Source organism: Amycolatopsis sp. NPDC043887 (assembly GCF_056435665.1).
The window spans coordinates 1-56,475 of the sequence record NZ_JBWKEB010000029.1 but is presented as its reverse complement, the minus strand read 5'-3'; the positions used below and the strand labels follow the sequence as shown (position 1 = coordinate 56,475).

The 56,475-nt window shown below is 68.9% G+C and carries 55 protein-coding genes and 1 tRNA gene (1 of these 56 only partly in view); 32 read left to right on the top strand and 24 right to left on the bottom strand.

The genetic code is table 11. The annotated features are described in order from the left end of the window. The 3 genes from AC069H_RS41410 to AC069H_RS41400 all read left to right on the top strand — a co-directional run. Nucleotides 1–206, top strand: partial view of an asparaginase gene (locus AC069H_RS41410; RefSeq protein ID WP_478235961.1) — the 3' portion only. 748 nt of this gene lie to the left of the window's left edge; only the last 206 of its 954 coding nucleotides appear in the window; its start codon lies beyond the left edge, outside the window; it ends in the stop codon at nt 204–206. 10 nt (nt 207–216) lie between these two features. Continuing rightward, nucleotides 217–1,605, top strand: coding sequence for an aspartate ammonia-lyase (gene aspA, locus AC069H_RS41405; RefSeq protein ID WP_478235960.1), 1,389 nt, complete (start codon nt 217–219; stop codon nt 1,603–1,605). Between the two features lie 146 nt (nt 1,606–1,751). After that, nucleotides 1,752–3,377 (top strand): CocE/NonD family hydrolase, encoded by a 1,626-nt coding sequence (locus AC069H_RS41400; RefSeq protein WP_478235959.1) that lies wholly within the window; start codon nt 1,752–1,754, stop codon nt 3,375–3,377. 78 nt (nt 3,378–3,455) lie between these two features. Here the strand turns inward: AC069H_RS41400 and AC069H_RS41395 are convergent, their stop codons facing one another. Together AC069H_RS41395 and AC069H_RS41390 are read right to left on the bottom strand one after the other, a co-directional pair. Further along, complete coding sequence (locus tag AC069H_RS41395; RefSeq protein WP_478235958.1) at nt 3,456–4,217, bottom strand: metallophosphoesterase; 762 nt, start codon at nt 4,215–4,217, stop codon at nt 3,456–3,458. A gap of 4 nt (nt 4,218–4,221) precedes the next feature. Then, nucleotides 4,222–4,851 carry a GntR family transcriptional regulator gene (locus AC069H_RS41390; protein ID WP_478230223.1) on the bottom strand — a complete coding sequence of 210 codons (630 nt, stop codon included), beginning with the start codon at nt 4,849–4,851 and terminating at the stop codon, nt 4,222–4,224. A 46-nt stretch (nt 4,852–4,897) separates the two neighbouring features. Here AC069H_RS41390 and AC069H_RS41385 point away from each other — a divergent pair, with 46 nt between their 5' ends. After that, entirely contained in the window at nt 4,898–6,076 is a 1,179-nt protein-coding gene (locus AC069H_RS41385) for an aminotransferase class V-fold PLP-dependent enzyme (RefSeq protein ID WP_478235957.1), read from the top strand. On the opposite strand, the gene AC069H_RS41380 is transcribed toward AC069H_RS41385, so the two are convergent. Further along, nucleotides 6,073–6,564 carry a DUF1453 domain-containing protein gene (locus AC069H_RS41380; protein WP_478230221.1) on the bottom strand — a complete coding sequence of 164 codons (492 nt, stop codon included), beginning with the start codon at nt 6,562–6,564 and terminating at the stop codon, nt 6,073–6,075. The genes AC069H_RS41385 and AC069H_RS41380 overlap by 4 nt on opposite strands. 63 nt (nt 6,565–6,627) lie before the next feature. Here AC069H_RS41380 and AC069H_RS41375 point away from each other — a divergent pair, with 63 nt between their 5' ends. The 3 genes from AC069H_RS41375 to AC069H_RS41365 are packed head-to-tail and all read left to right on the top strand — an operon-like array spanning nt 6,628 to nt 9,202. Further along, on the top strand, nt 6,628–7,248 hold the full coding sequence (locus AC069H_RS41375) for a TetR/AcrR family transcriptional regulator (protein ID WP_478235956.1): 621 nt from the start codon (nt 6,628–6,630) through the stop codon (nt 7,246–7,248). Further along, a complete protein-coding gene (locus tag AC069H_RS41370; protein WP_478235955.1) occupies nt 7,245–8,741 on the top strand; it encodes an AMP-binding protein in 1,497 nt (498 codons plus the stop codon). Before AC069H_RS41375 ends, AC069H_RS41370 begins: the two co-directional genes overlap by 4 nt. 41 nt (nt 8,742–8,782) lie before the next feature. After that, nucleotides 8,783–9,202, top strand: coding sequence for a cupin domain-containing protein (locus AC069H_RS41365; RefSeq protein ID WP_478230218.1), 420 nt, complete (start codon nt 8,783–8,785; stop codon nt 9,200–9,202). Here the strand turns inward: AC069H_RS41365 and AC069H_RS41360 are convergent. Continuing rightward, on the bottom strand, nt 9,199–9,717 hold the full coding sequence (locus AC069H_RS41360; RefSeq protein WP_478235954.1) for a MarR family winged helix-turn-helix transcriptional regulator: 519 nt from the start codon (nt 9,715–9,717) through the stop codon (nt 9,199–9,201). The two genes, AC069H_RS41365 and AC069H_RS41360, sit on opposite strands and share 4 nt — an antisense overlap. A 13-nt stretch (nt 9,718–9,730) precedes the next feature. On the opposite strand from AC069H_RS41360, the gene AC069H_RS41355 reads away from it, so the two are divergent. Beyond that, on the top strand, nt 9,731–10,234 hold the full coding sequence (locus AC069H_RS41355; RefSeq protein WP_478235953.1) for a carboxymuconolactone decarboxylase family protein: 504 nt from the start codon (nt 9,731–9,733) through the stop codon (nt 10,232–10,234). 518 nt (nt 10,235–10,752) lie between these two features. Here the strand turns inward: AC069H_RS41355 and AC069H_RS41350 are convergent. Beyond that, a complete protein-coding gene (locus AC069H_RS41350) occupies nt 10,753–11,472 on the bottom strand; it encodes a GNAT family N-acetyltransferase (protein ID WP_478235952.1) in 720 nt (239 codons plus the stop codon). 50 nt (nt 11,473–11,522) lie between these two features. Between AC069H_RS41350 and AC069H_RS41345 the strand changes: the two genes are divergently transcribed. Further along, entirely contained in the window at nt 11,523–11,651 is a 129-nt protein-coding gene (locus AC069H_RS41345) for a hypothetical protein (protein ID WP_478235951.1), read from the top strand. 46 nt (nt 11,652–11,697) lie between these two features. Here AC069H_RS41345 and AC069H_RS41340 read toward each other — a convergent pair. The 3 genes from AC069H_RS41340 to AC069H_RS41330 form a co-directional block, all read right to left on the bottom strand. Beyond that, nucleotides 11,698–11,769, bottom strand: a tRNA-Val gene (locus AC069H_RS41340). Nucleotides 11,770–11,808: 39 nt separating this feature from the next. After that, nucleotides 11,809–12,270 (bottom strand): peroxiredoxin, encoded by a 462-nt coding sequence (locus AC069H_RS41335; protein ID WP_016336116.1) that lies wholly within the window; start codon nt 12,268–12,270, stop codon nt 11,809–11,811. 76 nt (nt 12,271–12,346) lie between these two features. Next, nucleotides 12,347–12,778 (bottom strand): DUF3052 domain-containing protein, encoded by a 432-nt coding sequence (locus tag AC069H_RS41330; protein WP_034311133.1) that lies wholly within the window; start codon nt 12,776–12,778, stop codon nt 12,347–12,349. Between the two features lie 404 nt (nt 12,779–13,182). On the opposite strand from AC069H_RS41330, the gene aceE reads away from it, so the two are divergent. After that, entirely contained in the window at nt 13,183–15,978 is a 2,796-nt protein-coding gene (gene aceE, locus AC069H_RS41325) for a pyruvate dehydrogenase (acetyl-transferring), homodimeric type (RefSeq protein WP_478235950.1), read from the top strand. A 123-nt stretch (nt 15,979–16,101) separates the two neighbouring features. Then, complete coding sequence (locus AC069H_RS41320; protein WP_478235949.1) at nt 16,102–17,313, top strand: alpha-hydroxy acid oxidase; 1,212 nt, start codon at nt 16,102–16,104, stop codon at nt 17,311–17,313. A 73-nt stretch (nt 17,314–17,386) separates the two neighbouring features. Here AC069H_RS41320 and AC069H_RS41315 read toward each other — a convergent pair whose 3' ends face one another. Together AC069H_RS41315 and AC069H_RS41310 are read right to left on the bottom strand one after the other, a co-directional pair. Next, the gene (locus AC069H_RS41315; protein ID WP_478230211.1) at nt 17,387–18,028 is read right to left on the bottom strand and encodes a nicotinamide mononucleotide transporter family protein; all 642 of its coding nucleotides are present in this window, start codon (nt 18,026–18,028) and stop codon (nt 17,387–17,389) included. Between the two features lie 216 nt (nt 18,029–18,244). Beyond that, complete coding sequence (locus AC069H_RS41310; RefSeq protein ID WP_478230210.1) at nt 18,245–18,982, bottom strand: mechanosensitive ion channel family protein; 738 nt, start codon at nt 18,980–18,982, stop codon at nt 18,245–18,247. Between the two features lie 413 nt (nt 18,983–19,395). Between AC069H_RS41310 and AC069H_RS41305 the strand changes: the two genes are divergently transcribed. From AC069H_RS41305 to AC069H_RS41285, 5 genes are all read left to right on the top strand, one after another. After that, nucleotides 19,396–20,610, top strand: a complete 1,215-nt coding sequence (locus tag AC069H_RS41305) for a PucR family transcriptional regulator (RefSeq protein ID WP_005164946.1) — start codon at nt 19,396–19,398, stop codon at nt 20,608–20,610. 517 nt (nt 20,611–21,127) lie between these two features. Beyond that, on the top strand, nt 21,128–22,054 hold the full coding sequence (locus AC069H_RS41300) for an ACP S-malonyltransferase (protein ID WP_478235948.1): 927 nt from the start codon (nt 21,128–21,130) through the stop codon (nt 22,052–22,054). Next, nucleotides 22,051–23,034 carry a beta-ketoacyl-ACP synthase III gene (locus AC069H_RS41295; RefSeq protein ID WP_125673101.1) on the top strand — a complete coding sequence of 328 codons (984 nt, stop codon included), beginning with the start codon at nt 22,051–22,053 and terminating at the stop codon, nt 23,032–23,034. Before AC069H_RS41300 ends, AC069H_RS41295 begins: the two co-directional genes overlap by 4 nt. Nucleotides 23,035–23,102: 68 nt before the next feature. Beyond that, nucleotides 23,103–23,348, top strand: coding sequence for an acyl carrier protein (locus AC069H_RS41290; RefSeq protein WP_004559006.1), 246 nt, complete (start codon nt 23,103–23,105; stop codon nt 23,346–23,348). Between the two features lie 40 nt (nt 23,349–23,388). Continuing rightward, nucleotides 23,389–24,639, top strand: coding sequence for a beta-ketoacyl-[acyl-carrier-protein] synthase family protein (locus tag AC069H_RS41285; RefSeq protein ID WP_340687428.1), 1,251 nt, complete (start codon nt 23,389–23,391; stop codon nt 24,637–24,639). Between the two features lie 109 nt (nt 24,640–24,748). Here the strand turns inward: AC069H_RS41285 and AC069H_RS41280 are convergent, their stop codons facing one another. The 4 genes from AC069H_RS41280 to AC069H_RS41265 form a co-directional block, all read right to left on the bottom strand. Then, nucleotides 24,749–27,109: a cation-translocating P-type ATPase gene (locus AC069H_RS41280; RefSeq protein WP_478235947.1), complete on the bottom strand. Its 2,361-nt coding sequence runs from the start codon at nt 27,107–27,109 to the stop codon at nt 24,749–24,751. 65 nt (nt 27,110–27,174) lie between these two features. Further along, complete coding sequence (locus AC069H_RS41275) at nt 27,175–27,768, bottom strand: hypothetical protein (RefSeq protein ID WP_340687459.1); 594 nt, start codon at nt 27,766–27,768, stop codon at nt 27,175–27,177. A 42-nt stretch (nt 27,769–27,810) separates the two neighbouring features. Next, a complete protein-coding gene (locus AC069H_RS41270; protein WP_091599164.1) occupies nt 27,811–28,314 on the bottom strand; it encodes a DUF3145 domain-containing protein in 504 nt (167 codons plus the stop codon). Nucleotides 28,315–29,140: 826 nt separating this feature from the next. Next, nucleotides 29,141–30,613, bottom strand: a complete 1,473-nt coding sequence (locus AC069H_RS41265; RefSeq protein WP_478235946.1) for a S8 family serine peptidase — start codon at nt 30,611–30,613, stop codon at nt 29,141–29,143. 246 nt (nt 30,614–30,859) lie between these two features. Between AC069H_RS41265 and AC069H_RS41260 the strand changes: the two genes are divergently transcribed. Next, the gene (locus AC069H_RS41260) at nt 30,860–32,296 is read left to right on the top strand and encodes a hypothetical protein (protein WP_478235945.1); all 1,437 of its coding nucleotides are present in this window, start codon (nt 30,860–30,862) and stop codon (nt 32,294–32,296) included. On the opposite strand, the gene AC069H_RS41255 is transcribed toward AC069H_RS41260, so the two are convergent. Next, nucleotides 32,293–33,666: a dihydrolipoyl dehydrogenase family protein gene (locus AC069H_RS41255; protein WP_478235944.1), complete on the bottom strand. Its 1,374-nt coding sequence runs from the start codon at nt 33,664–33,666 to the stop codon at nt 32,293–32,295. The genes AC069H_RS41260 and AC069H_RS41255 overlap by 4 nt on opposite strands. A 155-nt stretch (nt 33,667–33,821) precedes the next feature. Between AC069H_RS41255 and AC069H_RS41250 the strand changes: the two genes are divergently transcribed. After that, the gene (locus tag AC069H_RS41250; RefSeq protein ID WP_478235943.1) at nt 33,822–34,550 is read left to right on the top strand and encodes an Lsr2 dimerization domain-containing protein; all 729 of its coding nucleotides are present in this window, start codon (nt 33,822–33,824) and stop codon (nt 34,548–34,550) included. A 101-nt stretch (nt 34,551–34,651) separates the two neighbouring features. Here the strand turns inward: AC069H_RS41250 and AC069H_RS41245 are convergent, their stop codons facing one another. The 5 genes from AC069H_RS41245 to AC069H_RS41225 all read right to left on the bottom strand — a co-directional run bounded on the left by AC069H_RS41245 (nt 34,652) and on the right by AC069H_RS41225 (nt 39,007). Next, entirely contained in the window at nt 34,652–35,386 is a 735-nt protein-coding gene (locus tag AC069H_RS41245; protein WP_478235942.1) for a lipoate--protein ligase family protein, read from the bottom strand. Continuing rightward, nucleotides 35,383–36,768 carry an NAD(P)(+) transhydrogenase (Re/Si-specific) subunit beta gene (locus AC069H_RS41240; protein WP_340687420.1) on the bottom strand — a complete coding sequence of 462 codons (1,386 nt, stop codon included), beginning with the start codon at nt 36,766–36,768 and terminating at the stop codon, nt 35,383–35,385. Before AC069H_RS41240 ends, AC069H_RS41245 begins: the two co-directional genes overlap by 4 nt. After that, nucleotides 36,765–37,064, bottom strand: a complete 300-nt coding sequence (locus tag AC069H_RS41235) for an NAD(P) transhydrogenase subunit alpha part 2 (protein ID WP_007032801.1) — start codon at nt 37,062–37,064, stop codon at nt 36,765–36,767. The genes AC069H_RS41240 and AC069H_RS41235 overlap by 4 nt, the downstream gene beginning before the upstream one ends. Next, nucleotides 37,064–38,170 carry a Re/Si-specific NAD(P)(+) transhydrogenase subunit alpha gene (locus AC069H_RS41230; protein WP_478230200.1) on the bottom strand — a complete coding sequence of 369 codons (1,107 nt, stop codon included), beginning with the start codon at nt 38,168–38,170 and terminating at the stop codon, nt 37,064–37,066. The genes AC069H_RS41235 and AC069H_RS41230 overlap by 1 nt, the downstream gene beginning before the upstream one ends. Before the next feature lie 180 nt (nt 38,171–38,350). Then, the gene (locus tag AC069H_RS41225) at nt 38,351–39,007 is read right to left on the bottom strand and encodes a TetR family transcriptional regulator (RefSeq protein ID WP_478235941.1); all 657 of its coding nucleotides are present in this window, start codon (nt 39,005–39,007) and stop codon (nt 38,351–38,353) included. A gap of 89 nt (nt 39,008–39,096) precedes the next feature. On the opposite strand from AC069H_RS41225, the gene AC069H_RS41220 reads away from it, so the two are divergent. From AC069H_RS41220 to AC069H_RS41200, 5 genes are all read left to right on the top strand, one after another. Then, entirely contained in the window at nt 39,097–40,188 is a 1,092-nt protein-coding gene (locus tag AC069H_RS41220) for a ferredoxin reductase (protein WP_478235940.1), read from the top strand. A gap of 13 nt (nt 40,189–40,201) precedes the next feature. Then, nucleotides 40,202–41,317 carry a fatty acid desaturase family protein gene (locus tag AC069H_RS41215; protein ID WP_478235939.1) on the top strand — a complete coding sequence of 372 codons (1,116 nt, stop codon included), beginning with the start codon at nt 40,202–40,204 and terminating at the stop codon, nt 41,315–41,317. Between the two features lie 10 nt (nt 41,318–41,327). Further along, nucleotides 41,328–41,528 (top strand): hypothetical protein, encoded by a 201-nt coding sequence (locus AC069H_RS41210; RefSeq protein ID WP_340687415.1) that lies wholly within the window; start codon nt 41,328–41,330, stop codon nt 41,526–41,528. Nucleotides 41,529–41,713: 185 nt separating this feature from the next. Then, nucleotides 41,714–42,976, top strand: a complete 1,263-nt coding sequence (locus AC069H_RS41205) for a sensor histidine kinase (protein WP_478235938.1) — start codon at nt 41,714–41,716, stop codon at nt 42,974–42,976. Nucleotides 42,977–42,984: 8 nt separating this feature from the next. Beyond that, the gene (locus AC069H_RS41200) at nt 42,985–43,629 is read left to right on the top strand and encodes a response regulator transcription factor (protein WP_125673115.1); all 645 of its coding nucleotides are present in this window, start codon (nt 42,985–42,987) and stop codon (nt 43,627–43,629) included. A gap of 319 nt (nt 43,630–43,948) precedes the next feature. On the opposite strand, the gene AC069H_RS41195 is transcribed toward AC069H_RS41200, so the two are convergent. Next, nucleotides 43,949–44,479: an N-acetyltransferase family protein gene (locus AC069H_RS41195; protein ID WP_478235937.1), complete on the bottom strand. Its 531-nt coding sequence runs from the start codon at nt 44,477–44,479 to the stop codon at nt 43,949–43,951. Nucleotides 44,480–44,510: 31 nt separating this feature from the next. Between AC069H_RS41195 and AC069H_RS41190 the strand changes: the two genes are divergently transcribed. The 3 genes from AC069H_RS41190 to AC069H_RS41180 are packed head-to-tail and all read left to right on the top strand — an operon-like array spanning nt 44,511 to nt 46,190. Next, on the top strand, nt 44,511–45,074 hold the full coding sequence (locus AC069H_RS41190) for a helix-turn-helix domain-containing protein (RefSeq protein ID WP_478235936.1): 564 nt from the start codon (nt 44,511–44,513) through the stop codon (nt 45,072–45,074). A 10-nt stretch (nt 45,075–45,084) separates the two neighbouring features. Beyond that, nucleotides 45,085–45,774 (top strand): DUF3626 domain-containing protein, encoded by a 690-nt coding sequence (locus AC069H_RS41185; protein ID WP_478235935.1) that lies wholly within the window; start codon nt 45,085–45,087, stop codon nt 45,772–45,774. Between the two features lie 5 nt (nt 45,775–45,779). Then, on the top strand, nt 45,780–46,190 hold the full coding sequence (locus tag AC069H_RS41180; protein WP_478230193.1) for a secondary thiamine-phosphate synthase enzyme YjbQ: 411 nt from the start codon (nt 45,780–45,782) through the stop codon (nt 46,188–46,190). Here AC069H_RS41180 and AC069H_RS41175 read toward each other — a convergent pair. Continuing rightward, nucleotides 46,128–47,126 (bottom strand): YhgE/Pip domain-containing protein, encoded by a 999-nt coding sequence (locus tag AC069H_RS41175; RefSeq protein ID WP_478235934.1) that lies wholly within the window; start codon nt 47,124–47,126, stop codon nt 46,128–46,130. The two genes, AC069H_RS41180 and AC069H_RS41175, sit on opposite strands and share 63 nt — an antisense overlap. 127 nt (nt 47,127–47,253) lie before the next feature. Here AC069H_RS41175 and AC069H_RS41170 point away from each other — a divergent pair, with 127 nt between their 5' ends. The 4 genes from AC069H_RS41170 (at nt 47,254) to AC069H_RS41155 (ending at nt 51,991) form a co-directional block, all read left to right on the top strand. After that, entirely contained in the window at nt 47,254–47,940 is a 687-nt protein-coding gene (locus AC069H_RS41170; RefSeq protein WP_478235966.1) for an HAD hydrolase-like protein, read from the top strand. 9 nt (nt 47,941–47,949) lie between these two features. Beyond that, nucleotides 47,950–48,861, top strand: a complete 912-nt coding sequence (locus AC069H_RS41165) for a DUF8017 domain-containing protein (protein WP_478235933.1) — start codon at nt 47,950–47,952, stop codon at nt 48,859–48,861. Continuing rightward, on the top strand, nt 48,858–49,706 hold the full coding sequence (locus tag AC069H_RS41160) for a DUF8017 domain-containing protein (protein ID WP_478235932.1): 849 nt from the start codon (nt 48,858–48,860) through the stop codon (nt 49,704–49,706). The genes AC069H_RS41165 and AC069H_RS41160 overlap by 4 nt, the downstream gene beginning before the upstream one ends. A gap of 71 nt (nt 49,707–49,777) precedes the next feature. Next, nucleotides 49,778–51,991: a bifunctional lysylphosphatidylglycerol flippase/synthetase MprF gene (locus AC069H_RS41155; protein ID WP_478235931.1), complete on the top strand. Its 2,214-nt coding sequence runs from the start codon at nt 49,778–49,780 to the stop codon at nt 51,989–51,991. Between the two features lie 32 nt (nt 51,992–52,023). Here AC069H_RS41155 and AC069H_RS41150 read toward each other — a convergent pair whose 3' ends face one another. Both AC069H_RS41150 and AC069H_RS41145 read right to left on the bottom strand, forming a co-directional pair. Then, nucleotides 52,024–52,950 (bottom strand): DUF8017 domain-containing protein, encoded by a 927-nt coding sequence (locus tag AC069H_RS41150; RefSeq protein WP_478235930.1) that lies wholly within the window; start codon nt 52,948–52,950, stop codon nt 52,024–52,026. Then, complete coding sequence (locus AC069H_RS41145) at nt 52,950–54,698, bottom strand: proline--tRNA ligase (protein ID WP_478230187.1); 1,749 nt, start codon at nt 54,696–54,698, stop codon at nt 52,950–52,952. The genes AC069H_RS41150 and AC069H_RS41145 overlap by 1 nt, the downstream gene beginning before the upstream one ends. A gap of 126 nt (nt 54,699–54,824) precedes the next feature. Between AC069H_RS41145 and AC069H_RS41140 the strand changes: the two genes are divergently transcribed. Continuing rightward, complete coding sequence (locus AC069H_RS41140) at nt 54,825–55,181, top strand: VOC family protein (RefSeq protein WP_478230186.1); 357 nt, start codon at nt 54,825–54,827, stop codon at nt 55,179–55,181. Between the two features lie 28 nt (nt 55,182–55,209). Then, on the top strand, nt 55,210–56,124 hold the full coding sequence (locus AC069H_RS41135) for a 2-hydroxyacid dehydrogenase (RefSeq protein ID WP_478235929.1): 915 nt from the start codon (nt 55,210–55,212) through the stop codon (nt 56,122–56,124). The last annotated feature ends 351 nt before the right edge of the window (nt 56,125–56,475 follow it).

Below are 56,475 nucleotides of genomic sequence, written 5' to 3'. Positions count from 1 at the left end.
CCAAGGACGGTTTCGAAGCCGTCCAGGTCGCCGCCCTCCCGGACGGGACGGCGATCGCGCTCAAGATCGCCGACGGCGGTGACCGTGCGCGACGGCCCGTGCTCGCCGCCACGCTCGCGTTGTGCGGTGTAGACCAGAACGTGTTGGAGCCCACCCCCGGCCTGCGCGTGACCGGCGCGCTGGCCGAACTCGACCTCGCCGCCTGAGGAGTCTTCGATGCACCGCGTGGAACACGATCTGCTGGGGGACAAGGAAGTCCCCGCCGACGCTTACTGGGGCGTGCACACCGCCCGTGCCAGGGAGAACTTCCCCATCACCGGCACCGCGATCTCCGCGTACCCACACCTGATCGCGGCGCTCGCCTCGGTCAAGGAGGCCGCCGCCCGTGCCAACGCCGACCTCGGGTTGCTGGAGCCGGACGTCGCCGACGCGATCCGCCGGGCGTGCCGTGAGATCCGCGAAGGCGCGTTGCACGACCAGTTCGTCGTCGACGTCATCCAGGGCGGCGCGGGCACCTCGACGAACATGAACGCCAACGAGGTGATCGCGAACCGCGCGCTCGAACTGCTCGGGCACGAGAAGGGTGACTACGCCCGCGTGCACCCGAACGAGCACGTGAACCTCGGGCAGTCGACCAATGACGCGTACCCGACCGCGGTCAACGTCGCGACGATCATCGCCGTCCGCGAACTGGCCGGGGCGATGGTCGTGCTGGAACAGGCTTTCGCGGCCAAGGCCGTCGAGTTCCGCGATCTGCTGAAGATGGGCCGCACGCAGTTGCAGGACGCCGTCCCGATGACATTGGGGCAGGAATTCGGCACCTACGCGGTCATGCTCGGCGAAGACCGGCTTCGGCTCACCGAAGCGGTGACGCTGCTGCACGAGATCAACCTCGGCGCGACCGCGATCGGCACCGGGCTCAACGCCGCGCCCGGATACGCCGAGGCCGCCGTCGCGCATCTGCGCGAGATCACCGGCCTGCCCGTCGTGTCCGCGGCGGACCTCGTCGAGGCGACACAGGACTGCGGCGCGTTCGTGCACCTTTCCGGCGTGCTCAAGCGGATCGCGGTGAAACTTTCCAAAAGCTGCAACGATCTGCGGCTGCTCTCGTCCGGGCCGCGGGCGGGGCTCAACGAGATCAACCTGCCGCCGGTGCAGGCCGGGTCGTCGATCATGCCCGGCAAGATCAACCCGGTGATCCCCGAGGTGGTCAACCAGGTCGCGTTCGAGGTCATCGGCAACGACGTCGCCGTCACGATGGCGGCCGAGGCCGGGCAGCTGCAGCTCAACGCTTTCGAGCCGCTGATCCTGCATTCGCTTTCGGAGAGCATCACGCATCTGCGGTCGGCGTGCCTGGTGCTGGCGGAACGATGCGTCTCCGGGATCACCGCGAACGCGGACGTGTTGCGGGGCTACGTCGAGAATTCGATCGGGCTGGTGACCGCGCTGAACCCGAAGATCGGGTACGCGGCGGCGACCGAGATCGCCAAAGAGGCGCTCCAGACCGGGCGCGGGGTGGCGGAACTCGTCGTCGAGAAGGGGCTTCTGCCCGCCGAAGAGCTGGCGAAGCTGCTGAAGCCGGAGACGCTCGCCCGGCTTTCCTGAGACCCGCGGGGCGGTACCGGGCGGTCCGCCCCGCGCCAGTGTCAGGAAAGTGGCTTTCAGGACATTTTTCGTCCTGAAAGCCACATTCCTGACATGCGGGTACGGTCGTAAGCGGAAGGTGATCCTCCGCGCGAAAGGCGGCCAGTGTGCTCGACCGACTCCTCGACCGGTACCTCGGCCTCCCACCCGCCGAAGGCCCCGCCCCCTCGGTGACCAAGGCGATCCCCGTCCCGATGCCCGACGGTGTCCGGCTGCTGGCGGATCGCTACGCCGTCCCAGGCGACGAGCCGCGACCGGTGGTGCTGATCCGCACGCCGTACGGCCGCAAGGGCCTGATGGGCAAGATCTTCGGCGAGACGTTCGCGCGGCACGGGTTGCAGACGGTCCTCCAGAGCACTCGCGGGACCTTCGGCTCAGGCGGCGAATTCCGGCCCTTCCACCTGGAGAAGGAGGACGGCCTCGCCACCGTCGCGTGGCTGCGCGAGCAGCCATGGTGTGACGGCCGGGTCGCGATGGCCGGCGCGAGCTACCTCGGCCACACGCAGTGGGCCGTCGCGCCGTATCTCGGCGAGCCGCTCGAAGCGCTGTGTCTCGGCGTCACCGCTTCGGAGTTCGTGTCGACCTTTTATCCCGGCGGAATCCTCGCTGTCGACAACATGGTCTCGTGGTCGGCGCTGATCGGCCGCCAGGAAGGCCGGTTCGCCGGCCTGCCGAATCCCTGGCAGACGAAGAAGACCCGCCGCGCCATGGCATATCTGCCGGTTTCCGGCGCCGACGTCGCGGCCATCGGCAAGCAGGTGCGGTTCCTGCAGGACGTCTCCGCGCACGCCGAACCCGGCGACGACTTCTGGGCGCCGTCGGATCACAGCGCCGAGGTCGCCGCGCTGACGACCCCGGTGTCCATGGTGACCGGCTGGTACGACCTGTTCATCTCCGCCCAGCTGCGCGACTTCAAGGAACTCGCCGCGGCCGGACGCGCACCGCGGATCACCATCGGCCCGTGGGCGCACGGCGAGCCCGCGAGCCTGAAAACCCTGATCACCGACCAGATCGGCTTCCTCTCCGCCCACCTCCTGGGTGATCGCGCACCGCTCAGGCAGTCACCCGTGCGCCTGTATCTCCAGGGTTCTGGGCGGTGGCTCGACTTCGCAAGCTGGCCACCGGAGTCCGACACCACCCCGTACTTCCTGCGTCCCGGCAGGCTTTCCCTCGATGCGCCGGTGGAGTCGAAACCGGGCAAGTTCACCTTCGATCCGGCCGACCCGACGCCGACGGTCGGCGGCCCGCTTCTGTCGGGCGTGCAGAAACAGCAGGACAACAAGGAAATCGAGGCCCGGCCGGACGTACTGCTGTTCACCGGTGACGTGCTGGAGCGCGATCTCGACGTCATCGGCGAGATCTCCGCGCTGGTGCACGTCCGGACCGACGTCGGGCACGGCGACGTGTTCGTCCGGCTGTACGATGTGGACCGTCGTGGTGTCTCCCGCAACGTCACCGACGGGATCCTCCGCCTGCGACCCGGCGACCCGGAGTCCGGTGTGGACGGTGTGGTCGCCGCCGAGATCCTGCTCGATCCGACGGCGTACCGGTTCCGGCGCGGGCACCGCCTGCGGGTGCAGGTCGCGGGCGGCGCGTTCCCGCGCTTCGCCCGCAACCACGGCACCGGCGAGCCGGTTTTCAGCGCGGTGGATGGGAAACCCGCGCGGTTCGAGATCTTCCACGACCCCGCGCACCCGTCGCGGATCACGCTGCCGGTGTTCGGCGGCCAGTGAGGATGGAGAGCACAGGAGCGTGTCGCGAGAGTGGCTTTCGCGACACCTCGCGACGGCGCCGCCTCGCCTGACTCCTCGTCAGGCCGGGACGACCCGCTGGTGCGTGGTCAGCCTGCCGTCGTCGTGCAGCACGTGGAACAGCAGCGACGGCGGCAGGTCGTAGTCGATCGGTCCGCCTTCACTCCAGGACCGCAGTCCGTTCCGTTCCCACGGGAACAGGATGCTCGACCCGACCGACGGCGCCGACCGCAGCGGCACTCCCGCGAACGTCGTCGACGCCGCGGCGTGGACGTGCCCGCAGAGCAGGGCGACCACGCGCGGGTGACGCGCGAGCACCTCGGCCAGCTTTTCCTCACCGTACTGGCGCATCGCGTCCACCAGCGGCAGCCCGAGCGCGACCGGTGGGTGGTGGAAGGCGATGAAGGCGGGGCCATCGCCGTCGCCGAGTACGTCGTCCAGCCAGGCCATGGTCTCGTCGTCGAACTGCCCGTCGGGTTTGCCGGGGATGGTCGAATCGGCCATGACGAACGTGACGTCGCCGACCGTGTGCGCCGCGTTGACCGGGGCGTCACCCGGCGCCTGGCCGAGCAGCCCTTCGCGGAACGGGCCGCGCTTGTCGTGGTTGCCAGGACAGACGAAGAGCGGGACGTCGGTCTTGAAGAGCTCGGCCGCGCGCCGGTATTCCTCGAGGGTGCCGTGGTCGGTGACGTCGCCGGTCACCAAGATCGCGTCGACCGGTGTCGCCAGGCCTTCCAGGTACCGCATGACCTGTGCGGTGCGTTCGTCGGCGCGCTCGCCGCCGTCGAGATGGTTGTCGCTCAGATGTGCCGTCACGAACATCGTGTCACCCCATGTCTTCCAGATATGCCAACGTTTTCACCCAGTTCCGCACGAGCAGCTCCATCGCCGTCGCGAGGTCGGAGACGCGGATCGCCTCGACGATCCGGTGGTGCTCATCGATACTCTCCCTGGCGCATTCGACGCCACCGAAATAGCGCGCGTCATAGCGTTTCAGCAGCGGCTTCGTCTGCTCGAGCAGGCGCAGCAGATGCGGATTCGTGCACCGCGAGACGAGCAACGCGTGCCAACGGTCGTCCAAACTGGACAGATCGCCCTGCCGGGCGAGTTCCGCGGCCATCTCGGCGGTGATCCGGTCCAGTCCGCCGGTGAGCCCGGCGAGGTCCTGCGGCGAACTCCAGCGCAACGCGAGCGATTCGAGCTCGGCGACGAGCGGGTACAGCTGCCGGGCCTCGTCCGGGTCGAACGGCGGCACGAGGAAACCCCGGTTCGGCGCCGAGACGAGCAGGCCGCGGTCGGCCAGCCCGATCAGCGCCTCGCGCAACGGGGTCCGGCTGACGCCCAGTTCGCGGGCGAGGTGCACCTCGTTGATGCGGCTGTCGGCGGCGATGCGGCCGTCGAGCACGCGGGCGGTGATCTCCTCCGTGAGGTCGCGCCGGAGCAGGTTCCTCGTCATCGGTGCAGTATTGCATGCACTTCGGTCGTACTGTATTCAGTTAGGCATGACGGACTTCGATGTGCACCGCGCCCGCGCCGAGACACCGGGCTGCGCGGAAGTGGTCCACCTCAACAACGCCGGATCGTCTCTGCCACCCGCCCGGGTGACCGACACCGTCGTCGGCTACCTGCGGGAAGAAGCCCTGATCGGCGGGTACGAGCAGGCCGCGGCGACCGTTGAGCGGATGAACGGCGTCTACGCCTCGGCCGCGCGCCTCGTCGGCGCCGGCCCCGAAGACATCGCCCTGACCGACAACGCGACCCGGTCGTGGCAGGCGATCTTCTACGCGCTGCCCTTCGCCGCGGGAGACCGGATCCTGACGGCGAAATCCGAGTACGCGAGCAACGTCATCTCCTTCTTGCAGATCGCGAAGCGCACCGGCGCCGTCGTCGAGGTGGTCGACAACGACGAGTCCGGGCAACTGGACGTCGAGGACCTCAAGCGCCGCGTCGACGGCGACGTCAAACTGATCGCCGTCTCCCACGTACCCACTCAGGGTGGACTGGTGAACCCCGCCGAAGAGATCGGCGCGGTCGCGCGCGAGGCCGGGATCCCGTTCCTGCTGGACGCGTGCCAGAGCGCCGGCCAGATCGACCTCGACGTCGCGCGCCTGAACTGCGATGCCCTCAGCGTCACCGGCCGCAAGTACCTGCGCGGTCCGCGGGGCACCGGATTCCTGTACGCGCACCCGCGGCTGCGCGAGCGCGTCGAGCCCGCGATGCTCGACCTTCACTCGGCAGCGTGGACCGCGCCCGAAACCTACGAAGTCGATCCGACGGCGAAGATGTTCGAGGTCTGGGAACGCGATCACGCCGCCCTGCACGGCCTCGGCGCGGCGATCGACTACGCCCTCGAATGGGGCATGCCCGCCATCGAAGCTCGCGTCGCCGCCCTCGCGGTGAAACTACGCGACGCGCTCCGCGAGATACCCGGTGTCCGCGTCCACGACCAAGGCGCGCGACAGTGCGGGATCGTCACGTTCAGCGTGGCGAAAACACCGTCGCAGGAAGTGAAACAGCGCCTGGCCGCGGCGAAGATCAACGTCAGTGTCACTGAAGCGACGTCCGCCCAGTTCGATTTCGTCGAGCGTAATTTGCCGCCACTGGTCCGGTCTTCGGTGCACTACTTCAATACCGAAGACGACATCGCCCTCCTCGTCGGCGAAGTCGGAAAACTGGCCTAGCGACGGGAAAGCACCGACTCGGACGGCGGGGCGTACGGCAGCCCCGTCGTCTTCGCGCGCATACCGAGCACCAACGCCTCCCCCAGCAGGCTGACACCGATCGACAGCGTCACCGGCCGCGCGTCGGGATGTGCCCCGGCCATCGTGGCCAGGAAGCCGACCCCGAAGTTCACCAGCATCGACAGCACCCAGACGCCGAACGTCCAGCCGGTGTAGCGCAGCCACAGCACGCCGTCGCGCTCGAACAGCTTCGTGGTGGCGGCGCGCACCGCGCCGAGGCCGCATCCGACGACGGAACCCAGCACGAGCCAGGCGCCGTCCGTGAAGGTGAAGCTTTCCAGCTTGGTCAGGCCGTAGCCCGCGATCGCGAGCAGGACCACCGGCGCCCCGAACACCTCGCGGGCGACCAGCGGCTCCCCGCGCAGCCTGCGCACGACGATCACGATCACCACGGCGACGACCAGCGCGATCAGCAACCAGGTCCGCATGGACTCCCCCTTTGCAGCATGCCTGTGCTAAATAAAATAGCAAGGTCGTGCTATAAAGGCAACATGCCCAAGATCGTCGACCCCGATGCCCGGCGCCTTGAGATAGCCGAAGCCGTCTTCCGGGTGATCCAGCGGGACGGCCTCGCGCAGGCGTCGCTCCGAAGCGTGGCCGAGGAGGCCGGCCTCGCGATCGGCTCGGTGCGGCACTACTTCCGCGGCCACGACGAGCTGATCGTGTTCGCCATGCGGTCGCTCGGTGACCGGCTCGAGGCGAGGCTGCTGGGGCATCTCCCCGACCTGCTCGACCCCGCGACACCGCGCTCACGTCGGCAGGAGATCACCGAAGCACTGCTCAGCGAACTGCTCCCGCTCACCGAGCAGACCCGGGCCGAAACCGACGTTTGGCTGGCGTTTTCGGCCGCCGCGAAGAACCGCCCGGACCTCGCCGAGGAGGCCGCCCGCATGTACGACGGGGTCCGCGCCCTCGTCCGGCGCGTGCTCGACGGAGCGAACGAAGCGGGGGGTCTCCTCGAAGACCTCGACCTGACCGTGGAGACCGAACGGCTGGCCGCGCTGCTGGACGGGCTCGCGTTGTCGACGGGCCGGACTTCGCCGGAGCTGATGCGCACGGTGCTCCGGCGGCACCTGGAGAGCCTGCGGCGCCCCGAATCGGAGGCGAAATGAGCACCTTCTACGAAGTCGCGGAGCGGGATCCAGGCCGCGTCGCGGTGATAGACGTCGACGGGCGCGAGACCACCTTCGGCGAGCTGTCGGCGCGTGCGAATCAGCTGACCCACGCCTTGCGGGCACTCGGCATCGGCGAGGGCGACGGCATCGTCGCGATCATCCACAATGGACTCGCCTATTACGAGCTCCTGCTGGCGACCTTGCAGGCGGGGATGTACTTCACGCCGGTCAACCATCGGTCCTCACCGGGCGAGATCGCCTACATCGCGGCGAACAGCGGCGCCAAGGTCGCCGTCGCGGACGCGGACATCGCCGTCACGTGCACCACGGAATTGCAGGGCCTGCACCGGTTTTCGCGCGGAGAGACACCCGGCTGGGCGGACTACGCGGCGTGGGGCGCGGGCCGGCCCACCACCACGCCCGAGCAGCGGACCGCGGGCCAGACGATGCTCTACACCTCCGGGACCACGGGGCGCCCCAAAGGCGTCCGGCGCGCCCTGTCCGGGCGGCCGCCCGCGCTGCACCCGATCCACGCGAACGTCCTCGACCGCCTGGACGTCCGGCCGGGGCACGGCGTGCACCTCGTCGCCTGCCCGCTCTACCACGCGGCGCCGGGCATGTTCTCGACCGCGATCCTGCATCTCGGGCACACGCTCGTGCTGATGGACCGGTTCGACGCCGAGGAAACGCTGCGGCTCACCGAAAGGCACCGCGTGACGAGCACGCATCTGGTGCCGACGATGTTCCACCGCATGCTCCGGCTGCCCGAGGACGTCCGCGCGCGGTACGACCTGTCGAGCCTGACGTCGGTCATCCACGGTGCCGCGCCGTGCCCGAAGGAGGTCAAGGAGCGGATGCTCGCCTGGCTCGGACCGGTGGTCCACGAGTACTACGGCGCGTCCGAGGGCCTGATCGCGGCCGTGCACGCGCGCGATTGGCTCGCCGCGCCGGGCACGGTCGGCACACCGCTGGACGGCGTGCGGGTCGAGGTGCTCGACGACGACGGCCGCGAACTCCCCGCCGTCGAGACCGGGACGCTCTACTTCAGTTCCGCGCACACGAAATTCGACTACCACGACGATCCGGACAAGACGGCCGCCGCGCGTTCCGGGGAGTTCGTCACCGTCGGGGACGTCGGCTATCTCGACACCGCGGGGCGGGTGTTCCTGTGCGACCGGCGGACGGATCTCATCCTTTCCGGTGGCGTGAACATCTACCCGGCCGAGATCGAGGCGCGGCTGCTGAGCTATCCCGACGTCGCCGACGTCGCGGTGATCGGGGAACCGGATCCCGAGTGGGGACAACGGGTCGTCGCGGTCGTCCAACCGGTCGAGGGGACGGCCGGGGACTCCGCGCTGGCGAAGCGGCTTGAAGAGCACTGCCGAGCCGAGCTCGCCGGGTTCAAGACGCCGCGCCGGTTCGACTTCCGCGAGCGGCTGCCGCGGACCGAGAGCGGCAAGATGCCACGGCGGACACTTCGGGCGGACTGAACGGCCCTTTCGGGCAGTGCCGGTCGCGGTACGGTTCGTTCATGCGCCTGCGGTCCGTGACCACACTGCTCGCCACCCTCGTTCTCGCGCTGGCCGTCCCCGCGACGGCCGACGCGACGCCCGGCTCCGGCGTGACCGGGACGATCTTCCACCAGCAGACGGTCGGGAACACCGATTACGTGCTGCGCGAGGTCGTCATCCAGCCCGGCGGCTACACCGGCTGGCACTACCACGACGGCACGCTGCACGCGTACGTCAAGGCAGGCACGCTGACGCACAACTCGGCCGACTGCGGGCTCGACGGCTTGTACCGCAAGGGTGCCGTCTTCACCGAACCGAGCGACACCGTCCACATCGGACGGAATCTCGGGGCGACGCCGGTGGTGCTGGAGGTGCTCTACGTGCTGCCGCACGGAAGTCCGCTGTCGCAGGACGCGCCGAACCCCGGTTGCCCTTTCTAGGCCCCGAACCAGCCCGCCACGTCGAGACGGAAGCCGTCCGCGGGCGCCATCGTGCGGAGGTCCGTTTCGAGCGCGCGGACCCTTTCGACGCCCAGCGTGGCGGCCCACTCCTTGCGCAGCTCCTCGAAGATCGCCGCCGTCCGGCCGAGTGAGTCGAACCCGCGGCCGGTGAGCCGCACGACCTTGCGCCGGGCGTCGGCCGGGTCGTCGACACGCGCGACGTAGCCGAGCTGCTCCAGCTTGTCGACGGTCTTGCCCGCCGCCTGCTTGCTCACGCCGAGCCGCCGCCCGATCTCGCTCGCCGTCGCGCCCTCGCGGCCAATCGCCTGCATGGCGAAGCCGTACGCCGGGCGGACGTCGGGATGCCCCTGCTCGGCCAGCTCGGCGTGCATCCGGTCGATGATCGAGCGGAAGCCCGCGAACAGCAGGAGAGGCAGCTCGTACCCGGGCGGATCGGGAACCCGCTTGCCCAAATCGACAACTTGGTTTACCTTTTCGTCAACCACGTTGACCATCTTAGGGGAAGCCTTGTTCACCGATCACACCGTCGAAACCGCGCCCGAAGCCTCGCGTCGCTCGATGGAGGCGACCATCCGGAAGTTCGGCCACCTCCCCACCGCCGTCGCCCGGCAGGCGTCGTCACCGGAACTGCTCGACGGGTTCCTGAAACTGAGCGCGAGCTTCGAGCGGACCACACTCGAACCCCTCGCCCGGGAGACGGTCGTGATGACCGTGGCGACCCGCAACGGCTGCGCGGTGTGCGTCGAGATCCACACCGGCAAGCTGAAGGCTCTCCACGCGGACGACGACGTCATCGCGGCGCTTCGCTCCCAGGAGCCGGTGCCCGACGAGCGCCTGGAAGCCGTCCGGCAGTTCACGCTCGCCGTACTCGACACCGCCGGTGGTGTCGACGACGAGACCCTGCGGACCTTCTTCGGGCACGGATACACCGAACGGAACGCCCTCGAAGTCGTCATGGGCATCGGGGCCTACACGATGTCGACCTTGGCGAACAGGCTCATCCGCGCCTAGGTGTGTCCTCGTCGCTCTGCGTGATCGCCGCTCGTGGCCCGGATCACTCCAATGGACGCCGATCTTGACGTATCTGGGCAGCCCCGCCCGCCTCTTCTCTTGTGTAGCCGAAAGTTCGCCACCCGCGGCGCGGCGCACACCGGCGGTCTGGCCTGCCGAGGGGGCAGACCAGACCGCCGAAACCGGAAACGTTCCACAGGTGTTGGGGGTGCGTGAAGGCCCCCTTCCCTCGGCTCAGTCGAGGGAAGGGGGCCTTCACGTGTCTTGAGCGCATTTAGTCGACTAAATGCGGAGGGCGGGGTGGCCGAGTCCGGATCGCGGTGGTCCGTGAAGGCCTCCTTGCCTACCCTGAGGGCAGTGAAGGAGGCCTTCACTACCCTCAGGATTGCCACGTGGCCCCCACCTGCAACAGCAACCACAGCGGTCACAGCGGCCGCGCGTGAAGGACCCTTCCCTCGGCTCAGCCTTCATGTACTGCAGTGCCGGTCTGATTCTCACCGAACGCTTCGTGAGTGACGTCAGGCTTCGAGCGCCCAGCGCACGTAGCGCATCGTCGGGACGAAACCCGCCTTCTCGAAGACCCCGAACGCGCCCGAATGATCCGCCGAGTCCACGTTCAAACTCGCGCGGTCGTACCCCTGGTCAGCGGCGGCCCGCAACGCGTGTCCCATCAGCGCTCCGGCGACACCTCGCCGCCGGTGCTCCCGAAGCGTTCCGATCATCATGAAGTGCGCGTCGCGGACGCCGGTGGCCTCCGTGTCCGCGTCCCAGCACAGGGTCACCAGCATCCCGACCGCACCGCCCGCCTCGCGAAGCAAGAAGCTGACCTCAGGCCGGAAAGTCTGGTTGGTGATCTTGTTCCGCCAGAGCTCGACTGGCATCGGCACCGCGCCCCAGCAGTCGCGGTAGGCCTCGTTCCTGACCGTCCGGAAGTCCTCGTCGTTCCGCTCCGACCACGGCTCGACCCGGAACCCTCGGGGGATCACAGGACCGTTCAAGGCGCCGAGCGAGTGCTCCATCCGCTGGAAGTAGCGCACCGGCACGAACCCCCGGGAGCGGACGAGTTCGGCCAGGCCCGCGATGCGCTCGGGCCGGTTGACGTCCACCACGAGTTTCGAGTCGGGGTGGTGCAGCGCGGCTCGTTCTACGGCGACTTGGCCCCTTTGGATGCCTTCGATCTCGTGGTGCACATCCCGCGGCTCACTCCCGCCGAGCCGGACGACAGCGCCCTCGGGCACTCTTCCGCCGAAGTCCGGGAAGCATTCGCGCGGTGGCAAAGGACCAGCCGATGACCGCACGAGGACAGGAGGGCGACCGGGCGGGAAGTGCCGCGATGATCGGATTCCCGAGGATCGCCGCGGCGCGGGCCTGGCGGGATGTGCCGGTGCGCCGGCACATCATCGAGAGCCTGGCTTGAGATCGACGGGGCCCTCGATGATCTCCGGGGGCCCCAAATCCGTTCGTGGGCGCAGTAGGGATCGAACCTACGACCGCTCGGGTGTAAACCGAGTGCTCTCCCGCTGAGCTATGCGCCCGGGAGGTGGCACCCGAGCACGGGTGCCACCGGTGAAGACTCAGGCCAGCGAGGCCACGGCCTTCTTCCACGCCTGCTGGTCGCGCGCCTCGCCGGGCTGGTTGACCTCGGCGAACCGCACGACGCCGTCCTTGTCGATCAGGAAGGTTCCACGGGTGGCCAGGCCGGCCGCCTCGTTGAAGACGCCGTAGGCCTTCGCGACCTCGCCGTGCGGCCAGAAGTCCGAAAGCAGCGGGAACTGGTAACCCTCCTGCTCGGCCCACGCCTTGAGCGAGAACGGGGTGTCCACGGACACACCGATGACCTGGACGCCCTGGCCGTCGTAGTCCGCGAACTCGTCGCGGAGCTGGCACAGCTCGCCGGTGCAGATGCCACTGAACGCGAACGGGTAGAACACGAGCAGGACCGGCTTGTCACCCTTGAAGGATGACAGCGTCACGGACTGCTTGTTGTAGTCGTTGAGCGTGAAGTCCGGGGCTTGCGATCCGACCTCGACGGCCATACCGGCGGTTTCCTCTCAAGAGCGAACAGGGGCCTGCGACGACAACCCTATCGTGTCGATCGCGCGCCCGGAGAGGTCACCGCTTGGTCTTGGACGACTTCGGCGAAACCAGCCGGGTGCCCGCCCACTTGGGGCCGGCGCTGATGTTGGCCGTCTGCGCCAGCCCGACCTGCGGCACCGCTTCGGCGATCTCACTCGGCTCGACATGCCCGGGCTGGCCCGTCTTCGGGGTCAGCACCCAGATCACGCCGTTCTCGTTCAGGGGAGTCCGGACCTCGATCAGCGTGTCACCGAGATCACCGTCGTCTTCGCGCCACCACAGCAGCACCACGTCGATGACCTCGTCGGCGTCCTCGTCGAGGATGTCGCCGCCGATCTGTTCCTCGATCGCCGCACGAAGGTCGTCGTCGACGTCCTCGTCCCAGCCGATCTCCTGGACCACCATGTCCGGCTTGATCCCGAGCCTTTCGGCGACGCTGCTCTGATCAGCGTCTCCCGCGGCGACCACTGCTGTCACTCCTCCAACTACGACGGAGCATGGTGTCGCGTCGGCCTGATCGGCCGGGCGGGCACCACACTCGGGTACACGATGCCCGTTAGCGAACACTGGTGAAGCGATCCGCGCAACCGTCCACACCGGATCTTGAACAACTCGTGTCGCGGCGTACGGACATTCAGCCCACTCTCACGGGGTCAATTCGGGCGCGCCTGGGCACCTCCGAACGCCCTGCTTTAGGGTGAGAGAGAAAAAACGCGCGCGCGAGTACAGGCGCGTGCGAGGCGTGTCGCAATCGGGTCCGCGAACGTTACCGATCAGTAGCGGTGACGGGAACGGAACCGGAGGACGACGATGGAAGGCGAACACGCCCGCGTACGAGCACAACCAGCTACCACCTTTCGCAAGGAGACCCCTTGGCCCCGCAGAACGACGGCGCCTCCGGCAAGGAGACCCCGGCACGCGTCCGCGTCATCCGTGACGGATTGGCGGCGCACCTGCCCGACATCGACCCGGAGGAGACCGCCGAATGGCTGGACTCCTTCGACGAGGCGCTGGCCAGGGGTGGTCAGCAGCGCGCCCGGTACCTGATGCTGCGCATCCTCGAGCGGGCCAGGGAACGCCACGTCGGCGTCCCGGCGCTGACGTCGACGGACTACGTCAACACCATCCCCACGGAGAACGAACCCTGGTTCCCCGGTGACGAGGAGATCGAGCGCCGCTACCGCGCCTACATCCGGTGGAACGCCGCGATCATGGTGCACCGCGCGCAGCGTCCCGGCGTCGGCGTCGGCGGGCACATCTCGACCTACGGCTCGTCCGCGGCGCTGTACGAAGTGGGCTTCAACCACTTCTTCCGCGGCAAGGACCACTCGGGCGGCGGCGACCAGATCTTCATCCAGGGGCACGCCTCCCCCGGTATCTACGCCCGCGCGTTCCTCGAGGGCAGGCTGACCGAGAACCAGCTGGACGGCTTCCGCCAGGAGTTCTCGCACGCCGGCGAGGGCGGCGGCCTGCCGTCGTACCCGCACCCGCGGCTGATGCCGGAGTTCTGGGAGAACCCGACCGTGTCCATGGGCCTCGGCCCGATGAACGCGATCTACCAGGCGCGGTTCAACCGCTACCTGCGCGATCGCGGCATCAAGGACACCAGCGACCAGCACGTCTGGGCGTTCCTCGGCGACGGCGAGATGGACGAGCCGGAATCGCGCGGCCTCATCCACGTGGCCGCCGGCGAAGGCCTCGACAACCTGACCTTCGTGATCAACTGCAACCTGCAGCGGCTCGACGGTCCGGTGCGCGGCAACGGCAAGATCATCCAGGAGCTGGAGTCGTACTTCCGCGGCGCCGGCTGGAACGTCATCAAGGTCATCTGGGGCCGCGAGTGGGACTCGCTGCTGCACGCGGACCGTGACGGCGCGCTGGTCAACCTGATGAACACCACGCCGGACGGCGACTTCCAGACCTACAAGGCCAACGACGGCGCCTTCGTCCGCGAGCACTTCTTCGGCCGCGACCCGCGGACCAAGGAGCTGGTCAAGGACCTCACCGACGCCGACGTCTGGAACCTCAAGCGCGGCGGGCACGACTACCGCAAGGTCTACGCGGCCTACAAGTCGTCGCTGGAGCACCACGGCCAGCCGACGGTGATCCTGGCCCACACCATCAAGGGTTACGGCCTCGGACCGTCCTTCGAGGGCCGCAACGCCACGCACCAGATGAAGAAGCTCACCCTCGACGACCTCAAGCTGTTCCGGGATGCCCAGCGCATCCCGATCAGCGACGAGGAGCTCGAGCGCGACCCGAAGCTGCCGCCGTACTACCACCCCGGCAAGGAATCGCCGGAGATCGAGTACATGATCGGCCGCCGGAAGGCGCTCGGCGGGTTCTTGCCGGAGCGGCGCCCGAAGGCCTCGAAGGCGCTCGTGCTGCCCGGCGACAAGGTCTATGAAGGCCTCCGCAAGGGCTCGGGCAAGCAGGAGGTCGCCACCACGATGGCGTTCGTCCGGCTCGTCCGCGAGCTGGCGAAGGACTCCGAGATCGGCAAGCGGATCGTCCCGATCATCCCGGACGAGGCGCGCACCTTCGGTCTCGACTCGATGTTCCCGACGGCCAAGATCTACAACCCGCACGGCCAGACGTACACGTCGGTCGACGCGAGCCTGATGCTGGCCTACAAGGAGTCCGAAAAGGGCGTCATCCTGCACGAGGGCATCAACGAAGCGGGTTCGACCGCGTCGTTCACCGCCGTCGGCACCTCGTACGCCACGCACGGCGAGCCGATGATCCCGATCTACATCTTCTACTCGATGTTCGGGTTCCAGCGGACCGGTGACGGCCTCTACGCGGCGGCCGACCAGATGGCCCGTGGGTTCGTGCTCGGCGCCACCGCCGGCCGCACCACGCTGACCGGTGAGGGCCTGCAGCACGCCGACGGGCACTCGCTGCTGCTGGCGGCGACCAACCCGGCCGTCGTGGCCTACGACGCGGCGTGGTCGTTCGAGATCGCCCACATCGTGCGGGACGGTCTTCGCCGGATGTACGGCGAGACCGGGCCGGACGGCAACGGCGAGAACATCTTCTACTACATGACGATCTACAACGAGCCCTACCAGCAGCCCGCCGAGCCCGAGAACCTCGACGTCGACGGCCTGCTCAAGGGTCTCTACAAGTACGCCGACGCGCCGTCGGGCGAGGGCCCGGAGGCGCAGATCCTGGTCTCCGGCGTCACCATGCCGGACGCGCTCCGCGCCCAGCAGATGCTGGCCGAGGAGTGGGGCGTCCGCGCGGCCGTGTGGTCGGCCACGTCGTGGACCGAGCTGCGGCGCGAGGCCGTCGAGGCCGACCACGACAACCTGCTCCACCCGGGCGACTCCCCGCGTGTGCCGTACATCACGCAGAAGCTGTCCGGCGCGAACGGGCCGGTCGTCGCGGTTTCGGACTGGATGCGCGCCGTGCCGGACCTCATCCGCCCGTGGGTGCCGAACGACATGCTGACGCTGGGCACCGACGGGTTCGGGTTCTCCGACACCCGCCCGGCCGCCCGGCGGAAGTTCCTGGTCGACGCCCAGTCGATCGTGGTCGGCACGCTGAGCGCGCTCGCCAAGCGCGGCGAATTCGACCGGGCGAAGGTGGCCGATGCGGCGCGGAAGTACCGCCTCGACGACGTCGCCGCCGCGGGTCCGCAGCTGTCGGACTCCGGTAGCGCCTGACGCTGAGATGAAGGGACCTTTCCTTGCGAATTTCGCAAGGAAAGGTCCCTTCATTGCATCCGGCGGCGGAGCAGCTAGGGTGAGACATCGGATGTTTGCGGAAGCAGGGAAGGGTGAGCGATTGTGACCAAGCGTCGACTGCCGAAGCCGAGTGAGCTGAAGCAGATCCTGCGGCCGAAGCCGATCGTGCTCAACCCGACCGACCGACGGCTGGCTGGCGCGCACACGATCGCCGACCTGCGGATGCTCGCCCGCAAGCGCACGCCGCGGGCGGCGTTCGACTACACGGACGGCGCCGCGGAGCTGGAGGACAGCCTCCGCCGCGCCCGGCAGGCCTTCCGCAGCATCGAGTTCCACCCGAACGTCCTGCGCGGGGTGTCCGATGTGGACACCGGCAAGGAGATCCTCGGCAGGCGTTCGGAGCTGCCGTTCGCGTTCGCGCCGACCGGGTTCACCCGTATGATGAACCACGAGGGCGAGTCCGCGGTGGCCCGTGTCGCGCAGCGCAACGGCATCCCGATGGGCCTGTCGACGATGGCGACGACGTCGATCGAAGATCTCGCGGCGGCTGCCCCCGAGGCCCGCAAGTGGTTCCAACTCTATGTCTGGCGCGACCACAAGGCGGGCGAAGATCTGATGAATCGCGCCTGGGCCGCCGGGTTCGACACGCTCATGCTGACGGTGGACACCCCGGTCGCGGGCGCGCGGCTGCGCGACGTTCGCAACGGGCTGACCATCCCGCCCGCGCTCACCCTCAAGACCTTCGTCGACGGCGCGATGCATCCGGCGTGGTGGTTCAACCTGCTGACCACCGAGCCGCTGACCTTCGCGTCGCTGAGCCAGTTCGACGGCACGGTCGCCGAACTGCTCAACCAGCTCTTCGACCCGACCCTGAACTTCGACGACCTCGACTGGGTCCGCCAGACCTGGCCGGGCAAGCTCGTGGTCAAGGGCATCCAGAACGTCGACGACGCGCGGGACGTGGTCAAACACGGCGCCGACGCGGTGCTGCTGTCCAACCATGGCGGCCGTCAGCTCGACCGCGCGCCGACACCGATCGAACTGCTCCCGGCGGTTCTCGACGAGATCCAGGGCGATGCGGAGGTGTGGGTCGACACCGGCATCCTCTCCGGTGGCGACATCGTGGCCGCGATCGCGCGCGGCGCGGACGCGGTGCTCATCGGGCGCGCGTTCCTCTACGGCCTGATGGCCGGGGGCGAGCGCGGCGTTCAGCGGTGCGTGGACATCCTGCGCGCCGAGATGGTCCGGACGATGCAGCTGCTGGGCGTCCGCACGCTCGCCGACCTCAAGCCGTCGCACGCCACCATGCGCTGACCCGCACGCGTTTCGTCCTCTGGATGCGGTAGTTCGTATCGGCAACTACCGCATCCAGAGGACGAAACGCGGGTCAGGCAGAGGCCGTGGTGACCCCGGCCGGCGCCGTCCGGACCTGCTTGGCGGTGCGGTTCCAGCTCCACCAGCCGTGCACGACCAGCCCGGCGAACACGATGTAGACCGCCGCGGAGAAGTACAGGCCCGAAGAGAGCTGAAGCGGCACGCCGATCGCGTCGACGACCAGCCACACCAGCCAGAACTCGACGAGACCCGCGCCCTGCGCGGCGAAGGCGACCAGCGTGCCGACGAAGATCGCGGCGTCCGGCCATGGCGCCCACGAGGCGTTCAGCGCGTCGAGGACCAGCGCCATCGCGGTGGTGCCGATCGCGAACGCGCCGATCATCGCCAGGCGCTCGCCGAGCCTGCCCTTGCGGACGACCACGCCGTAGACCGGGTCGCTGCGGCGGGACCACGCCCACCAGCCGTAGATCGAGATGGCGAGGATCGCGATCTGCCTGGTCGCGAGCCCGCCGAGATGCGCGGAGAGGTAGACCGAGAACAACAGCACGGTGGCGCCGACCTGGACCGGCCACGTCCACAACGTGCGACGTTGCGCCAGGAAGACCACGGCCAGCGCGAAGATCTGGCCCGCCAGCTCGGCGAACGAGATCCATTGTCCGAGCACCGTGACACCGTTGTGCAGCAGGAAGTCCACGTCCGCACCCCTCTCCGTCTACCGCTCCAACATGCTCCGTTCCGGCCCCATTCCCTAGGGAGTGTGAGGTGCGGAACAGGCGGGCGACTCGAGGGACGCTGAGGAGATCTCACAGGGTGCGAAAAAGGGCCCTCCACCGCGTGTTCCGCGGCGATGGGCCCTTTCGACTCCACGCGGGCCCGGTGCCTTCCTCGATCACCGGGCCCGCGCGGATGCTCAGGAATCTACGCGACCGATGCCCACGGGCGAAGTCGGCGGCTCCGAACGGACCTCCTGCTTGCCGTCCCCGGCCTCCAGCTGGCCCTGCAGGTTGGCCAGCCAGCCCTGCCAGCGGTCCTGCGCCGGCTTGATCAGTCCGCCGCCGAAGCCGACGACGATCACGCCGCCGATGGTGGCGAGGACAGTGATCAGGACCGGCCCGGTGATCGCGGTCGCGATGTTCACCTGGCCGAGTGCGGCGATGATGCCGAACGCCATGATCATCCAGTAGGCGATCGTGCCGAGCAGCCGTCCCGCGGGCCGGGTGGACAGCGCTCCGGTCACCAGGTCGCGGACGACCTTCGCGACGGCGGCCGCGACGATCACCAGCACCAGTGCCACCAGGATCCGCGGCAGGAAGGCGATGATGTCGTTGAGCAGTGCGCTGACCGGATTGCTCTCACCGAATACGCCGAACGCGAGCTGCAGCGCGATCAGGAGAATGAAGTAGTACACGAGTTTGACGAGGATCCCGCCCGCGTCGACATTCGCCTGTTTGAGCGTTCCGGTGAGTCCGGTCTTCTCGATGAGCTTGCCGAAACCGATCTTCGACAGAACCAGTCCCAATGCCTTCGACACGGCTTTCGCGATCAGCCAGCCGATCAACAGGATGATCAGGAAACCGATCAATTTCGGCACGAAGGTGGCGACAAGGTTCCATGCTTGTCCCAGACCGTCTTTCAGCTGCTCGCCCACGGCGAACTCCCTCCTCTGCGCATCCGCGACCTACCCGGTGCGGCTTGCGAGGGATCGTTGATCACCAGCCCCGCACCGGCAACTCGGCACCCCACGATCGAGTGAGTGAGCTAGCGGGAAAAGATCGACAAGTCCCATACTTGTTCCACCGGTGGGGACCGGGGAGACGAGGCCGTCCGGCGCAGCGAAAAACGCTAGCGTCGGGCGGCCTCGAGTTTTTATGCGAACACCTTTCACCATTCATCGCCGATGACCGTCCACTTCGGACACGGACGGCGAAAGGCCGCAGGAAGAAGCGCCCTTTGCCCGGCGGACTAGGCGGTGTCCGGTAAGTCTGTTCGATGGGCTTCGTGATCCAGGGACCACCTGGGCGCGAAGACCACTTGCCGGACACGGCCTAGGATCGGCTGACCATGGCTGATGCGACCTCCGGACGGCGTGTGCCCAAGCACCACGGGCTGTCCGCCAAGACCCTCCGGCGGCTCGAACACGCCTCCGGCCGGCTCGCGAGCGCGAGCGTGGCGGTGATGGAAGAGCGGCTGAGCTGGTTCGCCCGGCTTCCCGCCGACCAGCGCGCGAGCGTCCTGCTCATCACCCAAGCGGGTGCCGCCGGCTTCGTCGACTGGCTTCGCGACGCGAAGGAGGCCCTCTCCCTCACCACGGAAGCCTTCCGCGAAGCACCCGCCGAGCTTTCCCGGTGGGTGAGCCTGCGGCAGGCGGTCGGCATGGTCCGGCTGGCGATCGAGGTGTTCGAGGAGCAGCTGCCCGAGTTCGCCGCGAACGAAGCGGAACGCGCCGCGCTGATCGAGGGGATCCTGCGCTACGGCAGGGAGATCGCGTTCGCCGCCGCCAACTCCTACGCGGCCGCGGCCGAGGCGCGAGGCGCCTGGGACGCGCGACTGGAAGCGCTGGTCGTCGACGGCATCGTCCGCGGCGACGCCGAGGAAGCGGTGCTCTCCCGCGCCGCCGCGCTCGGCTGGGATCCGGCCGCTCCCGCCACCGCGCTGGTCGGCACCCCGACGTCGGACGACCCGCCCGCCGTCGTGTTCGAAGTGCGCAGCCGCGCCGCGCGGGTCGGGCGCCCGGTCTTGCTCTCGGTGCAGGGCTCCCGGCTGGTCGTGGTCGTCGCCGGGCCCACCGACGGCAGCGTCAAGGACCGCGAGATCCTCACCAAGCTTTCGGTCGCCTTCGCCGAGGGCCCGGTCGTCGCCGGGCCGACGGTGCCCACGCTCGCCGAAGCACACCACAGCGCGACAGAGGCGCTTTCCGGTCTGCGTGCCGTCGTCGGCTGGCCGGGCGCGCCGCGGCCCGCGAGATCGATCGACCTGCTGCCGGAACGCGCCTTGTCCGGCGACCCCGAGGCCGAGCGCCTGCTCGTCGAGCAGATCGCGCGACCACTGGAGGAAGCGGGCCCGGCACTGCTGCGGACGGTGGAGACCTACCTCGACAGCGGCGGCGTCCTGGAGACCTGCGCGCGGACGCTGTTCGTGCATCCGAACACCGTCCGGTACCGGCTGCGGAAGGCGGCCGAACTCACCGGCCGCCACGCCGCCGAATCGCGGGACGCCTGGGTGCTGAAGGTGGCGCTGACGGTCGGGCGGCTGGCCCGTGCCCGCGGCCTCTGGTGACGCGCCCGGTTGATCGTGAGTGGAACCGCAGTGCCGAGAAGGCCTCCTTGCGGGCCCCAGAGTCCCTCGATGTTCCCCTCATCCCTCCCGGAGCACCAACTTGAACCCCAGCAGCACCACCGATCACAAGGGCGGCATGTCCGGCGCCCACATGAGGGTTTCGTGGCCGCGGGCATGACCCGAAGGCCCCCCTTTGAGACGCAGGATGTCTTCAAGGGACCCTTCAGGACATGGCGTTCGCCACTGAGCACCGAACCAGCCCCGCCACGCCACCTTCGAGCCCCCTTCGGCCATAACGACCCGAAACACTCACAAAGGCGCACCTTGCCCATCAACCCGGCTTGGTAACTCTGCGCAGTGACGGAGTTCATAGGGAAAGCTGGTTGAACCCGACAAGGCTTTTGGGTTAAGCGCGGAGATCAGGAAGGCGCTTTTGGAGGGTTCCGACAATTACGTCGGCCGGACTTGGTGAGCGTCGGCATCACGACCATGGTGGCCGAGAGTGTTCTCTAATGGGGTGACAGTTGCAGTCCTCGCCCCCGGTCAGGGTTCCCAAGCCCCAGGCATGCTCTCCCCTTGGCTCGAGCTCGACGGCGCCCGCGCGCGCGTCGAAGCCTGGTCCGAGCGTGCCGGTCTCGACCTCGTCCGCCTCGGTACCGAAGCGGACGCCGAAGAGATCCAGGACACCGCGATCACGCAGCCGCTGATCGTGGCGCTGTCACTGCTGGCGTTCGAGTACCTTCAGCGTGAGGCCCCGGTCGCCGCGGACGCGCCGGTCGCCGGTCACTCCGTCGGCGAGCTGGCGGCCGCCGCCGTCGCCGGGGTGCTGAGCTCCGAAGACGCCGTCGCGCTGGCCGCCGTCCGCGGCGCGGAAATGGCGAAGGCGTGCGCGCTGGAGCCCACGAGCATGGCCGCGGTCATGCTCGGCGACCCCGAGCAGGTCGTCGCGTGGCTCGAGGGGCACGGCCTCGCCGCGGCGAACCGCAACGGCGCAGGCCAGATCGTCGCCTCCGGCGCCGCCGACGCGATCGAGAAGATCGTGGCCGAGCCGCTGGAGGGCACGAAGGTCCGCGCGCTCAAGGTCGCGGGCGCGTTCCACACCTCCTACATGGCACCCGCGCGTGAAGCGCTGGCGGCCCACGCTGCGAAGATCACCCCGGCGGACCCGACGCGTCCGCTGCTGTCGAACGCCGACGGCCAGGTTGTCACCAGCGGGGCCGAGTACCTCGACCGGCTGGTCAAGCAGGTCACGAGCCCGGTGCGCTGGGACCTGACCATGGACGGTCTGGTCGCCGCGGGTGTCACCTCGACGCTCGAACTCCCGCCGGCGGGCACGCTGACCGGGCTGGTCAAGCGGCAGCTCAAGGGAACCGTGACCACCACGATCGCTCTGAAGACGCCGGCCGAGCTGGCGAAGCTTCAGGGGCAGGAGGACGCTTCGTGACCGACCGATCCACTTTGCGGCAGGCACCGGGCGCCGCCGGGACCCGCATCCTCGGTGTCGGGAGCTTCCAGCCCGAGAAGATCGTGACCAACGACGATCTCTCGAAGATCATGGACACCAACGACCAGTGGATCCGCGAGCGGGTCGGCATCGTCGAGCGCCGGTTCGCCGAGAAGGACGAGTCGCTGGTCGACATGGCGGTCAAGGCGGGAACCGCCGCACTGGCGGACGCCGGCGTGGATCCGTCCGAAGTGGACACGGTCATCCTGCCGAACTGCACCATGCCCACCCAGATCCCGAACGCCGCCGCACAGGTGGCCGACCGGATCGGCATCACGCATCCGGCCGCGTTCGACCTCAACGCCGCCTGCGCCGGGTTCTGCTACGGCATCGGCGTCGCCTCGGACCTGATCCGCGCGGGCAGCGCGAAGAAGGCGCTCGTCATCGGCGCCGAGAAGCTCACCGACCACGTCGACCCGGTCGACCGCGCGAACGCGATCATCTTCGCCGACGGCGCCGGCGCGGCGGTGGTCGGCGCGGCCGACACCGCGCAGATCGGCCCGGTCGCGTGGGGCAGCGCGGGCGAGCACGTCGACCTGATCTACATGCGCGACGACAAGTGGATCTACCAGGAGGGCCAGTCGGTCTTCCGCTGGGCGACCACGCAGATCGCGCCGATCGCCATGCAGGCGCTGGAACTCGCCGGGCTCGAACCGTCCGATGTGGACGTGCTGATCCCGCACCAGGCCAACCTGCGTATCGTCGAGGCCATCGCCAAGAAGCTGCGCGCCAAGGGCGCCCGCGAGGACATGGTCGTCGCCGACGACATCAGGTACTCGGGCAACACCTCGTCCGCGTCGATTCCGCTGGCGCTGGACCATATGCGCAAGGCCGGGACCGCCAAACCGGGCGACGTCGTGCTCGCCGTGGGCTTCGGTGCCGGACTCTCCTACGCGGGCCAGGCCTTCGTCTGCCCGTGATGAATACTTCCCCTGTGGACACCGTGTCCGCGGGGCAGCCGAAAGCATCACCGAGAAGGGAACAACCAGTGGCAGACAACGCAGAGATCCTCGCCGGCCTCGCCGAGATCGTCGAAGAGGTCGCCGGTGTGGCGCAGGACGACGTGACCGCCGAGAAGTCCTTCGTGGACGACCTCGACATCGACTCGCTGTCCATGGTGGAGATCGCTGTCCAGGCCGAGGACAAGTTCGGCGTCAAGATCCCGGACGACGAGCTGGCGAACCTGAAGACCGTTGGCGACGCGGTGAACTACGTGTCGGCCAACTCCAAGTAAGTCCGACTTCTTGATTGGCGCCGACCTTGGGGAGACTCCAATGAGCAACATCGACGTCGTGATCACCGGGATGGGCGCGACCACGCCGCTCGGCGGGGACGTCGCGTCCACGTGGGACGGCCTGCTCGCCGGGGCGAGCGGGATCCGCCGTATCGAAGCCGACTGGGTCGACGAACTCGAACTGCCGGTGAAGATCGGCGCCATGCTCGCCGTCGACCCGTCCGAAGTCCTGCCGCGGGTCCAGGCCCGGCGGCTGGACCGCTGTGAGCAGGTGGCGCTCATCGCCGCCCGGCAGGCTTGGGCGGACGCGGGCTTCGAGCAGCCGACCGACGAGCATCAGGATGTGGAACCCGAGCGCCTCGGGGTGACCATCGGTACCGGTGTCGGCGGTCCGGTCACCCTGATCTCCCAGAACGACCTTCTGCACAAGCAGGGACTCCGCAAGGTCTCCCCGCTGACCGTGCCGATGCTGATGCCGAACGGCCCCGCCGCTCACGTCGGGATCGACCTGAAGGCGCGTGCCGGCGTGCACTCGCCCGCGTCGGCCTGCGCGTCGGGCGCGGAAGGCATCGCCGCCGGTTACGAGATGATCCGCTCGGGCCGTGCCGACGTCGTGGTCGCCGGTGGTGCCGAATCGTGCATCCACCCGATCACCCTCGCCGGTTTCGCCCAGGCGCGGACGGTGTCCACCCGCAACGACGACCCGGCGAAGGCTTCCAGGCCGTTCGACGTGAACCGTGACGGTTTCGTCCTCGGCGAGGGCTCCGGCGTCGTGATCCTCGAGCGGGCGGACCGCGCCAAGGCCCGCAACGCGCGGATCTACGCGCAGCTGAGCGGGTACGGGATCACTTCGGACGCGTACCACATCACGGGCAACCACCCGGAGGGCGTCGGCCAGATCGCCGCCATGCGGCAGGCGATGACGATGGCCGGGGTCTCCCCTGCCGACGTCGGCCACGTCAACGCGCACGCGACCTCGACGGTCGTCGGCGACGTCGGCGAGGCGGCGGCGATCCGCAACGCCGTCGGCGAGCACGTCGTGGTGACCGCTCCCAAGGGCGCGCTCGGCCACCTGGTCGGCGGTGCGGGCGCGGTCGAGGGCATCGCCACGATCCTGGCGATCTACCACGGGCTCATCCCGGCGACACTGAACCTCGAAGACCTGGACCCGAAGGTGCAGCTCGACGTTGTCTCCGGTGAGGCGCGCAAGGTCGAGCTGGGCGCGGCGATCAGCAACTCGTTCGGCTTCGGCGGGCACAACACGGCGCTGCTGTTCACCCCGGCGGCCTGATTTCAGTACGTGAAGGCCCCCTTCACCGCGTCTAGCGCGATGAAGGGGGCCTTCACGTACTTCGGGGCGCGCTGCGGCAGGTGCCCAGCGCGCAGAGGGGGCGAAGCGGTCAGGCTTCCTGACGCTTGACCAGATGCCGCCCGGCCCACCAGGCGATCTCCACCAGCACGATCCCCACTCCGGCACAGGCGAACGCCGACAGCGTGTACGCGCTCACGCTCGGGTCCAGCGCGAAGAACTTCTGCGTGAACGGGATCAGGAACAACGCGAGCGTCAGCACGACCATCCCGCCGATCAGCAGGATCTTCCACCACCGGTACGGCCGCGCGACGATCCCGAGCACCCACAGCGCGATCGTGATGAGCGTGATCAGCGCGGTCGTCCCAGCCTGGATCTTGTCCAGTTCGGACTGTCCGGCTCCCTTGTACACCAGCAGGTAGCTCACGAACGTCGCGGTGGCGATGACCAGCCCGGCCGGGACGGCCATCCGCATCACCCGCCCGACGAAGCCGGTGCGGGCGCGTTCGTTGTTCGGCGCCAGCGAGAGCACGAAGGCGGGCAGGCCGATCGTGAACCACGCGGTGATCGTGATGTGCCGCGGCAGGAACGGGAACGGCACCTGCGCGATGCCGACCATCAGCGCCAGCAGTACCGAGTAGACCGTCTTGGTGAGGAACAGGTTCGAGACGCGCTCGATGTTGCCGATCACCCGCCGCCCCTCGGCGACGACGTGCGGCAGGGTGGCGAACTTGTCGTCCAGCAGCACGATCTGCGCGACCGCGCGGGTGGCCGGGCTGCCGGCGCCCATGGCGACGCCGATGTCCGCGTCCTTCAGCGCGAGGACGTCGTTCACGCCGTCGCCGGTCATCGCGACGGTGTGCCCCTTCGACTGCAGGGCACCGACCATCGCGCGTTTCTGCAACGGGGTCACGCGGCCGAAGACGGCGCGATCCTCGACGGTGTCGGCCAGCTTCTCCGCGTCGTCCGGCAGCTTCCGCGCGTCGACGGGCTTGTCCGCGCCCGGCAGGTCCAGGGTGCTCGCGACGGCGCCCACCGAAATGGCGTTGTCGCCGGAGATGACCTTGACCGCGACGTCCTGGTGCGCGAAGAAGTCCAGCGTGTCCTTCGCGTCCGGGCGGACCTTCTGTTCCAGCACCACGAGCGCGACCGGTTCGATCTCGCCGGGGCCTTCGGCCGTGTCGACGGCCCGCTCGGCACGGCCCAGCAGCAGGACCCGCAGACCGCGGGAACCGATCTTCTCGGCCTCCGCCCGATGCTCGCCCTCGGGCAGCAGGACGTCGGCCGCGCCGAGCACCCAGTCGCCGTCGGGGCCGAACGAAGCACCACTCCATTTGCGCGCCGAGGAGAACGGCATGGTCGTGGAGACCCGCCAGCCCGGATCGGCCCGGTGCGCCTCCGCGATCGCCTGAAGGCTCGCGTTCGGGCGCGGATCGGCGGCGGCGAGCGCGGCGAGCACGTCGTCCACCGGATGGCCCGGCGTGATCTCCCGGACCTCGGAGAGCCGCATCGCGTTCTCGGTGAGCGTGCCGGTCTTGTCCGCGCACACCACGTCGACCCTGGCGAGTCCCTCGATCGCCGGGAGTTCCTGCACCAGGCACTGGCGCTTGCCCAGCCGGATGACCCCGACCGCGAGCGCGACACTGGTCATCAGCACCAGGCCCTCGGGCACCATCGGCACGAGCGCCGCGACCATGCCGCGCAGCGCGTCCGGCCACGCCTGGTCGCCCGCGAGCTGGTTGTAGATCGTCAGCGCGCCCGCCGGGATGAGCAGGTACGTGATGAACTTGAGGATCTTGTCGATGCCCTGGCGCAGTTCCGACTTCACCAGGGTGAACTTGCTGGCCTCCGCGGCCAGCTTCGCCGCGTAGGACTCGTCGCCGATGATGTCCGCGCGGAAGGTGCCGCTGCCCGCGACGACGAAACTGCCGGACAGCACCTTGTCGCCGGGCTGCTTGACCACCGGATCGGATTCACCGGTCAGCAGCGATTCGTCGACCTCCAGCGCTTCGGCCGTCAGCGTCGGGCCGTCGACGACGATCTTGTCGCCGGGCCCCAGTTCGACGAGGTCCCCGAGCACGACGTCTTCCGGCGCGATCTCGGTGCTCTGACCGTCACGGCGGACCGTCGGTTTCGCCTGCCCGACGATCGCGAGCCGTTCCAGTGTCCGTTTCGCCCGGAGTTCCTGGATGATGCCGACCGCGCTGTTGACGATGATCAGCCCGCCGAACAACCCGTCGATGAAGTATCCCGTCGACAGGATGAGCACGAACAGCACGCCGTAGATCGCGTTGATCCGGGTGAAGACGTTCGCCCGGATGATTTCGCCGGTCGTCCGGCTGGTCTTCGTCGAGACCGTGTTGGTCTGGCCCACCGCCACCCGCTGGGCGACTTCTTCGCTGGTGAGCCCCCTTGAGGCGTCGGTCAGCAGGGCCGGCTGATCAATTGCCATGCCCGCGACTCTATTCCGCCCGGCCCCCCCTCGCGTCAGCCTCGGGGACCATGTCGCCCCTTACTTCAGCATCTTTCGTGTTCGGGGTTGGTGCCGCCGTCGGTGGTGTCGACGCGCCATGATCCGCTCTCCAGCCGCAGCGGCAGCACCAGCCGCCAGCGGATGCACCCCTCCGGCAGGTACAGCGGCGCGTCCTCGACGTCCTGCGTACTGGTGAACGCGACGAGCACCCGGAGCATGGTCGGCGTGCTCGGCTCGACGCGGTAGACGAGGATGCTGCCGTCCCGAGTGGACTGATAGTCCTTCTTCCACTCCGCCGCGGTCTTGGTCTTGGCCCGCTCACGGGTGACCACTGATGTCCACTTCGGATAGTCGCGGTCGTTGATGGAGTCGAAATACCCCTGCAGCACCTGACGGACGCTCTGGTACTGCGGATGCGCGAAGACGTCCGGAGTCACCTCGACGACGGGCGAGCCGGGCTGCTGCTCCGGGGCGACAGACGTCGGCGACTCGCTCACGACCGGCTCGGTGGGCGCGGCCTCCGGGCGGGTGTAGAGATCACGTGCCAGCAACCCCACGCCGACGGTCAAGGAGATCACGACCACGAGAACGGGGATCAGCCACCGCTGGCGAGAGAGGGGGCGAGGCTGGGCGGTCACCCTGAAAGGTTAGCCGCCCGCCTCTTCCGTCATCACCGGCGTCTACCCGACTTGGTGCAGCCAGGTGACCGGGGCGCCGTCACCGGCGTGCCGGTACGGTTCGAGCGCTTCGTCCCAGTTGGCGGCAAGGAGCTCGTCGAGCTTGTGCGCCAGCGATTCGCCGGTGCGGACCTTGCTCACCAAGGCACGCAACTGGTCCTCGCCCACGACGATGTCGCCGTTGGCACTGGTCCTGCCGTGCCACAGGCCGAGGCCCGGAGCGAAACAGAACCTCTCCCCGTCGACCCCCGCACTGGGCTCTTCGGTGACTTCGAACCGGATCATCGGCCACGCCTTGAGCGCGGACGCCAGCTTTCCGCCGGTGCCCGAAGGCGCACGCCAACCACATTCGGCGCGGAGCTGTCCTGGACTGGCGGGCTGCGCCGTCCACTTCAACTCGACTCGGGCACCCAGGGTGCCCGAAATGGCCCACTCGACGTGCGGACACACCGCAGACGGCGACGAGTGGACGTACACCACGCCACGGGTGTTGCCACGGGTGCTCACTGCTGACCTCCGCTACTCGACGAGGGGCGTCTTCCCCTACGACCTCGCGAGCTGCGCTGGTCTGGTGGCTCGTGCCGCCTCCCGGTACGCGTGAGCACATTGTGCACCCCAACTGTGCTGTTTGGCCACATGAACACCACAAGTCGCACCTGATTGGGACGCAGGACTCGCTTGAAGGCCGCTGCCCCTCATCCGCAGGCACGTGCCGGCGGCGTCCGAAGGGATCCTCACGCGGGTGGTCGAGTCAGCAGTGGGGAGCGGGGTCGTGAGTGGCAATGAGCGTTCTAACCCAATGCCACGTAGCTTAAGTTGATCTTGAATGAGGTCTTGATCGTAAGCGGAGAGGATTGCCGCAGGTCACGCGCTCGGTTGCCCTGGCCGACAGGAGCCGACCGCGCCCCTGAGTGTCCACCAAGGACACTTTTCGCTGACTCAATGTCCGATCGATGCCCGGATGGTCGATTGCACGAGGGGGTCGTGAGTGGCGTTTCGGGTTAGAACCCGAAACGCCACTCACGACCAACCCGACCCACGACCAGCCCTTCGTCGCATCAGGCGCAGCGAAGGGAGCCTTAACCCCACCTGTCACCCTCGCCCAAGATCAACTTAGGTACGTGGCAATGAACGTTCTAACCCTCATTGCCGCTCACGACCTCCGCGCCAAAACGCATACACGGAGTTAATCGGACATTTCGCCACCCAAAACTGTCCCTTGTGGACATTCAAGACGTGACCGGCTCTCGTAGCCGGTCCAGATCCGCGCCGTGAAGGCCTCCTTGACGGACCCAGAGTCCCTCAAGGAGGCCTTCACGGACTGGCGTCCGGCTCAGCCCTGGGCGCCGAGGGATTTCGCCGCGGCGAAGGTGTCCACCAGGCCGGTGCCCTTGTCGAAGCTCGACGTGTACGGCCCGGCGGCCACGTACGGCGAGCCATTCGCGAACTTGTACGCCGTGCCCTTGATCGCGGCCTCGATGTCACCCGGGCTCGCGTTCGGCGCGACCTGGAACAACTGCGCGACGATCCCGGTGATCTGCGGCGCCGCCATCGAGGTCCCGCTGATCACGTTGTAGGTGCCGAGATCCAGGAGTCCCGGGCCGTTCTTGGGCTGGAGGCCCTGCGTGCAGATCGGCTGCGTCGGACGGCACGCCGAGAGGATGTTCTCCCCCGGCGCGGAAACGTCGGGCCAGCTCGCCTGGTCGGCCTTGAGGCCGCGCGAGGAGAAGTCGGACACCGTGCCGTCGCGGGTGCCGGTGCCCTGGTCGTTGAACGACGCCGCGGAAAGCACGCCCGGCGTCTGGTCCTGCCCCGGCGGGTTGGAGAGGTTCGCCGAACCGTCGCCGCCGTCGTTCCCGTTCGCCCACACCGTGACGACGCCTTCCGCGGCGAGAGCGCGCTGCAGCTTCACCGTCGCCGAGTTCGGGTCGAAGGTGCCGCCGCCGCTCGGGCCGTAGGAGTTGTTGGTCACCTTGATCGGCGGGCACACCGACGCCGCGACGCCCGAGCCACAAGGCGCCTTGTGGTTCTCCAGCACCCAGTTCAGCGCCGCGTCCGTGCCGAGCACGAGCAGTGCGGCCCCGGTCGAGACCGAAACGATCTTCGAGCCTGGCGCGGAGCCGCCGACCTTGGTGCCGTCGGCCAGCGTCAGCCGGTTCCCGGCGGCGATGCCGGTGACATGCGTGCCGTGGCCGCCCAGGGCGAGGGTGTCGGTGTCGACGGAGGTCGGGACGTCGACGATGCAGTTCGTGGTGGTGCCGTCCAAGCAGAGGCTCTTGAGGTTGCGCACCACCCGTGTCTTGCCGTCGGCGCCCTTGAAGGCCGGATGCGTCGGGTCGACGCCGGTGTCGATGATCGCGACCGAGACGCCCCTGCCGTCCACGGGAGCGCCACCGGCGTCCTTGAGCTGCGTCTGGGCCTGGAGGCTTCGCGTCGCCGTGGTGCCGGCGCTGCCGTGTGCCTTGAGCTTCTCGTTGCCTTCGACGTAGGTGACCCCGGCGGCCCCGCGGACCGCACGCACCTGGTCCGCCGTGCCCCGGACGGCGACGACGCCGATCTTCGCGAACGAGGTGATCTTCTTGAGCCCGGCCGCGCGGGCGGCGCGTTCGGCGGTGGCGATGTCCTCGGCGTGCACGAGCGCGGTCACTCCCGTGGCGCCGGTGGCGGTCGAGAGCAGCCGGGAGAGTCCGGGGGCGACGGGTGCGAGCGGTCCCGCGGCCTGCGCGGGGGCCATCCCCGCGGCCGGGACGGCTAGCAGGGCGACGACGAGTGCTGCACGTCGACGCCAGTGGCGAAATGCGGCCATGTGTTTCTCCTGGTGACAGGGGGCAGGGAACTGTCACCTACCAACGAGTACCACCCGGACGGGTGACGGTACTCACGCGCATTACAACTTTTCGGAGCAATATCACCTCGCCTACCTGCGACGTGTCTTCCCCGGAATCGGTACAGCGGCGCGAAGCGCCACCTTTGAGGGTGGTGGCGGGGACATGGATGGACGGATGGAGGCGCTAGTTTGTGCACCGAGACCGACGAGATGGGGAGGGGTTCGGTGCGACTCGTTCGCCTCGCTCAGCAGCCGTCCCGGGTGGCCGAGGACGTCCGCGCCGCGCTGGCATCACTCGGCCGGGGCAGCAACGTCGTCGGCGGGGTCGCCCTGATCGGCGCCAGCCCGGTCGACGGCAGGCCCGTCGAAGCCGTCGTGGTCATGCCGAAGGGTGTCCTCATCGTCATCGGCGTCGACCTGCCGGATCCGGCGCTGAAACTCGAAGCCCCGCTCGGCGGGCCGTGGAAGGCCGACGGCTGGCCGCTGGTCCACGGCGACACCTCGATCAACCCGGCCACGGACGCGCTCTCGCTGTCCGCCGCGTGCACCCACAAGATCGCGGACGTCGCCCCTGGCGCCGGGCCGATCGGCACGATCATCGCCGTCGGGCCGTATGTGGAGACGGTCGACCAGCCCGCCGCGGATCTCGCCGGCTCGGTCCGCGTCCTCTACCCGACGGCGACGACGATGCTCGCCGCGACGGTCTCCCTGGCCACCGCCCCGCGCCCCCGCTCGGTCCAGCAGGCGCGGGAGCTGATCGCCGCGCTCGCCCCGGACGCGCCGCCGATGCCCGAGGAGATGTTGCTCGGGGAAGGGTTCAGCGCCTACTCCGACGACGAGCCGACGGTGATCCGTGAGAACCCGCTCGTCGCGATCGCCCAGACGGTTCCGGTGCAGCATCCGGGGAAGAGACCCACGAAATCGGCCGTCCCTCCCGCTCCGCCCGCCAAGCCGGTGCAAGCCACTCCGCCGGTTCAGCAGGCCGTCGCCGTGCAACCCGCCAGGCAGGCCCCGTCACCGGAGGCCGTCCCCGCCGAGCCCCGCCCGAAGACGTCGCACCAGTCCAAGACGGTGAAATGGCTCCCGGTCGCCGCGATCGGTTTGCTGATCGTGCTGCTGGTCGCGGCCATCAGCGTCGCTTCCGGCGGTGACGACACCGCGTCCACGCAGACTCCCCCGCCGCCGACCCCGGCCACCAGTCCGCCGCCGCCGAGCAGCAGCGCGGTGGAGAACATCCAGTTCACGTCGCGGGCGTCCGCCGCGGACCAGAAGTGCGCGTCGCACGCGTACGGCGACGTCCAGGCGAGCCTTCAGCAGACGAGTTGCTCCGCGGTGAAACGGGCCAGCTTCGCCAGCTCCATCGACGGCCGGGCCGCCGCGGTGACGATCGCCGTCGTGGAATTCCCGAGCACGGACCAGGCGACCGCGTTCAAGGCCACCGCCGACACCCCCGGCGGGGGCGGCATCCTCGACCTCGCCACCGAGACCAACCAGTGGCAGGGCGAAGTCCCGGTGTTCGAGGGCGCCGCCTACCAGAGCAGCCTGGACGGGAAGTCGGTCCGGTTGGTCCAGATGGTGTGGGTGCCGGGACCGTCCACTCCGGACGACCCCGGCCTCGTTCGCGGCGCGAAGGCCGCGCTCGAACTGCCCGTGAACGGCTAGAGCCCGTACGCCTCCAGCAGACGCAGCCACACCTCGCTGATCGTCGGGAACGACGGGACCGCATGCCACAGCCTCGACAGCGGGACCTCGCCGACGATCGCGATCGTCGCCGCGTGCAGCAGTTCCGCCACGTCCTGCCCGACGAAGGTCGCGCCGAGCAGGACGCCGCGTTCGGTGTCGACGACGATCCGCGCCTTACCCGCGTAACCGTCCGCGTGCAGTGACGAACCGGCCACCGCGATGTCGATGTCGACGACGCGGTGCGGCTTGCCCTCCTCCGGCCCGGCGAGCCCGACCGAAGCGACCTCCGGGTCGGTGAACACGACCTGCGGGATGGCGTAGTGATCGGCCGTGGCGCTGTGCGCGCTCCACACGGCGGAGTCGACGGGCTTGCCCGCGGCCTGCGCCGCAACCGCGTCGCCCGCGGCCCTGGCCGCGTATTTGCCCTGATGGGTCAGGGGCGCCCGGCCGGTGACGTCGCCGACGGCGAACAGCCATCCACCGTCCACGGCGGACACCCGGCCGTTGTCGTCCGTGGTGAGCGGCGCGCCCGCTTCGAGCCCCAGCGTCTCGACGCCGAGTCCGTCGGTCGCCGGGCGCCGCCCGGTGGCGACGAGCAACTCGTCGACGGCCAACCGCTCACCACCTTTCAAGGCCAATTCCTTACTGTCGTCCACAGCGGACACGGAGTCGAGACCGGAGCCCGTGTGCACGGTGACCCCGGCTTCACGGAGACCCGCGACGACGGCGTCTCCCGCGAACTCCGGCAGCCGAGGCAAAGGACGTTCACCCGAGATGATCAGGTGGACTTCGGCGCCGAGCGTGGCGAAGGCCTGTGCCATTTCGACACCGACTACACCGCCGCCCAGTACGCCGAGGCGGCCCGGAACCTTCTCCGCCGAAGTCGCCTCTCGCGAACCCCACGGGGAAACGGTGTCCAGCCCGGGGATCGACGGCGTCCGCGGGACGCTGCCCGTGGCGACGATCACGGCGTGCCGCGCGGTCAGCACGTCACCGCCGTCGACCGTGATCTCCCGCTCACCGGTGATCCGCCCGTGGCCGCGGATCGGGACGATCCCGACGCCTTCCGCCCACTTGACCTGTCCGGTGTCGTCTCCCTTGCCGGTGAACCAGTCCCGGCGCGCGAACACCTCGGCCGGGTCGACCGTGTCGCCAACGGGGACGCCGGGAACCCGTTTGGCGGCGGCGAGGAGGTTCCCCGGCCGCAGCAGTGCCTTGCTCGGAATGCAGGCCCAGTAAGAACATTCGCCGCCGAAGCGTTCGTGTTCGACGAGCGCGACCCGCAGGCCGCCCCGCGCGGCCCGTTCGGCGGCCACCTCGCCGACCGGGCCGCCTCCGATCACGATCACGTCAAATTCCTGTGCTGACATGCATTCAGCGCACACCACCGCGCAGCTTCGCGCAACCTGCCGCTATCCTCGTGTCGCTGCGTGAGTCATCAGCCGCGGGTCAGGTTTCGCCGTGCCGGTTACGCAGTAGAACGATCGAGCGCGGGAGGTTTTTCATGGCCAGGAACACTGCTGTGCATTTGCTGGATGATCTGACCGGCGAGGCGGCCGAAGAAACGGTCGCTTTCGGTTTGGACGGAATCGCTTACGACATCGACCTTTCGGCCGACAACGCCACCGCACTCCGGGAAATCCTGCGTGCCTATGTGGAGAACGGCCGCCGGATCGGCGGACGCAAGCTGCGGCCGCGGGTCGTGCAGCGGCCCAAGGGCGCGCGCGTGGCCAAGTCGACCCCGAAGACCGCGGCCACCGCCGCGAAGGCCGAGGCGAAGACGGCCGCGAAGCCGGGCCGCAAGCCCGCCTCGAAGGGGGTCGCGGGCCGCAAGCCCGCCGCCGCCAAGGCCGCTCCCAAGACCGCCGCCGCGAAGACCACCGCCGCCAAGGCGGAGGCCAAGGCTCCTGCCAAGACCACGGCGAAAGCCACTGCCGCCAAGGCGAAGTCGGCCCGCGGCACGGCGGCGAAGGCCACCTCGGCCAAGGCTCCGGCCAGTCGCGCGAAGACCGCCGCCGCGACCAAGACCACGGCCAAGGCGGCGCCGAAGGTCACGGCCAAGACGACAGCCGCGAAGGCCGCTCCGAAGGCAGCTGCCGCGAAGACGACGGCTGCCAAGGCCGCACCGAAGGCCGCCGCCAAGGCTCCGGTGAAGAAGGCCGCGGAGCCGAAGAAGACCACGCGCGCCGCCCGCAAGGTGCCCGCCGTGACTTTCTCGGCCACGGAAAAATAGTTCCCGAAATACCGATCGGGCCCTCTCGCACAATTCTGTGAAGAGGGCCCGATTGCATGGGGCTCGTGAGTGGTAAGGACGGTTCTAACCGTCCTTACCACTCACGAGCCCGGACGCTGAGCGCCCTTGGCATGCCATTCCTGGTAGTGATACCGCGTGTGCTGGAGCGAGCGGTGCCGCTCCAGCTCCTCGGCCGAGGGCTTCCGGATGGTGAGTTCACCCAGTCGCGCGGCCGCCGCCACGCGGACCGCGGCCGTGACTTCGGCAACACCTTTGCGCAGGCCATGCTCGGCGAGCGACGCGACCGGGCTCCGATGGGAGTCGAGCGGCCGGGGGTCCGAGGGTGCCGAAGCGAGATACCGGCCGACCCGTTCCGCCGCGGTCGAGACGAGCAGCGTGGAATGCGCGAGCAAGCCCGTTCTCGTCCGGAACACGGCGAAACCGCACAGCTTCGCGTCACCGACGAACAGGCCGCGATCACCGAGCCGCGACGGCAGCCCGAGTTCGGCCACCGTCGCGGTCATCAGTTCCCCGAGTGCTTCCAGCGGTCTGTCCGACGGTCCCGGCAGGACGAGCGTGATGTTGAGATTGCCGGGATCGTGGAACACGGTGCCGCCGCCGCTGGCCCGGCGCAGCACCGGGACGCCGTCGCTCGCACAGACGTCGGCCTTGACCTCGCGTTCGATCTTCTGCCCCCGCCCCACGACCACACAGTCGGTGTTGCGCCAGATCCACAGGACCGGCGCCTCCGGTGCGGCACGCAGGAGGGCTTCGTCGAACGCGAGGTTGTCAGCCGGGTCGTCGAACGAGGCGACGACTTCCGAGGGACCGATCACAGTGCTTTGAGTTCCTCCACGATCTCGCCCACCGACGATTTGGCGTCGCCGAAGAGCATGCTGGTCTTCGCATCGTAGAAGAGCTCGTTGTCGATGCCGGCGAAGCCCGAGCTCATCGAGCGTTTGAGCACGATCACCGACCGGCTGTGGTTCACCTTGAGGATCGGCATCCCGTAGATGGGCGAGCCCGGATCGGTCTCCGCGGCCGGGTTCGTGACGTCGTTCGCGCCGATCACCAGCGCGACGTCGGTCTGGGCGAACTCGGAGTTGATCTCGTCCATCTCCTTGAGCTGCTCGTACGGGACGTCGGCCTCGGCGAGGAGCACGTTCATATGCCCCGGCATCCGGCCCGCCACCGGGTGGATGGCGTACGCGACCGTGATCCCCTTGGCCTCCAGCAGTTTCGCCATCTCGCGGACCACGTGCTGCGCCTGCGCGACGGCCATGCCGTAGCCGGGCACGACCACGACCTTGTTGGCGTACGCCATCTGGATCGCGGTGTCGGACGCGCTGGTGCTGCGGACCGGCCGGACCTCACCGGATCCACCGCTCGCGACCGCCGTGCCGCCGCCGAACCCGCCGGCGACGATGGCCGGGATCGACCGGTTCATCGCCTTCGCCATCAGGTTCGTCAGGATCGACCCCGAAGCGCCGACGATCATGCCCGCCACGATCAGCGCGGTGTTGTCGAGCGCGAGCCCCATGGCCGCGGCCGACAATCCGGTGAGCGCGTTCAGCAACGAGATGACGACCGGCATGTCCGCGCCGCCGATCGGCAGCACGACCACCACGCCGAGCACGCCCGCCGCGACCAGCAGGCCGATCATCAGCAGTTCGGCGTCACCGCCGCTCGCGATGACGACCGCGAGCACGATCGCGGCGATCAGCACCAGGGCGTTCACCGGCTGCTGCAGTTTGCCCAGCGTGATCGGGCGGCCGGAGATGAGTTCCTGCAGTTTCCCGAACGCGATGTTCGAGCCCCAGAAGGACACCGAACCGACGATCGCGGCGAACAACGACGCGATCGCGACGTACGCGGGCTCGTGCGCGTAGCCCTCGGTGGTGCGGAACTCGACCCACGCGATGAGCGCGACCGCTCCGCCGCCGACGCCGTTGAACAGCGCCACCATCTGCGGCATCGCGGTCATCTTCACCTTGCGCGCGGACGGCACGCCGACGACGACCCCGATCGCGACGCCGAGCGCGATGAGCAGCCAGTTGCCCATGCCCGGCGTCAGCAGTGTCGCGATCACCGCGATGCCCATGCCGACCGCGGCGATCCAGTTGCCGCGCACCGCGGTGCGCGGACCGGTCAGGCCCATGAGGCCGTAGATGAACAGCGCGAAGGAAATGATGTAGAGGACGGCGATGAAGGTCGTCACTTGTCACCACCGTCTTCCGGCTTCTTCGCCTTGAACATCGAGAGCATCCGGTCGGTGACGAGGAAGCCGCCGACCACGTTGATCGTGCCGAAGGCGATCGCGATCACCAGCAGGATCTTGTTCAGTACGCCGTCGACCCCGAGGCCGAGCACGATCAGCCCGCCGAGCAGGACGATGCCGTGGATCGCGTTGGTGCCCGACATGAGCGGGGTGTGCAACGTGTTGGGCACCTTGGAGATGACCGTGAAGCCCACGAATCCGGCGAGTACGAGGATCGCCAAACTGCCTACGAGCATCACTCGCCTCCTTCTTCTTTTCCGGCCACGCAGGCCCCGGCGACGATCTCGTCGGAGAAGTCGAGCGCGAGCTTGCCTTCCTTGTCGACGAGCAGTTCGAGCAACTCGGTGACGTTGCGCGCGTAGAGCTCGCTGGAATGCGCGGGCATCTCCGCGGCGAGGTTGAGCGGCGAGCAGATGGTGACGTCGTGCTCGACGACCTCCTCACCCGGTTTCGTCAGTTCACAGTTGCCGCCGGACTCTCCGGCGAGGTCGACCACGACACCGCCGGCGGGCATCCCCTTCACCGCGTCGGCGGTGACGAGGACCGGCGCCCGGCGGCCGGGGACGAGCGCGGTGGTGATCACGACGTCGAACCTCGTGATCGCCTCGGTGAGCCTGCGTTGCTGCTCGGCCTTTTCCTCGTCGGTCAGCTCGCGGGCGTACCCGCCTTCACCGACCGCCTCGATGCCGAGGTCGAGGAATTTCGCGCCGAGCGACTTCACCTGCTCGCCGACCTCGGGCCGGACGTCGTACCCGGTGGTCTGCGCGCCGAGCCGTTTCGCCGTCGCCAAGGCCTGCAACCCGGCGACACCGGCGCCGAGCACGAGCACCTTCGCCGGTGGCACCGTCCCGGCGGCGGTGGTGAGCATCGGGAAGAAGCGGGTGAGCTTCTCCGCGGCCAGCAAGACCGCGCGATAGCCCGCGACGCTGCTCTGCGACGACAACGCGTCCATCGCCTGCGCGCGGGAGATCCGCGGGATCGCCTCGACGGCGAAGGCGCGCACGCCCGCCGATTCGAGCGCCGCTATCCCGCCGGGATCACCCCTCGGATTCAGGAAGCCGATGAGAATGGTGCCCTGTTTGAGCTTCGCGACTTCGGCCGCGCTCGGAGGCGCCACCTTCACCACGATGTCGGCATCCCACGGATCGCCGATCACCGCTCCCGCCTGCTCGAAGGTCTCGTCGGCGAGCAGCGCGCCGGCGCCCGCGCCGGGCTCGACCACCACCCGCAGTCCGCGTCCGGAAACGCGCTCGATGAGTTTCGGTACCAGCGCGATACGGCGTTCGCCTTGTCCGGTTTCCCGGACCACACCGACCGTGAGCTGCTCGTTCTCTGCCGCCACAGGCGACCTCCTCGCTGGAGAGGACCACACGAACCCGCACTTCTTACCACGCCCAGCCGACAACTCTCCTGGCTGAACGTATCCGGACGGCATCTTTCCGTGACATCGATCATCACGATCGATCCAGCCATCGATCCAGGTGCGCGACGTCATAAGGGGCTTATGGCAGCGCTTTCCGCATCACGGAACGCTGCGCCAGTTCGGCACGCCCAGAAAGATCAGCCGCAGCCGCCGTTCGGCCGTGCGCACGATCTCGTCGTCACGCGAAGGTGTTTCGAGCAGCTCCAGCACCGTCGTGAGCATGGTCGTCACGATCAGGTCGGCGAGCAGGTGGAGGTCTTCGGTGCTCCATTCGCGGAGATCGTCGAACCGCGCGAGGTCGACGGCGAGCTCGCTGACGAAGAGCTTGAGTTCGAACGCGATCGCCTGCCGGACCGGTCCCGTGCCGCCGTAACGCTCCCTGGTCAGGAAATGGAAGTGGTCCTCGTGCGCGCGTACGTGCTCGCGCAGGATGCGCACGGACGTCCTGATCATGTCGTTGTACGCGGCCGGTTTGGTGCGTGCCGACCGGATCATCGTGCGCAGCGTGCGCATCGACTCCTCGACGAGCGCCACGCCCAGTTCGTCCATCGACGCGAAATGGCGGTAGAACGCCGTCGGCACGATCCCGGCCTGCTTCGCCACCTCGCGCAGACTGAGCCCGGAGAACCCTCGTTCCGCCACCAGATCCAGGGCAGCGTCCAGCAGCGCCTGCCGCGTGCGCTGCTTGCGCTCCTGCCGGGAAACGGGCTCCGTTGTCACGACGGACAGCGTAATCGTCTCGGCGGTATCACTCACGTCACATCGCCCTCCTCTCGCGTTGACAAGCGCGACCATCGCCACTTCACTATTGAGTGTACAAGCGTTCACTGAATTTGGGAGAAGTGATGACGGCACTGGTACCGCGCAGGGCCAGGCGGCTGGCCTCGCTGGCCGAGGCCCTGCTCACGCCCCATGGCATGGACCGCTACCTCGAACTCGTCGATCCGATGCTGGTCCGCCGTGAGATCCGCGGCCTGGTCACCGGCGTCCGGCGGCAGACGCCCGACACGGTCACGCTGACCATCCGGCCGAGCCGCGCCTGGCGCGGACACGTCGCGGGCCAGTACGTGCGGGTGACCGTCGAGATCGACGGCGTCCGCCGGACCCGGTGCTACTCGCCCGCCGGTTCGGAGCACGACGGATCACTGGAACTGACCATCAAGGCCGACCCGCGGGGACTCGTCTCGCGGCACCTGAACCGCACGGTCACCATCGGTTCGGTGCTCGGACTGTCCACTCCGGACGGCGAGTTCACCCTGCCATCGCCGAGGCCCCGGCGGATCCTGCTGCTGAGCGGCGGAAGCGGGATCACTCCCGTCCTGTCGATGCTGCGCACGCTGGCGGACGAGAAACACGAGGGCGATCTCGCCTTCCTGCACTACTCCAACGGCGCCGAAGACGCGCTCTACCGCGCCGAACTCGCCGACCTCGCGCGCCGCCTGCCGGGACTGCGGGTGGTACACGCGTTCACTCACGCCAAGACCGGCGGGGACCTGCACGGGTTCTTCTCGAAGGAACACCTCGCCGAGACCGCGCCGTGGTACCCCGACGCCGAAACCTTCCTGTGCGGTCCGAAGCCACTGATGGATTCGGTCCGCGAAGTCTTCGAGGCCGACGGCCTGGGTGCACATCTGCACACCGAGGAGTTCACGCCGCCGGCGCTCACCTTCGACACCGAAAACGCGGAAGGGCAGGTGCGGTTCGCGCGCAGCGGCCGCGAGTTCGCCAACTCCGGGAAACCGTTGCTGGAGCAGGCCGAAGAGGCGGGGCTCAGCCCGGAACACGGCTGCCGGATGGGCATCTGCTTCTCCTGCACGCAGATCAAGACCTCCGGCTGCGTGCGCAACGCCAAGACCGGCGAGACCTCCAGCGAAGAGAACGAAGAGATCCAGCTCTGCATCTCCGTCCCGGTCGGGGACGTCGAGATCAACGCTTAGAAAGGAGCCCGTGATGACCGGCTTGCAGGACAAGCTCACCCCCGCCCAGGTCGAGGAGTTCGGCCGCGAACTGGACGAGATCCGGCGGCGGATCGTCGCCGATCTCGGCCAGGCCGACGTCGACTACATCCACAACGTCATCAAGACCCAGCGCGCGCTCGAGGTCGCCGGCCGCGGGCTGCTGTTCGCCGGGTTCTTCCCGCCGGCGTGGGTCGCCGGGGTGACCGCGCTCTCGGTGGCGAAGATCCTCGACAACATGGAGATCGGCCACAACGTCATGCACGGCCAGTACGACTGGACGCGCGACCCGGCGCTGAGCTCGCAGAAGTTCGAATGGGACACCGTCGCGCCGTCGGAGAACTGGCGACACTCCCACAACTACATCCACCACACGTACACGAACATCCTCGACAAGGACCGCGACATCGGTTACGGCGTCCTGCGGATGGACCCGGCACAGAAGTGGAACCCGTACTACCTGGGCAACCCGGTGTACGCGACGCTGCTCGCGCTGTTCTTCCAGTGGGGCGTCATGCTGCACGACCTCGAGTTCGACCGCGTCGTCAAGGGCGAGCGCAAGTGGTCGGACAACAAGGAGGTCGGCCTGAAGATGCTCAAGAAGGCAGGCCGCCAGGTCGGCAAGGACTACGTGCTGTTCCCGCTGCTGACCGGTCCGCTCGCGCCGCTGACCTTCCTGGGCAACGCCACCGCGAACCTGACCCGCAACCTATGGGCGTTCTCGATCATCTTCTGCGGGCACTTCCCCGCCGACGTCGAGAGCTTCACCGAGGAGGAGACCGAGAACGAGTCGCGGGGCCAGTGGTACCTGCGGCAGATCCTCGGCTCGGCGAACATCACCGGCGGCAAGCTCTTCCACATCATGACCGGGAACCTCTCGCACCAGATCGAGCACCACCTGTTCCCGGACATCCCGGCGCGCCGCTACCCGGAGATCGCGGGCGAGGTGCGGGCGATCTGCGAGAAGTACGGCCTGCCGTACAACACCGGCCCCCTGCACAAGCAGCTGTTCTCGGTGGCGAAGAAGATCGTGAAACTGGCCCTTCCGTGGAACGGTGAGCCCCGCACACCGGCTACCGTGGAGAGCGACAAGACCCTCCGAGCGGCTTAAGGTGTCTGACATGGTCGGTCAGTTCGAAAGCACCAAGGACGTGGTCCAAGAGGTCACCGAGTCCGCGGCCACCCACATCGGCAACATCGCGACGATCATCACCGGCGCGATCCGGGACATCGCCCGCGAGACCGGCGACTGGCTGACGGACGTCATCGAGATGCGCGAGGCGTCCCAGCGGGCGCAGGCGGACGAGAGCCGCGAAGACTAGCGGAGTCGCGCCCGGCTGAGGTCGGCTATGCGGGACTGTGTGGATTTCGGGACGTTGGATGACCAGAAATCCACACAGTCGTGATCGCTGTCGGGTGACGGCACGAGCGCGCCGGAGTGAGTTCTAGACGAAGATTACGGAAAACCGGATGGGCACGAGCCGGGTGGCCACGGCAGGCTGAAGCCGTGATCACCCACCTCGCCCTGACTCGACGCGTCCTCAGCGCACAGCTGAGCCGCGCGTACTGGGCCGAGCTGGCATGGGTGATCATCGGTGCGCCGCTGACGCTGGCGTTCGTGGTGCTCGTCGTCGTCGGGCTGCTCCTCGGCTTCGGCCTGAGCCTGCTCACCATCGGGCTGCCGGTGCTCATCGGCGTCCTGGCGGGCGCGCGGCTGATCGGCATCGCCCACGTCGGCCTGGCGCGTGCCCTGCTCGGGACGACGGTCACCCCGCCTGCCCGGCCCGAACCGCGGCCAGGCCTCTGGAACGGCGTGAAAGGGCGGCTCGGGGATCCGCTCGGCTGGCGGTCGATCGCCTATCTGATGATCCGGCTACCGCTGTCGTTGATCGAGTTATTCCTGGTCGCGACCCTCTTCGTGTACGCCGTGAGCACGCTGAGCTATCCGCTGTTCTGGTTCACCCTGAACGGCGAGGCCATGCCGACGTTCGACCTCCGCGTCGACACCTGGCCCCTCACCCTGCCGCTCGCCGTCACCGGGCTGGCCGTCCTCCTGGCGATGCCGTGGGTGGTCCACGGTCTCACCGAATTCGACCGCCTGCTGGTGCGCGGAGTCCTCGGCGCCGAGGACCTCTCCCAACGCGTCCGCGACCTCGAACGCAGCCGCGCGACCGCGGTCGACGACGCGGCGCGGCGGCTGCGCCGGATCGAACGCGACCTGCACGACGGCGCGCAGGCCCAGCTGGTCGCGCTGGCGATGAAACTCGGCATCGCGAAGGACGAGCTGGCAGGCGGCGGCGACATCGAGCAGGTCACCGCCCTGGTCACAGCCGCGCACGCCAACGCGAAACAAGCCCTGGTCGAGCTGCGCGACCTCGCCCGAGGGATCCATCCCGCCGCGCTCGACGCGGGCCTCGACGTCGCTCTGTCCACTTTGGCCGCCGGCTCGGGCATCGACGCGCGGATCACCGTGGACCTGCCGGACCGGCCTTCGCCGTCGATCGAGACGATCGTCTACTTCACCGTGGCCGAGCTGCTGACGAATGCCGCCAAACACACTTCCTCCGCGATCGAGGTCGACGTGGGTATCGTCGGCGAAGACCTGCGGCTCGTGGTGCGCGACGCCGGCGAAGGCGGGGCCCGGCCAGTACGCGGCGGAGGGATCGCCGGGATCGCCGAGCGGCTCGCGACGGTGGACGGCGGGCTCGACATCGACAGCCCTCCGGGAGGGCCTACGGTGATCAGCGCGGAAATACCGATACGGAAATAGGGGGCGGCGTGCGCGTCGTGATCGCGGAGGATTCGGCCATCCTCCGGGCGGGGCTCGTCGAACTGCTGAACCTTCGGGGGCACGAGGTCGTCGCGGCCGTCGCCGACGGGGACAGCCTGTGCGCGGCGGTGCGTGAACACCGCCCCGATGTGTCCATTGTGGATATCCGGATGCCGCCGACGCACACCGACGAGGGGCTGCGCGCGTCCATCGCGCTGCGCGCTGAACTGCCGGGATGCGCGATTCTGCTGTTCTCGCAGTACGTCGAGACGCAGTACGCGACGGAACTCCTGGCGGACCGCGCGGGCGGTGTCGGCTACCTGCTGAAGGACCGCGTCGCGGAGGTGTCGGATTTCCTCGACGCGCTCCGGCGGGTGGCCGACGGCGAGACCGTGCTCGACCCGGAAGTGGTCAGCCAGCTGTTCACCGCCACCCGGAAGACGGACGCGCTCGCCGGTCTGACGCCGCGGGAGCGTGAAGTGCTGGGCTTGATGGCCGAAGGGCGGTCGAACTCGGCCATCGCGGCGGCGCTGTTCCTTTCGGCGGGCTCGGTGGAGAAGTACGTATCGAGCATCTTCGGGAAGCTGGCGCTGCCCCAGTCCGAAGGGGACAACCGACGGGTTCTCGCCGTGCTGCGGTATCTGGAGTCCTAAGCAGAGGGCCGAAAGGGACCTTCGCGCATCTCGTGCGATGAAGGGCGCTTTCGCTGCATCGCACGAGCCTGTTGGCGCATTCGTGGCTGCGCGGAGGATCCCGGTCGTCGCGTGATCTTAAGGCGAACACGCGTGACTGGAGGGCGATCTCGCGTGATCGGACACGGAACTCACGGCGGATCCGGCCATGGGCGAGTTCCGCCTCCAGCCACGCGAGATCGGTGTCCGATCACGGATGATGTCCGTCGACGTGAACCGCCAGGCCACGAATTCGCCAACAGCGTCATCGCATGCGGGGAAAGTCCCCTTCGGCCCCGGCTTATCGAGGTTCCACCGGAACCCCGTCCGGCTGCGGCAGGCACAGCTGCACCCACGCGACATCGCGCCATGCCCCGTGTTTGTACCCGATCCGCCGGTACGTCCCCACCGGCTCGAAGCCCAGCGCGCGGTGCAGCCCGGCGCTCGCGTCGTTCGGGAGCACCATTCCCGCGCAGAAGTTCCGGAAACCGCGCGACGCCAGCCTGTCCAGCAGCGCCTGATAAAGCGCGCGTCCGCCGCCTGTCCTCCGGCGGCCGAGCTCCAGATAGATGCTGACCTCACACGACCACCGATAAGAAGGGCGGCCGCTGAAGGGGCCTCCGTAGGCGTAGCCGGCGACACGGCCTTCGTCGTCTTCGAGCACAAGCCATGCGTGTGCTCGCTGTGCCTTGGCGATGCGCTCGGCCATCTCGTCCGGCTTGGGCGGCTCGGTCTCGAACGAGATCACCGTGTCGGTGACATACGGCGCGTAGATCTCCGCGCACGCCGTCGCGTCGGCTTCCGTCGCATCCCTGATCACCATGGAGACCATAGTAACCGAGACTGCCACTATAGTGAGCAGCATGTCCGATCCCTTGTCCGCGTCGCTCGCCGCGACGCTCCAGTCCGCGAGACTCGACCAGAACCTTTCGGCCAACGCCCTCGCCGAGATGTCGGGCGTGTCCAGGGCGATGATCGGCAAGATCGAACGGGGCGAGGCGCAGCCGACGGCGGTCCTGCTCAGCAGGCTTTCCGCCGCGCTCGGGATGACGTTGTCCGAGCTGATCGCCCGCGCCGAACACGGCGACCGGCGCGTCGTGCGCGCCGCCGATCAGCCGGCTTGGACCGACCCCGACACCGGGTACGTGCGCCGCGCGGTGTCGCCCACGCTCGGCGGGCCGCTGGAACTGGTCGAGGTCGTGCTGCCCGCGGGCGCCGAGGTCGCCTTCCCCGCCCACACCTATGCGCTGACCCATCACCAGATCTGGGTGCTCGACGGGCATCTGCGCTTCCGCGAGGGCGACGTCGAGCACGAACTCGACGCCGGCGACTGCCTTCAGCTCGGCACCCCCAAACCGTGCGCCTACGTCAACCCGACCGGCGAACCGGTCCGATATCTGGTCGCCCTCGCCCGGCGGCACGCCTGATACTCGGCTGATGAACCAGTGGGCACTTGCGTACGTCGCGGCGAAAGCACGCGGTGGGCACGAGGCCGGGCTGCCGGTGACGCTGCACTTCCATCCGGACAGGTCCACAATAGACGGACGTCCGCCGCTGGCGGCGATGGCCGAGGACGGGTTCTACCGCAACCAGTTCGAAACCGGGACGAGCAACGGAGGACTCACCGCGCATCCCGGCGGAGATCGCCGGCACTGGGAGAGCCGGATGTTCGGCGGCGCCTACGACGACGCGCCCGCCGCCGAACGACCGAAGCTGAACCCGGCGGATTTCGGCTGCGGCACCAGGGTTTCCGCACTGATCGCGCTGGCGGAGCAGGACGACTCCGATCTTCTCGACGACTACATCGAGGCACACGTCCACGGTCCGGTCGATCTCACGAAGGACGTCGAAGCCCTCGTTCTCGACCCGAGCCACCGCGGCACCGACGTCGAAAAGGCCGCGTCGAGGCTCGGCTGCCCGGTCGAATGGCATCCCGGTTTCCGCCTGTCCACCGAAGAACTCGAACGGCATCCCGGATACCGTGGTCCCGAATTCGTCGAACTCGGCCTGGCACTGGCCGAAGACGGCTACCTCGACCCTCGGGTCCTCGGCGAAGCCCGCGACGTCGACCAGCAGGCCCTCAAACGCGTCTGGCACTACGTGGCGCGCTTCGGGGCACTACCGTGAAGAGCATGTATTCCACGGAGATCGAGGTGCGCACCGGCAGCGTGGCCGTGGTGCACGACCTGACCAAGGACGCCGAGGCCTTCCTGCGCGACGCGGACGCCGAGGACGGGATCCTGCACGTCTTCGTCCCGCACGCGACGTCCGGGCTGGCGATCCTCGAGACCGGCGCCGGCAGCGACGAAGACCTGCTCACGGCGCTCGACGAACTGCTCCCCCGCGACGGCCGCTGGCGGCACCAGCACGGCAGTCCCGGTCACGGCCGTGACCACGTCCTGCCCGCGCTGCTGCCGCCGTTCGCGACGATCCCGGTGCTCGGCGGGGCGATGACGCTGGGCACCTGGCAGTCGGTCTGCCTAGTGGACACCAACCTGGACAACCCGGTCCGGCGTGTCCGCTTCAGCCTTCTGGAGGGCTGACCGGCCCGGCCACAGCGCGAGCACCAGCCCTACCGCGAGCAGTCCGCCGAGCACCCACACCCCGGTCGTGACGTCCGGCGCGCCGGGCACGCCCTGCAGCAGGCTCCGGAGCCCTTCCGCGGCGAACCGGAACGGCGTCCAGGACCACAGCACCGCGCGGTACGCGGGGTTCAGCAGCTCCGGTACCTGACCCGCGACGGCGGGCGCGACCAGGTACAGCGGGCCGAGGATCGCCATCGCCCGTACGCCGAGCAGTCGCAGCAGGCCGGTCTGCAGGGCCGCGAACGCGGTCGAGGACAGGAAAAGAAAGCCCAGGACGTCCCAGCCGAGCGGGAGCGCGGGGTCCCACAGCTTCAGGAACCCGGCCAGCACACCGGTGACCAGCACGCCCGCCGAAACGATCTGTGTGAAGCGTGCGGCGGCTCCCGCATCCCTGCCGATCCGTCGTCCGGCCAGGATCAGCACGGCGCCCGCGGCCAGGCAGCCGACCCAAGCGAGCGCACTCAACGCGAGCGGCGCGACCCGGCCCGCCGCACTCGCGGGATATAGCGTTTCGACCTTCGGCGTCCCGCCGAGTGCCTGCGCGGCGCCGGTCAGTACCTGCTGCGCGATCTGCGTTCCGGACGGATTCACCGCGCCGGAGACCACGACCGTCGACGGCAGTTCGAGAATGCCGTAGACCTCCTTGTCCGCCAACAGTTTCCGCCCCTCCTCGGGTGAGGTCACCCGCCACGAGACCTGGCCGCCGCCACGGGAGGCGATCCCCTGCGCGGCCGCCTCGAGGGGACCCGGGGGCGCGGCAACGGCGATGGGCAGCCCGTCGGGCGCGACGGTGGCCTGCGCGCCGAAGGTGAGAAAGCCGAGCACGACGGCGACCAGCGCACCGGCCAGCGCGGCGAGTAAGGCGAAGGCCCCGGCGGGGCGACGGTTCGACATGACCGTCCTCCATTTATTCTTTGTCTGTTGAATTAGCTGTCAAGGTAGGCCTCTCGCCCACGGAAGTCAACAGACGTTGAATAAGCTCACCGGTACCGTCGACCGCGTGACTACTCCGCACCGGCTCGTGCTGTGGGACATCGACCAGACCCTCGTGGACCTGCGCGGCATCGGCGCCGCCTGGTACACGACCGCGCTCGCCGAGGTCGCCGGCGTCGAGCTGCGGGCGTTGCCGAATTTCGGCGGCCGCACCGAACGCGCCATCAGCGCGGACATCCTGACCTCGCACGGCGTCGAGCCCACCGAGGAGAACGTGCGCAAGCTCTGGCTCGCGCTGATCGCGGTCTCCGAGAGCCACGCCCCGACACTGGCTTCGAGCGGCCGGGCGCTCCCGGGCGCGAAGGACGCGCTGAACGCCTTCGCGACGCATGGCGGCGTCGTCCAGACACTGGTCACCGGGAATCTGCCGGAGATCTCCGTGCACAAGCTGACCGCGTTCGACCTGCACGAGCACGTGGACTTCGAGATCGGCGGTTACGGCTCGCTCTCGGCGCACCGCCTCGATCTGGTGCCCGCCGCCGTCGGCCACGCTTCGGCGAAGCACGGCACCGATTTCGCGCCGGCGTCGGTCGTCGTCATCGGCGACACCCCGGACGACGTGCGGGCCGCGCTCGACAACGGCGCCGTCGCGGTGGCCGTGGCGACCGGGCAGTTCAGCGCGGAGGAACTGGCCGACGCGGGCGCGCACACCGTGCTCGGAGACCTGTCCGACCTGGCAGCGGTACGTGCGGCCGTGCTCGGGGACGTTAACTAAGCTCGCTTCATGGCATACCCAGGCGGCAACGGCTGGCCGGAGCAGCAACCGCAACAGCCCTACCAGCAGCAACCCCCGCAGCAGGGCTACCCACCCCAGTACGCCCAGCAGCAGTACCAGGGTTACCAGCAGTTCCCGCAGCAGACGTACCAGGGGTTCGCGCCGGAGCCGCCGAAGAAGGGCAACAAGGGGCTGTGGATCGGCCTCGGCGCGCTGGTCCTGGTGATCGCAGTGGGCGCCACACTTTTCTTCGTCCTGCGAGACGGCGAAGAGCCGCAGCCCCAGGCCGGGCCGCCGCCTTCCTCCGCGCCGGTGCTGCCGTCGTCTTCGGCGTCGAAGCCGCCGTCCTCGAGCAGTGGTGCCCCGAAGGACAACAAAGTGCCCTCGACGACGCCTGGCTGGCAGGGGATCCTGTCAGTGAAGGACAAAACCGCCTACGACCTGCCCCCGTCGGGCTGGGAGACCAAGCCGGGCCAGATCGTCGGCTACAACGAGGGCGAGTTCAAGATGGTCATCCACGAGGCGTCGACGTACAAACTCGGCGCCTGCCCGGATGCCCGCGGCTCGAACCGCGGTGTCGTCGGCTTCGCCACCGCGGACCGGATCCCGGTCGAGAACGCCGCCAGGGGCGCCGTCCGGCTCTGGATCCAGTCCGCCACCGGCAAGCCCGACGTCCCGATGCCCGCCATCACGCAGGTGCCGATCGCGAGCGGGTCGATCCAGGCGGTCAGCTCGACCGGGACGTTCACCCCTGCCGAAACCGAGGACTGCCGGGCGCCGAGCGTGAAGGTCACTTCGGCCGCGTTCAAGTCCGGCGACCAGACCATCTGCTTCGTCATGGCCATCGACCAGGGCACACCGGACGCGCTGCCCGAGGCGGACGCCCAGAAGATCCTCGCGAGTTTGAGGCCGCGGCAATGACCGGCCCCGGTGGGCGGATCGACGAACCTCGGCCGTGGTTCGTCGATCCGCTCACCGGGCAGCCACTCGAAACCGAAGCCGAGCAGACGAGGCCGCTCCCGGTCGTCCGGGACGCCGTCCCGCCGCGCCGTCGCTTCCGCATCAGGCCGACGCTGGGTGTCCTCGGGCTGGCCGTCGTCCTCGCCGTCGGTACGACGGCCACCTACCAGGCCAAGACCGCGCCTCCACCGCCGTCCGCCCATGATCTCGTCCTGTCCGACCCGGCGCCCGCCACGCGGATCCGGCCCGTGATCGCGGGCTGGCAACCGGTGGTGTCCGACGATCACCCGTTCGTCTACGACGTCCCGCCCGGCTGGAAGATCGAAGAGCCCGACGTCGCCATCGGCTACGAGACTCCGGCCGGGGACCTCGTCACCCTGCAGGGGGTCGCGCGGTTCCGCCGCGCCTTCTGCCCCACCGATCTCTCGGCACGCGCGACGGCGGGATTCACCAGCATCGACGAGGGTGAAGTCGGCGGCCTCGCCCAAGCCGCCGAGGAAACGACGCTGCGCTGGGCCGAAGCGGCGTACGGACGCTCCCCGAAAGCGGAGATCGGCGAAACCGGTCCGGTGCCGCTCCTGGACGGCGGGACGACCGCCACCGCCGTGACCACCACCGTCGTCCCGGCCCCGGACGGCCCGTGCCCCGCCCCGTCGGTCGCGATCACCGCGATCGCCCTCCCCCTGCGCGCGCTGCCCGGATCAGGCCGCTACCACGTCCTCCTGGTACTGGCGGACCAGGAGATCCCCGGCGCGATAGCCAGGGGTGTCGTCCTCAAGATGGGTGAGAGCATCCGTCGCGAGTAGCACGCCCCTAAGGGAAAAATGGGTCCCGTGCCGGATGTGTCCGAGCACCTCCCGGACCTAATTTGAGTTCCATGCCAAAAGGGGGAAGCGGGACGGCCGCGCCGGGCCGGACGCACAAGATCGCCACGGTGCTGAGGCACCGGCTGCCTTTCACCAGCCTCGTCACGCTGACCATGCTCGCGCTCGCCTTGGCCACGGGCGCGCTCTGGTCGGCCGCCGAGGACCGCGCGGTGTACCCGTACATCGCGTATGGGCTGCCGTCGCTCGAATCAGGCCGGTGGTGGACCTTGTTCACCGGACCGCTGTTCGCGGTCGTCCCGCTGTACTACCTGCCGATGGTGCTCAGCTTCGCGTTGTTCGCCGGGTTCGCGGAATGGCGGCTCGGCACCCGGCGGGCGATGGCCGTCGCCATCGGCGGCCAGTTCGTCAGTGTGCTCGTGGCGGTCCAGTTCCTGGCGCTGAGCCGCAACTCCGGCTGGGAATGGGCGGAACGGGTCGCGGGCAGCCTCGACGTCGGGTTCTCCGGCGGCGCGCTCGCCGCGGTCGCGGTCGCCAGCGCCACCCTGCGCCCGCCGTGGCGCCTGCGGTTGCGTGCCGGCCTGTGCGTCTACGCCGGGGTCGCGATCATCTTCGTCGGCACGCTCGCCGACCTCGTGCACTTCTTCGCCCTCGTCCTCGCCCTGCCGTTCGGCCGGAAGCTGCTCGGTGCCAAGGATTCCTCGCGTGAACGGCGGCCGAGCCTGCGCGAGTGGCGGTTCTACGTCGTGGCCGGTCTGCTGGTGCTGACGGTCGCCGAACTGGTGATGTCCTTCGTACCGGGCAACGGCCCCTTCGGTTCGTCCGAAGAGCTTTCGCTGTCCACCTGGGAAGTCGTCGTCCTGTGCCTGATCGTGGTGCCGATCATGAACGGCCTGCGCAAGGGCAGCCAGGTCGCCTGGTGGTGCGCGATGATCCTGACCTCGTTCGTCATCCTGCAGGTGATGGTCTACGGCGGGGTGCTCACGCTGGCGGAGATCTTCGGTGAGGACGCCGGCGTGGTGGATCCGCCGCTGTTCTTCGTGGACAACCTGCTCTGGACGGTCGAATTCGCGCTGCTGGTCTCTTCGCGTGGCGCCTTCCGGGTGCCGTCGCGACGGAAGTGCCGCCGTCTCGGCCGGATGGGCAACCCCGCGCTGGCCCGCACGCTGCTCAGCCGCCACGGCGGGAGCACGCTTTCGTGGATGACGACCTGGCCGCAGAACTCGTACTTCGTGGCCGCGGACGGCAAGTCCTACCTCGCCTACCGGCGGCACGCCGGGGTCGCCATCGCCCTCGGCGACCCGATCGCCCCGGACGGCGCCGCCGACCGGACGATCGCCGAGTTCATCACGATGTGCGAGAACACCGGTCTCGTGCCGTGCCTGTTCTCCGCCACCGGCGACATCACCGCCAAGACCGAAGAGCTCGGCTGGAAGCAGGTCCAGGTCGCCGAGGACACCCTGATCGAACTCGAAACGCTGGAGTTCCGTGGCAAGCGCTGGCAGGACGTGCGGACCGCGCTCAACCGGGCCAAGAAGGACGGCATCGAGTTCCGGCTCGTCCGGCTCGCCGACCAGCCACGCGCGGTGATCTCGCAGGTCCGCGCGATCTCCGAGGAGTGGATCAGCGACAAGGGCATGCCGGAAATGGGCTTCACCCTCGGCGGGGTCGACGAGGCGATGGATCCCGAGACCCGCGTGGGTCTCGCGGTGGACGCCGACGGCGTGGTCCACGGCGTGACATCGTGGCTGCCGGTCCACACCGGCGCGGGCGCGATCGGCGGCTGGACACTCGACGTCATGCGCAAACGCGCCGACGGATTCCGCCCGTCGATGGAGTTCCTGATCGCGTCGTCGTGCCTGGCCTTCCGCGAGGAAGGCGCGAAGTTCGTCTCGCTGTCCGGCGCCCCGCTGGCGAGCTCCGGCGAACCCGCGCACGCCGTCGAGCGGGTACTGGACGCGCTCGGCACGATGATGGAGCCGTTCTACGGCTTCCGTTCGCTGCACGCGTTCAAGGCGAAGTTCCAGCCGCGCCACGTGCCGCTGTACCTCGCGTTCCGCGACGAGGCGGACCTGCCGCGGATCGGGATCGCGCTCGGCCGGGCGTATCTGCCGAACACCGGGCTGCTGCGGCTGGCGAAGCTCGCGCGGTCGGGCAAGAAACCTCAGCGCCTATCGGTGGACCCGCGTCCACGAGCGACGTCGGCGGGGCGCGGGCTGGTAGCCCACGTCGCGGTGGGCGAACAGGGCGCCCTGCCACCGCGATAGTGGGGCCTACGGCCGGTGCGGGTTCGTCAGCCTCAGCGCAGGGTCGAAGGCGGCGGCGTGATGGTCTTGCGGTCGGCCTCCGGGACACCCCGGTAGGTCTTGAGGATCTTCAGGATCAGCTCGCGGTCCGCACCGCCCGGCGCGTCCTGGCCCGAATAGACGGCCAGGGCCGCCGAGGCTTCGCCCAGTTCCGGCGCGATCACTCCGACCAGGGCGCGCTGGGCGCCACACGGTCCCGGCGGGGTGACGACCTCCGCGAGAACGATGCTCGCGGGGACTTTCTTGCCGGTACCGAGGGTGAACTCGGTCGTCTGGGGCGGTTCCGGGGTGATCTTGGCGGTCAGCGGGCCGTTCTCCGGGTTGTAGGCGCTGACCGCGAGGTCGTCGACCGCCTTCCGCGCCGCAGTGGCGGGATCGGAGACCTTCACGTTCGCCACGCCGGCGCCGCCGAGCCTGCTTCGCTTCTCCTGCGGGCAGTAACCCTCGCCGACGAAGGCGCTGGCGACCATGGTGATGCCCGGGACCTGGGTGCCCTTCTCCCAGCCGTGGATCGTGCCGGGTTTCGGCGTCCAGTTCGGCGGGACGTCGTAGGCGTAGACGCCGTCCTTCCCGGCCACCGACTGCCAGCCTTCGGTCACCGGCGGCGCGACGACCCGAGGCGAAGGCGTGTAGACGACCGGGGCCCGGGTGGTCGGCGCGCTGCTGTCCGACGACCTGTCACTGTTGTTCGCGAGCGCGGCGACCGCGATGACACCGATCGTCGCGAAGAAGCCGTACATGGCCCTTCGCCCGCTCCGCGACATCGGCTGCTTCGCGGGCTTCTCCGGCTCTGGTTCAGGAGCCGGGGTCTCGGGAGCGGGCGTGTAGCCGGACGAGTCCGAGGGCTGATAGCCCCCGAACCCGTCCAGCGCCGCGTTGTCCTCGTAGCCTGGGGAATCCCGGCGCTTCTTGCCGAACATTACGAACGGACGAGCTTGACCAGGTGCTCCACGACGGCGTCGACGGCGATCTCCTCGCGGTCGCCGGTGCGGCGGTCCTTGACCTCGACGACGCCGTTCGCCAGGCCGCGCCCGACGACGAGGATCGTCGGCACACCGACGAGTTCGGCGTCCGCGAACTTCACGCCGGGGGTGGCCTTGCGGTCGTCGAGGACGACCTCGATGCCGGCGGCGTCCAGTTCGGCGGCGAGCTTCTCGGCGCCCGCGGCGACCGTCTCGTCCTTGCCCGCGATGACGACGTGCACGTCGAACGGCGAGACCTCGCGCGGCCAGACGATGCCGAGGTCGTCGTGGTTCTGCTCGGCGAGCACGCCGACCAGCCGCGAGACGCCGACGCCGTACGAACCCATGGTGATGCGGATGGGCTTGGAGTCCGGGCCCAGCGCGTCGAGTTCGAACGCGTCCGCGTACTTGCGGCCCAGCTGGAAGATGTGCCCGATCTCGATACCGCGCGCGGCGACCAGGGTGCCCTTGCCGTCGGGCGACGCGTCGCCCTCGCGGACCTCGGCGGCCTCGATCGTGCCGTCACCGGTGAAGTCGCGGCCCGCGACCAGGTCGACCACGTGGTGGTCGCGCTCGTCGGCGCCGGTGACCCAAGCGGTGCCGTCGACGACGCGCGGGTCGAGCAGGTAGCGGACGCCGTTGTCCTTCAGCGCCTTCGGGCCGATGTAGCCCTTGACGAGGAAGGGGTTCTTGGCGAAGTCGGCCTCTTCGAGCAGCTCGAACTCGGCGGGCTCGAGCGACGCTTCGAGACGCTTCGTGTCGACCTCGCGGTCGCCGGGGAGGCCGATGGCCAGCAGCTCCCACTCCTTCGCGCCCGGCTGGCGGGTCTTCACCAGGACGTTCTTGAGCGTGTCCGCGGCGGTGAAGGTGCGGCCGAGGTCTGCGTTGTTGAGGAACGTGACCAGCGACTCGATGGTCGGGGTGTCCGGCGTGTGATGGACCTTCGCCTCGGGCAGGCCCTCGATCGGCTTCGCCTCGGGAGCGGGCGTGGTGACCGCTTCGACGTTGGCCGCGTACCCCGATTCGGTGCTGCGGACGTAGGTGTCCTCGCCCGTCTCGGCGACGGCGAGGAACTCTTCGGAGGCCGAGCCGCCCATCGCGCCGGAGGTCGCCTTCACGACGACGTACTCGATGCCGAGGCGGTCGAACAGCTTCGTGTACGCCTGGCGGTGCAGCTCGTACGACTTGGTCAAGCCCTCGTCGTCGAGGTCGAAGGAGTAGGAGTCCTTCATGACGAACTCGCGGCCGCGCAGGATGCCGGCGCGGGGGCGTGCCTCGTCGCGGTACTTCGTCTGGATTTGGTACAGGACGACCGGGTAATCCTTGTACGAGCTGTATTCACCCTTCACGGTGAGCGCGAAGAGCTCTTCGTGCGTCGGGCCGAGGAGGTAGTCGGCGCCCTTGCGGTCCTTGAGACGGAACAACGCGTCGCCGTACTCGGTCCAACGGCCGGTGGCCTCGTAAGGCTCCTTCGGCAGCAGCGCGGGGAACTGGATCTCCTGCGCGCCGATGGCGTTCATCTCTTCGCGGACGACGTTCTCGATACGGCGCAGCACCCGCAGGCCCAGCGGCAGCCAGGAGTAGCCGCCCGGGGCCACCCGGCGGACGTAGCCGGCGCGTACCAGGAGCCGGTGGCTCGGTACCTCGGCGTCCGCCGGATCCTCACGCAGGGTGCGAAGGAACAACGACGACATCCTGGTGATCACTTCTGGGCTCCTCGCTGGAATTACGTGCTGAGACGTTCTGCGCAGCGTAGTCACCCCGCCCGGGGACGGTTCAACCGGTTATCGCGGGCGCCCGGTTCAGTCGGTGGGCGCCGCTAGCGTGCCGCCATGGGTATCGAACTGGGCATGGTCACGATCGACTGCGCGGATCCGCGCGGGCTCGCGGAGTTCTGGACGAAGGCGCTCGGGGTCGAGGTGGATCAGGACCACGACGGCGAGTTCCTGATCCTGCACGCCAAGAAGGAGAACGGGCCGGTGTTCGCCTTCCAGCGCGTGCCGGAGGAGCGGGCGGGCAAGAACCGGGTCCACATGGACTTCGGTACCGACGACATGGAGAAGGAGGTGGAGCGTCTGGTCGGGCTGGGCGCGAAGAAGCTGGACAGGCACGAGATGCCGGGCTTCGCCTGGACGGTGCTGGCCGATCCCGTCGGCAACGAGTTCTGCGTCGCGGCCCACGGAGGGTGACGCCGGTCGTGACGGCCAGAATGGCGGCATGACGGAGCGAGCCATCCTGCCCTGGTCCGACATCGAGCTGCCCGAGGGGCTGAGCGCGCGGCTCTACGACGGCAGGGGTCCGCTGCCGGACGAGGGCCTCGATGACGTCGAGGTCTACGTGCTGCCGTACGACACCGGTGCCGAGCCGATGAAGCTGCTCTCCCGGCTTCCGTCGCTGAAGCTCGTGCAGTCGTTGTCGGCCGGGGTCGAGAAGCTGATCCCGCTGGTGCCGGCGGGGGTACGGCTGGCCAACGGCCGCGGCCTGCACGACCTCAGCGTGGCCGAACACGCGCTGGCGCTGATCCACGCGTCGCAGCGGGATCTGCCGCGCTGGTTCGCGCAGCAGGCGACGGCGTCGTGGGAGCGCGAGCACACGCGTTCGCTGGCCGACAGCCGGGTGCTGCTGGTCGGCCACGGCTCGATCGGCCAGGCCATCGAGCGGCAACTGGTCGCCGCCGAAGCGACCGTGACCAGGGTGGCGAGCACGGCCCGGCCCGCGGAACGCGTGCACGGTGTGGCCGAACTGCCGGAACTGCTGCCGTCCGCCGACATCGTGGTCCTGATCCTGCCCGAAACGCCCGCGACCATGGGCCTGTTCGGTGCCGCGGAACTCGCCGCGCTGCCGGACGGCGCCCTGGTGGTGAACGTCGGGCGGGGCTCGGCGATCGACACCGCGGCGCTCACGGCCGAGGCCGTCTCCGGGCGTCTTCGTGCCGCGCTGGACGTCGTCGATCCGGAACCGCTGCCCGCCGGGCATCCACTGTGGACGGCGCCGGGAGTGATCATCACGCCGCATATCGCGGGCGGGTCGGCGTCGTTCTACCCGCGCGCGAAGCGGCTGGTCGCCGAGCAGTTGCGCCGGTACGCCGCCGACGAGGAGCCGCTGAACCTCGTGAACGGTAAGGACGGTTAGAACCGTCCTAGCCACTCACGAGCCCTGTCTCCGAGCCGAGGTGTCGCTCCCCCGCCGGAGGCGTCACTGTGGCTTTCGCAACACGCCTCGACCTCGGCGCGCCAAGGAGCAAGCCGGCTCCGCGTACCCCACGCACGTGAAGCACAGGCCCTCCACAAGCCTTGTGGCCAGGTGAGCGCTACGGGCACCGCAGCGTGGCCGGTCCGGGTGGTCGTGGGGGGGGGGTTGGGGTTTTCCCCCAACCCCCCCCCCCCCCCCCCCCCCCCCCCCCCCCCCCCCCCCCCCCCCCCCTTCCCCTCACTCAGAACGCCACCCCTGCCCCCCACCCCCACTCCCCCTCTTTCCACCCAC

What these genes read in the sequence shown, in the direction of transcription:
- aspA (WP_478235960.1), top strand. Translation starts at nt 217, where the DNA reads ATGCACCGCGTGGAACACGATCTGCTGGGGGACAAGGAAGTCCCCGCC.
- AC069H_RS41395 (WP_478235958.1), bottom strand. Translation starts at nt 4,217, where the DNA reads ATGTTCGTGACGGCACATCTGAGCGACAACCATCTCGACGGCGGCGAG.
- AC069H_RS41390 (WP_478230223.1), bottom strand. Translation starts at nt 4,851, where the DNA reads ATGACGAGGAACCTGCTCCGGCGCGACCTCACGGAGGAGATCACCGCC.
- AC069H_RS41385 (WP_478235957.1), top strand. Translation starts at nt 4,898, where the DNA reads ATGACGGACTTCGATGTGCACCGCGCCCGCGCCGAGACACCGGGCTGC.
- AC069H_RS41380 (WP_478230221.1), bottom strand. Translation starts at nt 6,564, where the DNA reads ATGCGGACCTGGTTGCTGATCGCGCTGGTCGTCGCCGTGGTGATCGTG.
- AC069H_RS41375 (WP_478235956.1), top strand. Translation starts at nt 6,628, where the DNA reads ATGCCCAAGATCGTCGACCCCGATGCCCGGCGCCTTGAGATAGCCGAA.
- AC069H_RS41370 (WP_478235955.1), top strand. Translation starts at nt 7,245, where the DNA reads ATGAGCACCTTCTACGAAGTCGCGGAGCGGGATCCAGGCCGCGTCGCG.
- AC069H_RS41365 (WP_478230218.1), top strand. Translation starts at nt 8,783, where the DNA reads ATGCGCCTGCGGTCCGTGACCACACTGCTCGCCACCCTCGTTCTCGCG.
- AC069H_RS41360 (WP_478235954.1), bottom strand. Translation starts at nt 9,717, where the DNA reads ATGGTCAACGTGGTTGACGAAAAGGTAAACCAAGTTGTCGATTTGGGC.
- AC069H_RS41345 (WP_478235951.1), top strand. Translation starts at nt 11,523, where the DNA reads ATGACCGCACGAGGACAGGAGGGCGACCGGGCGGGAAGTGCCGCGATG.
- AC069H_RS41335 (WP_016336116.1), bottom strand. Translation starts at nt 12,270, where the DNA reads ATGGCCGTCGAGGTCGGATCGCAAGCCCCGGACTTCACGCTCAACGAC.
- AC069H_RS41305 (WP_005164946.1), top strand. Translation starts at nt 19,396, where the DNA reads ATGGCTGATGCGACCTCCGGACGGCGTGTGCCCAAGCACCACGGGCTG.
- AC069H_RS41285 (WP_340687428.1), top strand. Translation starts at nt 23,389, where the DNA reads ATGAGCAACATCGACGTCGTGATCACCGGGATGGGCGCGACCACGCCG.
- AC069H_RS41280 (WP_478235947.1), bottom strand. Translation starts at nt 27,109, where the DNA reads ATGGCAATTGATCAGCCGGCCCTGCTGACCGACGCCTCAAGGGGGCTC.
- AC069H_RS41265 (WP_478235946.1), bottom strand. Translation starts at nt 30,613, where the DNA reads ATGGCCGCATTTCGCCACTGGCGTCGACGTGCAGCACTCGTCGTCGCC.
- AC069H_RS41250 (WP_478235943.1), top strand. Translation starts at nt 33,822, where the DNA reads ATGGCCAGGAACACTGCTGTGCATTTGCTGGATGATCTGACCGGCGAG.
- AC069H_RS41235 (WP_007032801.1), bottom strand. Translation starts at nt 37,064, where the DNA reads ATGCTCGTAGGCAGTTTGGCGATCCTCGTACTCGCCGGATTCGTGGGC.
- AC069H_RS41220 (WP_478235940.1), top strand. Translation starts at nt 39,097, where the DNA reads ATGACGGCACTGGTACCGCGCAGGGCCAGGCGGCTGGCCTCGCTGGCC.
- AC069H_RS41215 (WP_478235939.1), top strand. Translation starts at nt 40,202, where the DNA reads ATGACCGGCTTGCAGGACAAGCTCACCCCCGCCCAGGTCGAGGAGTTC.
- AC069H_RS41210 (WP_340687415.1), top strand. Translation starts at nt 41,328, where the DNA reads ATGGTCGGTCAGTTCGAAAGCACCAAGGACGTGGTCCAAGAGGTCACC.
- AC069H_RS41195 (WP_478235937.1), bottom strand. Translation starts at nt 44,479, where the DNA reads ATGGTCTCCATGGTGATCAGGGATGCGACGGAAGCCGACGCGACGGCG.
- AC069H_RS41190 (WP_478235936.1), top strand. Translation starts at nt 44,511, where the DNA reads ATGTCCGATCCCTTGTCCGCGTCGCTCGCCGCGACGCTCCAGTCCGCG.
- AC069H_RS41185 (WP_478235935.1), top strand. Translation starts at nt 45,085, where the DNA reads ATGAACCAGTGGGCACTTGCGTACGTCGCGGCGAAAGCACGCGGTGGG.
- AC069H_RS41180 (WP_478230193.1), top strand. Translation starts at nt 45,780, where the DNA reads ATGTATTCCACGGAGATCGAGGTGCGCACCGGCAGCGTGGCCGTGGTG.
- AC069H_RS41175 (WP_478235934.1), bottom strand. Translation starts at nt 47,126, where the DNA reads ATGTCGAACCGTCGCCCCGCCGGGGCCTTCGCCTTACTCGCCGCGCTG.
- AC069H_RS41165 (WP_478235933.1), top strand. Translation starts at nt 47,950, where the DNA reads ATGGCATACCCAGGCGGCAACGGCTGGCCGGAGCAGCAACCGCAACAG.
- AC069H_RS41160 (WP_478235932.1), top strand. Translation starts at nt 48,858, where the DNA reads ATGACCGGCCCCGGTGGGCGGATCGACGAACCTCGGCCGTGGTTCGTC.
- AC069H_RS41155 (WP_478235931.1), top strand. Translation starts at nt 49,778, where the DNA reads ATGCCAAAAGGGGGAAGCGGGACGGCCGCGCCGGGCCGGACGCACAAG.
- AC069H_RS41150 (WP_478235930.1), bottom strand. Translation starts at nt 52,950, where the DNA reads ATGTTCGGCAAGAAGCGCCGGGATTCCCCAGGCTACGAGGACAACGCG.
- AC069H_RS41140 (WP_478230186.1), top strand. Translation starts at nt 54,825, where the DNA reads ATGGGTATCGAACTGGGCATGGTCACGATCGACTGCGCGGATCCGCGC.
- AC069H_RS41135 (WP_478235929.1), top strand. Translation starts at nt 55,210, where the DNA reads ATGACGGAGCGAGCCATCCTGCCCTGGTCCGACATCGAGCTGCCCGAG.